Below are 52,487 nucleotides of genomic sequence, written 5' to 3' on the forward strand. Positions count from 1 at the left end.
CGCCGGTGCGGCGGGCGCGGTGCTCGTCGCGTGCGATCTGGATGCGCTCACTGCCACCGTGCGGGTGAGTGTGGGGGCGGGTCCGTTCGCCGCCGAGGCGCGGGCGCGCGCGGGCCCTCCGCCGAGTTCCGCGCCGTGACGAGGGCAGTCGCGGCGCCCGCGTGTCGCTGCGCCGGCGGTGGAACGTCCGGCCGCTCACAGCCACTTCATGTGCGGCACGTGTGTATGGTGTGCATCGAAGAAAGGACGCCACGTGGCTCAGAGCACAAAGGCATCGGCATCGACGGGTAAGACAGGAAAGACCCTCGTCATCGTCGAGTCGCCGACCAAGATGCGGTCGATCCAGGGGTACCTGGGCGACGGCTACGAGGTGCTCAGCTCGGTGGGCCACATCCGCGACCTCGCCGACAAGAAAGACATCCCGGCAGAGCTCAAGAAGACCTCGGTCGGCAAGTACTCGATCGACATCGAGAACGGCTTCACTCCTCTTTACGTCGAGAGCGACCGCGGCAAGAAGACCGTCGCCGAACTCAAGCGCGCCCTGAAAGATGCCGACGAGCTCCTGCTCGCCACCGATGAAGACCGCGAGGGCGAGGCCATCGCGTGGCACCTGCTGCAGGCGCTGAAGCCCAAGGTGCCGGTCAAGCGCATGGTGTTCCACGAGATCACGAAAGACGCGATCCAGGCCGCCGTCGGCAAGACGCGCGAGCTCGACCTGGCCCTCGTCGACGCGCAAGAGACCCGCCGCATCCTCGACCGCCTCTACGGGTGGGACGTCTCCGACGTCACCCGCCGCAAGGTCGGTCAGGGAACCTCCGCCGGCCGTGTGCAGTCCGCCGCGACCCGCCTCGTCGTCGACCGCGAGCGCGAGCGCATTGCGTTCGTGTCGGCCGACTACTGGGATGTCGAGGCTGTCGCCGCACCTGCCGGGCGCGCCGACGACGGCTTCGCCACGCGACTCGCGCGCCTCGACGGTGCTCCGCTCGCCCGCGGCACCGACTTCGACGACGCCGGCCAGCTGAAGAAGGCGGTCGTCGTCCTCACCGAGTCGCAGGCGACGGCGCTCGCCGCTGCGCTCGAGGCATCCGGCGACGCGGTCGTCGTCTCGGTCGAGGCCAAGCCCGGCACGCGCAGCCCCAAGCCGCCCTTCACGACCTCGACGGTGCAGCAGGAGGCGGGGCGCAAGCTCTCGATGAGCGCGAAGCACGCCATGGGCGTCGCGCAGCGGCTCTACGAAAAGGGCTACATCACCTATATGCGCACCGACTCGACCGCGCTGTCGACGCAGGCGATCGCCGCCGCGCGCACGCAGGCGGTCGCGCTCTACGGCGACCGCGCCGTGCCGCCGAACCCGCGCAGCTACGCGAACAAGAGCAAGAACGCGCAGGAGGCGCACGAGGCGATCCGGCCCTCCGGTGAGACCTTTCGCACGCCCGCCGAGGTCGCGTCGGCCCTCGACCGCGACGAACTGCGCCTGTACGACCTCATCTGGAAGCGCACGATCGCGTCGCAGATGTCGGATGCCAAATACGAGACCACGACCGTGACCCTCGAAGCCGACACGTCGGCCGCGACGGGCCTCGCGTGGAAGACGGCGTCGTTCACCGCGTCGGGCACCGTGTACACCTTCAAGGGATTCCTCGAGGCGTACGAAGAGGGGCGCGACGAGAAGCGCGGCGACACCGACAAGGCCGACGAGCAGTCGCTGCCGCAGCTCGCCGTCGGCGACGTGCTGGCCCTGCACGACGTCGAACCCAAGGGCCACGCGACGAGCCCGAAGCCGCGGTACACCGAGGCATCCCTCGTCAAGGCGCTCGAAGAGAAGGGCATCGGCCGCCCGTCGACCTTCGCGAGCATCATCGACGTGATCATCAACCGCGAGTACGTCACCAAGCGGGGGCAGGCGCTCGTGCCCAGCTGGCTCGCGTTCAGCGTCGTGCGCCTGCTCGAGCAGCACTTCACCGAACTCGTCGACTACGACTTCACCGCGGCGCTCGAAGACGACCTCGACGCGATCGCCCGCGGCGAGCAGCAGCGCGTCGAGTGGCTGAAGGAGTTCTACTTCGGCTCCGAGCAGCACGTGGGGCTGCGGAACATCCTTGACAACCTCGGCGAGATCGACGCTCGCGAGATCAACGCGACCCGCATCGGCGATGTCGCGACGCTGCGCTTCGGTCGCTACGGCCCCTACCTCGACGTGCCGAACGACGACGGCACCTCGCGCATCGTCAACATCCCGGGCGACCTCGCCCCCGACGAGCTGACGCCCGCGAAGGCCCGCGAGCTCATCGACGCGCCCGTCGCCGGTGACCGCGTGCTCGGCCAGAACCCCGAGACGGGGCGCGACATCATCGTCAAGGACGGTCGCTTCGGGCCGTACCTCGAAGAGGTGATCCCCGCCGAACCCGAGCCCGAGCCCCAGCCGGCCCCGGAGCCCACGGAGGGCGCGCCGAAGAAGCGCACCGCGAAGAAGAAGGTCGAGGCGCCCAAGCCCCGCCGGGCCTCGATCTTCAAGAGCATGTCGCCCGAGACGATCGACCTCGACACCGCGCTGAAGCTGTTCTCGCTCCCGCGCACCGTGGGGGTCGACCCCGAGACGCTGACGCCGATCACCGCGCAGAACGGCCCGTACGGCCCGTACCTGAAGAAAGGGACCGACTCGCGGTCGCTGCAGAGCGAAGACCAGATCTTCGACATCACGCTCGAGCAGGCGCTGGAGATCTACGCGCAGCCGAAATATGCGAACCGCGCCGCGACCTCGCTGAAGGAGTTCGAGGCCGACCCCGTCAGCGAGAAGCCGATCCGTATCAAGGACGGCCGGTTCGGCGCGTACGTCACCGACGGCGCGACGAACGTGACGATCCCGAAGGGGCAGACCCCCGACGACATCACGTACGAGATCGCGGTGCAGATGCTCGCCGACAAGCGCGCGAAGGGGCCGGCGCCCAAGCGCACGACGCGACGCGCGACGACGACCCGCAAGCCCGCTGCCAAGAAGAAGTGATGACCCCCGAGGCCGCGCCCCGGGGACTCTGGGTCACGTTCGAGGGTGGCGACGGGGCCGGAAAGACGACCCAGGCGGCGCTGCTCGAGGAGTGGGTGAGCGATCAGGGGCGCACCGTCGTGCGCACGCGCGAGCCGGGCGGCACCGAGGTGGGCGTGCTCATCCGAGACATCGTGCTGCACCACCGCGGCGACATCGCCCCGCGCGCCGAGGCGCTGCTCTACGCGGCAGACCGGGCGCACCACGTGGCGACCCTCGTGCGCCCGGCGCTCGAGCGCGGCGACGTGGTCATCCAGGACCGCTACCTCGACTCGTCGGTGGCCTACCAGGGCGCGGGGCGGGTGCTGGATGCCGCGCAGGTGCGCGATCTGTCCCTGTGGGCGACCGAGGGGGCGCTGCCCGATGTCACGGTGCTGCTCGACCTCGACCCCGCATCGGCCCGCGCGAGGCTCGACGCCGACGACAAGCCCTTCGACCGGCTGGAGTCGGAGAAGGCAGAGTTCCACGAGCGGGTGCGGGAGGCGTTCCTCGCCCTCGCACGGGCAGAACCCGACCGTTTCGTCGTGCTCGACGCGAGCCTCCCCGCCGACGAGCTCGCCGCTGCCGTCCGCGAGCGTGTCGCCGCCGTGCTTGCGTGACCGCGCGCGACGGCGTGAGCGTCGGCGGCACGCCGTAGGCTGTTCGGCATGACGTCCGCCGCCGCCGCCCTTCCTTGGGGTGACGTGTGGGGCCAGAGCGACGCGCTCGGGCAACTGCAGGCAGCGGCATCCGATCCCGCCCAGCTGGCGCACGCGTGGCTCATCACGGGGCCGGCCGGCTCGGGGCGGTCGACGCTCGCGGCGGCCTTCGCCGCGGCGCTCATCGCCGAACCCGGCGACGAAGCGGCGATGCGCCAGGTGCTCGCCGGCACGCATCCCGACCTCACGGCGCTTCGCACCGAGGGCGTCATCATCTCGATCAAAGACGCCCGCGCACTCGTCGAGCGCTCGTACTTCTCGCCGTCGCTCGGCCGCTATCGGGTGATCGTCGTCGAAGACGCCGATCGCATGGTCGAGCGCACCTCGAACGTGCTGCTGAAAGCCCTCGAAGAGCCGCCCGAGCGCACGGTCTGGATCCTCTGCGCACCGAGCGAAGCCGACCTGCTGCCGACGATCCGCTCGCGCGTGCGCACGCTGCGCCTGCACGAACCCGACGTCGCCGACGTGGCGCGCCTCATCGTGGCGCGGACGGGCGTCGACGCCGCGCTCGCGGAGCAGTCCGCACGCCTCGCCCAGCGGCACATCGGCATGGCCGTGCGCCTCGCCACCGACGAAGACGCCCGTGCGCGCCGTGACGAGACGCTGCGCGCCGTGCTCGCGGTGCGGGGGGTCGGTACGGCCGTCGAGACCGCCGCGCGCATCGTGCAGCTCGCGACCGACGACGCGAAGGCGCTGACCGCCGAACGCGACGAGGCCGAGCGCGAGTCGCTGCTGCGGACGCTCGGCGTCGCGCCGGGCACGGCGGTGCCCCCGGCCGTGCGCGGGCAGCTGAGCGCGCTCGAAGACGAGCAGAAGCGTCGCGCCACCCGCAGCCTGCGCGACGGCATCGACCGCGTGCTCACCGACCTCGAATCGATGTTCCGTGACGTGCTCATGGTGCAGTTCGGGCGCTCCGACGACCTCATCAACCGTGAGCTGGGCGACGAGATCGGGGCGCTCGCCTCGATCTGGGCGCCGCAGCGCACCCTGACCGTGCTCGATCAGATCTCAGCGACCCGCACGAACCTGCAGGGCAACGCCGCTGCGGCGCTCGCCCTGGAGAGCATGCTCGTGACGGTCGCGAGCGGAAGGACCCCGTGAACACTCTTCGACGCGCCCTCACCGTCGCCGCCGCACTGACCGTCGCCGCGGTGACGCTGTCGGGATGCCTCTACGCGGCGATCCCGCCCGAGACCTCGTCGACGCCGGCGCCGAGTCGCGAGCCCGATCTCGACGGTGCCCCGGCCGGGTTCGAGGACTTCTACGGCCAGACCCTCGACTGGACCTCGTGCAGCGGGAGCGACGCGGGGTCGTACGACTGCACCGACGTGACCGCGCCGCTCGACTGGTCCGACCCCGACGCAGGGACGATCGAGCTCGCCCTGATCCGACGTGCCGCTACCGACGGCGACGCGCTCGGGTCGCTGCTCACCAACCCCGGCGGCCCCGGCGCGAGCGGGTACGACCTCATCGCCGACTCGGCGAGTTTCGCGGTCAGCGGGCCCGTGCTCGACGCCTACGACGTGATCGGGTTCGACCCGCGCGGGGTGGGGCGATCGACCGCGGTGACGTGCCTCGATGCCGCCGACATGGACCGCATGCTCTACGACATCCCCGCCGATCCTCGCGGCAGCCAGGGCTGGACCGACGAGCTGACCCAGCGCAACACCGAGTTCGTCGACGCGTGCGAGGCGAACTCGGATGGCATCCTGCCGTTCATCACGACCGACAACGCCGCCCGCGACATGGACCTTCTGCGCGCGGTGCTCGGCGACAACAAGCTCAACTACCTCGGCTATTCATACGGCACGTTCCTCGGGGCGACGTACGCGAAACTCTTCCCCGAGCGCGTCGGACGGATGGTGCTCGACGGCGCGATCGACCCGTCGGTGTCGGGGCTCGACGTGAGCACGACGCAGGCGATCGGGTTCGAGTCGGCGCTGCGCGCCTACATGGCCGACTGCCTCGACGGGCGCGGATGCCCCTTCAGCGGCACCGTCGATCAGGCGATGGCCGACCTCGGCACGCTGCTCGCGAGCGTCGACGCGAAGCCGTTGCAGGGCGATGACGGGCGCATGCTCGGCGCCGACACGCTCATGACCGGCATCATCGCCGCGCTCTACGCGCAGGACTCGTGGCCGTACCTCACGCAGGCGCTCAGCCAGGCGCTGCAGGGCGACCCCTCGACGGCGCTGCTGCTCGCCGACTTCTACAACGGGCGCAACGACGACGGCACCTATTCCGACAACTCGGCCGAGGCCTTCCGTGCCTACAACTGCATGGACTACCCGCTTGACACGTCGCAGGCCGATCAGGATGCCTCGACGGCACTGATCACGCAGAAGGCACCCACCGTCGCCCCGTACTGGCAGGGCGTCGACGTCTGCGCCGTGTGGCCGTACCCGCCGACGGGCGTGCGCGAGCGCATCACCGCCGACGGCGCCGCGCCGATCGTCGTGGTCGGCACGACGAACGACCCGGCCACCCCGTACGAGTGGTCGGTGTCGCTCGCCGAGCAGCTCTCCTCGGGCGTGCTCATCACCCGAGAGGGCGAGGGTCACACCGGCTACAACAAGGGCAACACGTGCGTCGACAGCGCGGTCGAGGACTACCTCGTCGACGGCACGGTGCCGCAGAACGGTCTCAGCTGCTGACGGCGTGTCCGCGCCTCAGCGGCGCAGCACGCGGCGCGCGAGCGCGTTGCCGATGAACTGCACGGCCTGCACGATGACGACGATGACGAGCACCGCCGTCCAGGTGACCCACGGGTTGAACTGCTTCGAGCCGTAGTTGATCGCGAACTCTCCCAGACCACCGGCGGCGACGGCGCCCGCGATCGCGGTCATGTCGACGAGCGCGACGACGACGAAGGTGTAGCCGAGCACGAGCGGCCCGAGCGATTCGCGGGGAACCAGGCGGAAGAGGATGCGCGACCGGCTCGCGCCCGCGGCGCGGGCCGCCTCGATGACGCCCGGGCGCACGGTGAGGAGGTTCTGCTCCACGATGCGGCTGATCGCGAAGAGCGACGCGATCGTGATCGCGAAGATCGCGAACGGGGCGCCGATGCCCGGCAGGCCCAGCCCGCGGGCGACCGGCTGCAGCGCGAGCAGCAGGATGATGAACGGAATCGGGCGGAACGTGTTCACGATGACGTTGAGCGTGCCGAACACGACCCGGTTCGGGAAGAGGCTTCCCGCCCGCGTGGCGTAGAGCGCGATGCCGAGCACCAGGCCGCCGAGACCGCCCAAGATGAGGGCGCCGCTCGCGACGTACAGGGTCTCGAGGGTGGCATCCCACAGCTCCGGCAGCAGTTCGATGAGCCTATCCACGGGTGTCCTCCTCGGTGAAGGTCGCGAACGCCGACGCGGCGGCGATCGCGCGGTCGACGGATTCGGTCTCGCCGTCGACGGCGAGGGTGAGGTGCCCGAACACGCGGCCGCCGATGTCGTTGATGCCGCCGTGCACGACTTCGAAGCGCACCCCGTGCGCGCCGAGCGCGGCGAACACGTCGGCCTGCGCGGCGGCGCCTTCGCGCACGTCGAGGGTGAGGAGGCGACCGGGGTGGCGGGTGCGGAGCGTGGCGAGGTCGTCGCCCTGCGGCACGTCTTCGATGATGCTCGCCACGAAACGGGCAGTGGCGGGCTGCTGCGGGGCGGAGAGGATGTCGAAGACGGGGCCCTGCTCGATGATGCGGCCGTGCTCCATCACGACGACCCGGTCGGCGAGGGTGCGGATGACATCCATCTCGTGCGTGATCACGAGGATCGTGACGCCGAGCTCGGCGTTGACCCGGCGCAGCAGCGCGAGCACTTCCTGGGTGGTGTCGGGATCGAGGGCGCTCGTCGCCTCATCGGCGAGCAGGATGCGCGGGTTCGTCGCGAGGGCGCGGGCGATTCCGACGCGCTGCTTCTGGCCGCCGGAGAGCTGTTCGGGGTAGTTGCGGGCCTTCGTCGACAGACCGACGAACTCGATCAGCTCGTCGACGCGACGGCGGATCTCGGCGCGCGGGCGCCCGGCGACCTCGAGCGGGTAGGCGATGTTCCCGGCGACCGTGCGCGAGTCGAAGAGGTTGAACTGCTGGAAGATCATCCCGATGTCGCCGCGCAGGCGCCGGAGCTCCCGCTCGCCGAGGCCCGTGATGTCGACGCCGTCGATCTCGACGGTGCCGGCGGTGGGGGTCTCGAGCGCGTTGACGAGGCGCAGCACGGTCGATTTGCCGGCGCCCGAGTAGCCGATGATGCCGCAGATCTCTCCAGCGGCGACGTCGAGACTCACGTCGTCGACGGCCACCAGGGGTGCCTCGCCGCGGGTCTGCGGAAGGAAGGTCTTCGTCACGCCGGAGAGGCGGATGAGGGTCATGAGGTCATTCCCGGGTCGAGGGTCGGGGTCAGCGCGTGTGCGGTGTGCGCACGCACGTGTGCGGCCCGCTCGATGAGAGCCGGCCGCACACGCGACGAGATCACTGGTTGGCGCGGATCTCGTCCTCGGTCTTCTTCAGCGATGCGACGAGGTCCGAGACGGGCGTCTTCACGAGCACGGCGGTGCCGCCGGATGCCTCGAGCACGCCGTCCTGCACGGCCTGGGTCTCCTGGTAGATCTTCACGAGCTTCAGGTACGTCGGGTTCTCGGCGTCGGCGGCCTTCGCCGCGAAGATGTTGATGTACGGGAACGCCGACTCGTTGGACGGGTCGTCCTGTGCGAGCAGCTGGTCCTTGGTCAGCCCCGCCTTCGAGACGAAGTCGTTGTTGACGACGGCCCCGGCGAAGTCGGGCAGCGACGAGGCGGTGAAGTCGGCGGCGACGGCCTCGACCTTGACCTTCGAGCTCGACTCGATGTCGGCGACCGTCGAGAAGATCGACCCGCCGTCCTTCAGCTCGATGAGCCCGGCCGACTGCAGCACGAGCAGCGCGCGCGCCTGGTTCGACTCGTCGTTGGGCACGGCGACGGTCTCGCCGGCGGGGATGTCTGCGACCTTCGAGTACTTCGTCGAGTACAGGCCCAGCGGGTAGATCGCCGTCGCGCCGATCGGCACGAGGTCGTCGGAGGCGGCCACGTTGTAGGTCGCGAGGTAGATGATGTGCTGGAACTGGTTGAGGTCGAGCTCACCCGCCGACAGAGCCGGGTTCGGCTGGTCGTACGAGTCGAAGTTCACGATCTCGACGTTGATGCCCTCGTCGGCGGCGGCCTCTTTGTAGGTCTCCCAGTACGGTTCTCCCGCGCCGACGACGCCGATGCGGACGGTGTCGGACGAGCCCGAGGCGTCGCCCGAGCCGGCGGGCTCCGACGAGCCGCTCGCGCAGGCGCCGAGCAGAAGGGCGAGGGGGAGGGCCAGCGCGATCGCGGCCAGGGACTTCTTGGTGGACATGGTGGTGCTCCTTGTGGGTCGGTGCACCGCGCAGCGCGGATCGGTTGGCCGAGGTCTGCGCTCGCCTCATCGCGGTGCCTCTTCGGCGCTACGGAGCGGTCGCAGCGGCGACCAATCGCGCGTAACACGATGTCACCGACGAGTGGCTCGCCCGGCGGTGCCGTGCGTGGTTCGCGAGTGGTGCGTCGAGCCTGTAAGATCGATCATCGTGCACGGCGCGAGCGCCCTGCACACCATGCTGCTGATGACGCAGTGCCGCCCTAGCTCAGTCGGCAGAGCATTTCACTCGTAATGAAAAGGTCAAGGGTTCGATTCCCTTGGGCGGCTCCCTCACAACGGCCCGGACTCCCAGAGTCCGGGCCGTTGTCGTATCGCGGCGCGGATAGACTGGCGCGGCCATGTCCGCCTCTTCGCCCGCCGTGCTCGATGTGCTGCTCGAAGTGTTCACGTGGGTCGGCTTCGGCGGGGCGGTCGTGCTCGCCGTCGTGGCCGCGATCCTGTGGGCGATGGACGGCACGTGGCTGCCGGCGCAAGCGATCGTCGACACCGAATCCCTCCCGTCCGGTGAGGCGACGGTGGTGCGCTGGTTCGACGCGGACGGCGATGCGAACAGGGCGGTGGCCGGCCCGGCCGATGCCGCAGTCCTTGCTGGCCGCGACAGCGCCGACATCTGGTACCGGCTGGGCTGGAGCGGGCGCATGCGCCTGCAGCGCCGCCCGGCGGGGCTGCGCGCGGTCGCGCTGTCGGCGGCGGGCCTGTTCGCCCTCGGCATCCTCTGCCTCGTCACCGGCTGGGTGCTGTACTTCTTGCGCGGGTGAGCCGAGGCGGGAACCCGAGGGTGACACGGCGCGATTTTGCTAGATAAGCTAGCGATATGACGCTCCGAGCCGACACCCGCCGCACCGACTCGACCCATCCCTCGCCGAAGGACTCGACGACGCGGTGGCTGCGCATCGGCATCCCGGTGCTGCTCGTGCTGATCTGGCTGGTCGGCGGATCGATCGGGGGACCGTACTTCGGCAAGATCGACGAGGTCTCGACGAACGACCAGTCGACCTTTCTGCCGTCGTCGGCCGAGGCGACCCAGGTGCAGCAGCGCCTCGCCGATTTCACCGGCGGCGACACCATTCCCGCGGTCGTCGTCGTCACCGGAGACGGCGCGCTGACGAACGATCAGCTGGCGAGCGTCGCCGACCTCGCGACCACGATCTCGGGTGTCGAGGGCGTCGGCGAGGTGTCACCCGGCATCCCCTCCGACGACGGCGAGGCCGTGCAGCTGTTCGTGCCGATCGAGACCGCGGGAGATGTCGGCGACACGGTCGAGGCGGTGCGCGCGGCCGTCGCCGCCGACCTGCCGAGCGGTATGGATGCCTGGGTCACGGGCCCCGCCGGGTTCACCGCCGACCTCGTGCAGGGATTCCTCGGCATCGACGGGCTGCTCCTGGGCGTCGCGCTCGGCGCCGTCTTCATCATCCTCGTGATCGTCTACCGGTCGCCGCTCTTGCCGATCCTCGTGCTGCTGACCTCGACGTTCGCGCTCTGCGTGGCGCTTCTGACGGTGTGGTGGCTCGCGAAGGCGGGCGTGTTCGTGCTGAACGGGCAAGTGCAGGGCATCCTGTTCATCCTCGTCATCGGCGCGGCCACCGACTATGCACTGCTCTACGTCGCACGCTTCCGCGAGGCGATCGCGCAGGGCAGGCGCCGATGGGATGCCACGACGACGGCCTGGCGCGGTGCGTTCGAGCCGATTCTCGCGTCGGGTGGCACCGTCATCGCGGGCCTGCTGTGCCTGCTGCTGAGCGACCTCGCGACCAACCGCGCGCTCGGGCCGATCGCTTCGATCGGCATCGCGTTCGCCGTGCTTTCGGCGCTGACCTTCCTCCCCGCCCTTCTCGCGCTCGTCGGGCGCGCCGCCTTCTGGCCGTTCGCGCCGAAGCAGGGTGTGACGCGCGACGTGGGCGCCGAGGTCGAGGCGCTCGTGACGAACCCGGATGCCCCCGTGCGCGGCTTCTGGGAGCGGCTGGCACGTCTCATCGCGCGTCACGCCCGCATCGTGTGGATCGCGACGACCGTCGTGCTGCTCGCCGCCTCGGTGGGCGTGCTGCAGTTGAAGGCCGACGGCGTGCCGCAGAGCGACCTCGTGCTCGGCGCGTCGGAGGCGCGTGACGGGCAAGACGTGCTCGCCGCGCACTTCGCGGCCGGATCGGGGAGCCCCGCGTACGTCATCGTGCCGCAGGGCGACGTGGCGGCAGCCGTCGAGGTTCTCGAGGGCGCCGACGGCATCGACTCGGTCGCTGCGGCGTCGAAGGATTCGGCGTCGGGCCAGGTCGCCGTCTCGGTCTCGAACGGCGAGGTCGTCTACACGACGGCCGGGCCGCCGAGCCAGACGGCACCCGAGCCGACCGTCTCGGGCGGAAGCGTGCTGCTCATCGCGACGCTCGGCGACGAGGCCGACTCTCTCGCCGCCGAAGACACGGTGAGCGAGCTGCGCACAGCCTTCGCCGACCGGCTGGGTGAGGGAACGGTGCTCGTAGGCGGACCGACCGCGATCGACCTGGATACGAACGACACGTCGATCCGCGACCGCACGGTGATCATCCCGGTGATCCTGTTCGTCATCCTGGTGATCCTCATGCTGCTGCTCCGCGCGGTCGTGGCGCCGCTTCTGCTGATCCTGAGCGTCATCATCTCGTTCGGCGCCGCGCTCGGCGTGAGCGCGCTCGTGTTCAACCACGTGTTCCACTTTCCGGGGGCCGACCCCGCGGTGCCGCTCTACGGGTTCGTTTTCCTCGTTGCGCTCGGGGTCGACTACAACATCTTCTTGATGTCGAGGGTGCGCGAAGAGTCGCTCCGCCACGGCATGCGCCCCGGCATCCTGCGCGGCCTCGTCGCGACGGGCGGGGTCATCACCTCGGCGGGGCTGGTGCTCGCGGCGACGTTCGCGGCGCTCGGGGTGATCCCGATCCTGTTCCTCGCCCAGCTCGCGTTCATCGTCGCGTTCGGCGTGTTGCTCGACACGTTCATCGTGCGCTCGCTGCTCGTGCCGGCGGCGGCGTACGATCTGGGGCGCGTCATCTGGCGGCCGTCGAAGCTGTGGCGGCGCCCCAGCGACGGCGGCGGTCAGGTGACCGTGGCGGCGACAGCGGCGCCGGCGACGCTGGCCACGGAGGCGCGAGACGGAGGGCGATGACCACACCGGCGGAGCGCGTGGGCGGGTGGGTCTGGCGGCTCGCACGCCGCGTCGCGGCGTGGTTCCGGGGTCGCGAGTACGACAGCGGCCCCTCGGCGGCGCACGCCGCGACCTCGCGGCCCGGGGTCGGGTTCTCTTCGGCCGCGGCGATCCGCTATTCGTTCACTGAGGGCTGGAGCGCGGTGTCGGCACCGGTCGGGACCGCACTCCGTGGCCGCCGGGTCGCGCCCGGTGACGAGCTGCGCTACGCGGTGCTGCCCGAGTGGGCAGACACGGCCGACGTGCGCGACGGGTTCGCGGCCGATGCCGTGGCGCTCGACCTCGTCTTCGACGACGGCTCCCGCCTGAGCGATCTCGGCCCGGTCGACCAGTACGGCGTGGCGCTCGACCCGCTCGCCCAGCACGAGGGCCGGGTGCTGCACCCCGACCAGTGGAACCTCGTGCGGGCTTCGCTCGACGCCGCCGTGGGGCGCGTGATCGAGCGTGTCGAGCTGCACGTCGCCGAAACACGGCAGCCCGGATCTCGCCGCGCGCCGCTCGTCGGCTGGATCGACGCGGTCGAGATCGCCCCGACCGTCGCCGAGCCCGAGCGCCCCGTCGACCGGGCGCGCACGCGGCAGGGCACGATGTCGAGCCCCGCGCTGTCGCGCGGCAACACCGCGCCGACCGTGGCGGCGCCCGGCGGGTTCGTCGGAGGCATCCCCGTCACGAACGCATCGTCGGCGCGCTGGCCCTACACGTGGCACGTCGACAACCGCGACGACAACCGGCCCGCCCTGCAGGCGTTCGCGACATCGCACCTGCCGAGCCCGTGGATGGGTGAGCGCGGCGCGTTCCAGGTCATGCCGGCGCTTGCTCCACCGCCGGGCGGCGCGGTGCCGACGTCTCCGGCCGCGCGGGCGCTCGGGTTCTCGCACGACGACGAGATCGCGCGCCCGCACGACTATCGGGTGGCGCTCGACGGAGGCATCCGGGTCGAGATGACCGCGACCGACCACACGGTGCTCGTGCGGGTGCGCTTTCCGCCCGGCGCGACCGAGGGCGTGCTGGTGTTCGATCAGATCGAAGGGCACGGCGCGCTGCGCCTGCCCTCGCCCGACGGGGCGACAACGGATGCCGTGGATGCCGTCGTTCGCGCGTTCACCGACGACGGCGCCGGCCCTCAGCACGACCGCGCCGCGTCGCCGCGCGCGTATCTGCATGCGCACCTCGACCGGCCCGTCGTCGCGGCGGACTACGTGCGCACGGGTTTGCGCGTCTCGGCGGAGGGGGCGCCGCGCGGGTGGGTGCGGGTGGCACTGGATGCCTCGGCGACGGTGACCGTGCGCCTGGCGACGAGTTACATCGGCACCGACCAGGCGGAACGGAACCTCGTGCTCGACGGCGCCGACGCCCCCTTCGACGAGGTGCGGGAGCGCTCCGCGGAGGTGTGGGATGCCTGGATCGGTCGCGTCGACCTGCCCGCCGTGACCACGAGCGGTGCCCCCGGCGCGTCGGTCGAGCAGCGCGCGATGATGGCTACCGCGTTGTACCGGGTAGGCCTCTTCCCGGCTCGCGCGCACGAGAACCTCGGCACCGCCGAGCGTCCCGACCCGCACTATGCGAGCCCGTTCCACCCGGTCGACGGATCGAGCGCCGATCGCACCGGGGCGCGCGTGCTGCCCGGCGAGCTGAGCGTCAACCACGGGTTCTGGGACACCTACCGCACCGCCTGGCCGCTGCATGTGCTGCTCGATCCTGAGCGCGCCGGGCGTCTCGCCGACGGATTCGTCGAGCACTACCGCGCCGCCGGATGGACGAGCCGCTGGTCGTCGCCCGGCCCGGTCGACTCGATGACCGGCACGTCGCTCGACACGGTGCTCGCCCACGCGGTCGACGCCGGGGTTCCGGTCGACCTCTGGAGCGCGTTCGACTCGGCGCTGCGGAACGCCAGCGTGCCCTCTCCCGACCCTCGGCTCGGGCGCAAAGGTCTCGCAACCTCGGCGTATCGCGGGTGGGTCGACACGAGAGTGCACGAGGGGCTCACCTGGACGCTCGACGGGGCGATCAACGACCTCGCCGTGGCGCGCCTCGCGCGCGCCCTGCTCGAGCAGGTTCCGCCCGCCCACGAGCGCCGCGACGAGCTCGTCGCCGCGGTCGCGTACTTCACCGCCCGCGCGGGGTCGTACGCACACGTCTTCGACATCGACACGGGGTTCTTCATCGGTCGCGACGCGCGCGGGCGCTTTCGCAAGGATGCCCGGGATTACGACCCCACCGTGTGGGGCTTCGACTACACCGAGACGAACGGCTGGGGTACGGCGTTCTCGGTGCCGCACGACGGCGCGGGCCTTGTCGCGCTTTACGGTGGGCGCGAGGCCCTCGCCCGAAAGCTCGACGCGTTCTTCGCCGTGCCCGAACGCGGCGACGAGAGCGTCCGCGGGTCGTACCCGACCGTGATCCACGAGATGGTCGAAGCGCGGAACCTGCGCGCCGGGCAGTGGGCGCCGTCGAACCAGCCGGCGCATCACATCCCGTTCATGGCCCTGTTCGCCGGTCGCCCCGGTCTCGCCTCTGACGCCGCACGCACCGCGGTGGAACGCATGTTCACGGGTGGCGAGATCGGCCAGGGCTGGCCCGGCGACGAAGACAACGGAGAGATGGCGGCCTGGTGGGTCTTCGCCACGCTCGGCCTGTATCCCCTCGTCGCAGGCACGGCGGGCTATGTGATCGTCGCACCCGCGGTGCCCGAGGCGCGGGTGCGGGTGGGCGAGGATGCCTGGCTCGTGATCCGGGCGCCCGGAGCGAGCCGCTCTCGCCGCTTCGTGAGATCGGTGCGCCTCGACGGGCAGGCCTGGACGAGCACCTTCCTGCCGCACGAGCGCATCGCGCGGGGGGCGACGGTCGAGTTCGACCTGTCGGACGAGCCCCAGGAGTGGGGGAGCGCGCCCGCCGACGCCCCACCCTCGCTCACTCCGCCGGGCTACCTGCCCACCGTGCTGCGCGACCTGACGAGGGATGCCGAGGTGCAGGCATCCGGCGGCGCCACGGCTTCGCCCGGCGCTGCCGTCGATGACGACGCCTCGACCCCGGGGATGCCCCTCGCCGCCGGAGAGGGGATCGAGATCGCGGTCGGTGCGGGGGAGCCGGAGATCCTCACCGTGACGGTGGAGAGCCCCGGTCAAGTCCGGTTCCGACTCGAGGTCGACACGCCGGGCGGCTGGGAGATCGTGCTGCGCGTCGACACGGTGTTCGCGTGGGACCTGCAATTGCGACCGTTCCTCGTGCCGCCGCGCGCCCTGAGCGGCTGGGAAGACCCGGGCGGCGGGGATGGCCTGGGCGGGGATGGCCTGGGCGGCGCGGCGGGAACGCGGTGGCGCCTGGTGGCCGAATCGACGATGACCCTGCGTCAGCTCGAGCTGCTGGTGCGCGAGGAGTATCGCCGGGGGAGCGCGCGCCCCGGCGGCGACGCCGATAGCCTCGAGGTATGACCAGAGCGCTGTTCATCGTCGACGTTCAGAACGATTTCACCGAGGGAGGGGCGCTCGCCGTCGCCGGCGGCGATGCCGTGGCGGAGGCCGTCAGCACCTATCTCGCCGGGCACGCGGGCGACTACGCCGTGATCGTAGCCTCGCGCGACTGGCACGACCCTGATTCCGACAACGACGGGCATATCGCGCTGACCGGAGAGCCCGACTACGTCGCCACCTGGCCGGTGCACTGCATCGCCGACACGGCGGGCGCCGAATACGACCCGCTGCTGGTCACCGATGCCGTCACGCACCATGTGCGCAAAGGGCAGGGCGTGTCGGGCTACTCCGTCTTCGATGGGACGACCGGCGACGGCGAAGCGATCGCCGACGTGCTCGCCGCGCGGGGTGTGACCGACATCGATGTCACGGGCATCGCAACCGACTATTGCGTGCGGGTGTCGGCGCTCGACGCGCTCGCGCGCGGATTCCACGTGCGCGTGTTCACCGACCTCATCGCGGGGGTCGCCGAAGCGCCGTCCGAGGCGGCCCTCGCCGAGCTCGCCCAGGCTGGCACAGACCTCGAGGTGTCGGCATGAGCGCCCCCGCCGGGTGGTACCCCGACCCGACCGGCGTCACGGGTGTCAGTGGCGAGCGGTGGTGGGACGGCACGCAATGGACGGCGTATGAGCGCGCCGCACCGTATGCCCCCGCAGGGATGTGGCCGAAGGTGCAGGTCGACACGAACACGGTGTGGGTATGGCTCGTGATCGCTGTCACGGCCCTGCCGTACGCGACCCTGTTCCTGGTCGACGGTGGCGGATATCTGCACGGGGTGCTCCAGTCGGGTTCGTCGGCGGCGGTGTCGGGCATGATCCAGTGGCAGCTGCAGACTTTGGCCGTGTCGATGCTCGGCTGGGTCGCGATGGGCGCCGGGATCGTCTTCAGCTGGCTCGACTGGCGCGAGCTGCGAAGGCGGGGCGTGCCCGCGCCGTTCCACTGGGCATGGTCGTTCTTCGCGTTGCTCGGCGGGGGAGCGGCGGTCTACATGATCGGTCGCGCCGTGGTGCTGCGCCGCCGCACCGTCTCGGGCGGCTGGCCGCCGCTGTGGGTCTGGATCGGCGTCACCGTCATCGGCTACGCGATCACTTTCGCCTGGTTGTTCTGGTTCATCGGCGCGTCATTCGGTGGGCTCACGTCCAGCTACTCCTGACCGGTGGATCTCGAGCGGTGCGCGCCCGCCACTTCTGGCAGAGCCTGGGTCAGCTGGGTCGCGAGGTCGCCTGGTCGCGCCCGATTGTTGCGCTCTGATCGAGCCACGCGATCCCAGTGACTGAATGGTGGGCCCCGTGGGGCTCGAACCCACGCACGGCCCCGTTCTGCGCGAATCGAAATGTCGAGATCCGCGTGTTTACGCTGTTCTCGGGGTTGTTCACCAACACTGGCCGACGTTCACCTACGTTCAGATGTTGTCAAAATGTTGTCACAGAAGCGATGCCCGAGTCTCCCTCGGGTTGCACGTAGATGGGTCAGGCGCTCAGGGGCTGGATTGCGCTGATCGGCGCTTCGGTGCGGGCGAGCGCGAGGTCGTAGCCCTCCTGCAGTCGGAGCCAGAAATGCGGTGTGGTGCTGAAGAATGCGCCTAGGCGCAACGCGGTGTCCGCGGTAATCGCCTGCTTGCCGCGGACGATCCGCGAGATGCGTGCTTGATCGACGCCGATGCGCTTGGCAAGCTCATACTGGCTTAGCCCGAACGGCTCGAGAAACTCCTCGAGCAGGATCTCACCCGGCGTCGAGAGCTCGTCAGTGATAGTCGATGAATGCGACATTGTTCGCTTCCCCTCCGTCCCAGTCGAAGACCAGTCTCCATTGGTCGTTGACCCGGATGCTGTACGTGCCCGCCCGGTCGCCTTGCAGCTTCTCGAGGCGGTTTGAGGGCGGGATCCTCAGATCTTGGAGCTCCGCTGCCGCCTCGAGCATTTGGAGCTTGCGCACCAGACGCCTCCGGACGTCGGGTGGCACGCGTCGCGGTGCTGGACCACCGAGCCAGTACTCCTCGATGTCCCGATCCGCGAACTTCACACCGCCATACTAGCGCAGCGCGCAAGTATGAGGAAGGGTCTGACGGGACGGTCAGCCAGCGCAGGAATGACGATCCCTAATTGGGCATCGTGCGTTCGGGGAGGGTGTCCGGGCGTTTGGCAGTCAGATCGCGGATTCGGAGTTGGACCGGTTGGGTCGCACTTGCGCCGTACGCCGACCGATGAGGAAGGCGACCGTGAGGAGACCGATCGCCAGGATGACCCCTCCGATAATCGTGGTGCGGGAGAGGAACACACCGCTGGCCCCGGGAACGAACGTTGCGTCTGCGAGCGGTTGATACGCGAACCAGCCGAACGTGACCGGGGTCAGCAGCCCGGCGATCAGTGCGACGGCACCCGCTGCGACCACGATGCCGGCGATGGTCCACGCGATGATCGATCTCTTGCGTTCGCTCACGCGTCGACACTATCCGTGAGCCTGGCCGCCGGGACGATCCCTATCCGGGCATCGCTCGCAGCGGTGTGACTCGGCGAAGCGCGAGCGTCCGCTCGGGCCTCGTGGACACCGCTTCCAGCGACCCGACTCGTTTCGCCGGGGCGGCACGACGCCGTTCGCTTAGTGCTCGCGCTGCCATCGCCGCGCGGCCGCGCCGCGCAGACGATGGCGGCGTGCGAGTTCATCCTCGTAGGCGGCCAACCACACGACGGCGCGTTCACGCTTTACATGGCCCCTCGCCGCGTCCCATAACGCCGGCGACAGTGCCAGAAGCAGTATGCCGACGAGCGCAACTATCAGGATTAGCCTGGCCCACCACGACGTGGCGAGCGCTGGATCGGGCTGCACCGTGATGAATGGCGCTGCAATGACGACGAAGATTGCCAGCACCAAGCTCGCGACATTGAACTGCGTCGCGACGCTGTCGTCGGCGCTCTGGGCACGCAGCTTCGCGAGAACGTTGACTTGGGTGGATCGACTTGCGAGCGCAAAGTCGTTCAGTCGATCTGTTGTGACGTCCACGTCGTTATGAATGTGCGGTTCGGCCTTCTTGCGCGCCATAGTTCGTCCTCTGCCGATGGGTCCAGGAGAGAGGACACTATCGCTCGGCGCTGACATCGTTCGCAGCGCTAGCGCGCGTCAAAGGATCGATCGAGACAAACGATCCCTATTCGGGCAGTGCGCGATGAGGGGACCGGCGCGCGCAGTTGTGGCGTGACTGGTCGGCTAGCCAGGCGTGCGACCCGGCTTGGTTAGCGTCGCGCGACGATCGGCGGCACCCAGACTCCTTCGATGATTCCTGGCTGCCCTCCGTAGGCGCGGAGCTACAACGAGAACGTCGCGTGAGGGGCTGGGAGTCAGTTACTCTCCGGGTCCGATCGGAGTGAGGTGTGGCCGGACGTAGAGCTGGAGGAAGCCGTCTAGCCGTAGACGAGCGCATGTTCTTCGTACGAGGTAAGTATCGGCGCAGGTCGTTCGGTAGAAGAAGTGGTCGTCGTGGTACACCGCGTCGGGCGACCTCCCGCCGGTCGGCTAATTACGGTCACTGACGGAGCGTGACCTCGAAGCTCTGGTCACGCAGCTGGGTCCTCGACTATCCGAATGGTGTTCTCTTCAGAAACGCCTACGCGTGTGCCGCCAGTCGGAATTGCTCGCCCGCGAAGAAGTCAAAGTCGGGATCGAGCTGCGCTTCCATCTCCACGAGGATGCGAAGGTGCCATCCCGCGTCTGTTGAGTTCACATGCTCCACGTGCAGCTCTACTGTGCCTGCGGCACGCGCTCGATCGAGTGCGGAAGTTAGCAGATCGGGAACGTAACCGAGGGGATCGTCCGAGCCCGCCAAAACGAGTAGGGCGAGCTGGGAGAACTGGTTAGTTGGCTCGGAGTGGAGAGTGAGTTCGTCGCCCGGCCTGAGGGAGCCAAGCAGCGTCTCGAGTTCGTCGATCGAGTACATTCCGCGATCCACACCATGAACAGGCACCGTCTTTGTCATGAGATGCCGAACGCCGTTGACCAAGAAGAAGCAGTGCCAGGATTCGCTGCGTAGTTGGGGAACGGGGAACAACTGGATCGTGTCGCCCTCCCGGGCGCCGTGGGATCGGGAGAGGAGTTCCCACGGAGTGTCATCATCGTCAAGCGCAAGCTCGTGCAGGTGACGTTTGTAGTCCGGGCGGCGTGGGTCCATGATCCGTTGCGCGAAGAAAGGGAACAGCGTGCGCGATGTGTAGGACGCATCGATGTCGTCGAAACCGAGCAGAGGAACGAAGCCTTCGACGTCGCGTGCCCGCGCGAAGTAGTCGAACTTGTACTCATAGCCGTCGAAGGCGAGTTGGCCAATCGGTTCGATAGCACGTGTGATCGGGTGTTGCCAGCTCACTATGAGTCGGCGACCGCCAACGGGTACAGGTCGGGTTGCGTCTGCGATCTGTGTGTCAACAGATTTCATCGCGCATCCTTCCAAGATTTGTTGTGATCAGGCTACGAGCAAACCTACGCGCAGGTTCCGACATTCCCGGTACTGCGTGGATGATTGCCTCGACATCGGCGAGATCCAGCAGATCTAGGCGAGCACACCAGTGGTCCCTCGCGGCGTTAGCTCCCAGATTCACAGCGCGTCGAGCTGCTTCGACGAGGCTCGGTGTTGGTTCTTCTTCCCAATCGAATCGCCAGGCCGTGCCGCGAGCAACGAATGCATCGAATCGTGGCCGGTCGGCCAAGAGTTCAAGGCGCCGAGCGTCCAGGAGGTTGTATCCAAGACTCCCTTCGTTGTCGTAGGCCGCCGCTAGCCGCGTCCGCTCACGCCCAAGAGCATGTCGGAGCACCGACCAGTTCTGCTCATGTCGGTCGCGATTGGACACCAAAGCGTCGAGCACCAGGAAACCAGTGAAGTAGCCAAACGCGTCAAGCTCTCCAACGCTCGTCCCGTATGGCACGTCGACCCCCTGCAGAGCATCGTGAATCGCCTGCATCGAGTAGCCGGGAGTTGCCCCGTGCACGCGATCAACGGAACTGTTGAGCGAGAATGGAACGTTGGCGCTGGCATCCAGCCAAAGGCCGCCCGTGTATGTCTCCCACTCGACGTCCGGTCGTACGTTTCTCGAGAGTGTTCCGGCGCGACCGCTGCGTACGCCCAGCTCGACCACGGCGCTGGGGACTCCAAGCAAATGCGCGAGCTCGGCGCTGATCTTCTCGGCCCAATCCCCACCCTGCATATGTCCGTTGGAGTGCAGAGTGACGGGCTTGAACAGCCAGCGGTTCTCGGGGGTGTGCGGTACTCCTGGCGCCGCAAGCCACACTTTCTCGCTCGCACCCAGCTGTTCCTCCACTACAACCGTCCACGCGGAGACGTCGACGATCGGGTAGGTCACGCCGCGAGGCTATCAGCGGACCGAGCTAGGACTGCTCGTTCGCGCCGATCCTTTAGTGGGCAGCGCACGCAGAGGGCTCCCTGTCGAGCACCATCGGCACGCGATCTGGGACCGGCAGATCGCCTTCAACCCTTGTGATCGGATCGACTTGCCGAAAACGCACGACGTGAACGAGGGCACCCTCGCAGCACTGACCTACGCGCAGGTGGAGGCTGCCTCGGGCCAGCTCACGCTGTTCAAGCCCTACGACGTACTGGTGCGGTTCATGGCGTACACCGCCCTCCGGGCGGGTGAGGTTGCAGGTCCGCGCGTACGCGATGTAGACCTCGCTGCCGGCCATGTCTCGGTGCGGCAAACCGCGCAACACATCGCAGGGGAGTGGGTGTTCGGAACGCCAAAGTCGCGGCGCTCATCGCGCGACGTGCCCCTGCTCGACCGTCGGCCGATTGCCGACCTGAAGGCACACAAGATGCAGCACCCGCGCTCGGGCGACGACGACGCGCTGTTCTGGCCGGGGCGCACACCGGGATCGCATCGGGTCGACTACGGGCGGGTGTGGGATCTCGCGAGCTTCCGCCGGAACTACTTCAATCCCGCGCTCCGTCGCGCCGAGCTTCCGGCGATCCGCGTGCACGACCTCCGCCATACCGCGGCCAGCTTGAGACTCGCCGCTGGGTTCCCGCCGTACCAGGTCAGCCGCTGGCTCGGCCACGCGAGCGTCGTCACGACGGACACGATCTACTCCCACCTCTACCCGACGGACTACGCGCAGCACATCGCCCGGTTCGAGGCCTACGCCGCCGAACTTCAGAAGGTCGGGAGACTCACCAGGTTGTTCGTCCACTTGCCGTCCGCGTAGGTGCGAAGGTACGGCTTGGTGTTCTCTGGATGGACAGAAGCAACGTTCACGCGATTTGCGCCGCTGCCGACATATGCAGTGTTCGTCTTGTCATCGACCCACGCGACCAGCGAGGGCTTGTCGTTCTCCCCGACTTTTCCGGTGCTGACGTTCTTCCACTTGTACTTGACGATCTCGTCCTCTGTCTTCTTGGTGCTGCCGAACCGGACGTGCGTTATCTCGATGGCCATGATGCTCCCCAATCCCAGACGCACCACCTTGATGCGCTCGCGAGGATCATCGCACTGACCTTCGACATCAGCGTCGGGCACCTCTGCCAGGATGAGCGCATGTTCCTTGCTGTGCCTGCGCCGACAATCGAGCCAACGTTCGTTGAGACCTTGACCGCTTGGAGTACCCTCGCCGCTGCGGTGGCTACGACGGCTTCGGTGGTGTTCATTGCTTGGCAGATCGGCCTAACGCGCAAGAGTGTGCAGGCGACCGAGAAGACGCTTGAGGTCGCCCGGGAAGAGTTCGAGAACGGTCGACTGCTTGAGGTCGAGGCGCAGCGCGCTCGCATCGATGCAGAGATGCCTCGCCTGTTCGTCGGCGTCACATACGAGTCGACACAGGCATGGCTCCCGGACTCGATGATTGACGATGGGCTGTCTCGTGAGCCGCAAGCGGAAGAGATCACTGCGGAGAAGGAGTTTTCTCTGCCCCGCGACGCGGGAGTACGCGTGCAAGTGGGCCTCGGGTTGACGGTCACCAATGATGGGCCAAGGCGCGCAATGGTCTATGTGGATCCGTCGTTTGATCCTGTGGAGAGTCGGCGAACGGTCATTATCGAGGCGGGCAAAGGTACCTTCGAATGGATTCGAAGGACGCATACGGTCGGCGAGTGGGTCAAGTACTACGAAGATCGAGAGCGCGGCGAAACGACCGATGTCGCTGTCTCTTGGGTGAACTACGTCTTCCCAGGGGACGTTGGCGCTATCGAACATCACAAAGTGCTGCAAGGCGGATCCCCGCTTGAACCCGATCCTGAGCGTATGGGCGTGTGGCGCCTCGCGAAGGTCGGACAGCCGTTCGGGCCAGCCAAGATTTTAGGAACCCTGGGCACAGGGGTGATGCCTTTCACCCGCGAGTATTACGCGTCCATGACACACATGCGACCGCTCGGAGGATCTTTGCCAGACCTCAGCGCGGAGCCCAAAACTGAAGGCGGCTGATCGGCTCGGGTGTCCTGCGCCCCGGACGCCGCGGTTTCCAGTCTCCGCGGTCGACGCCTAATTGGCGTTGGGCGCCAGTATGCGGAGGAAGCTCTGGCCAGTGTCCCGGGCCTCCCACGCCCCTTGCAGATGCCGAGTGATGGCGCCGATGTCGCCTGCGAGGGTGCTCTGCCAGAGGTTTGGGCTGTACTCCTCGACTCGGAGCAGGTTGTCCACGTCGAAGATCGGCCCAGTACCTTTGGCCCGAACCAGAGCGACAGGCTTGTCGGCTGCGATCCGCATCCCGAGCTCGAACAGAACGTTCGGATTGTGTTCGGTTAGGTCTGCAAGAACTATGTCCGCCGCTAGCAATTCAGTAACGATGGTCGACTGAATCACGTCTGATCCCTGACGCTTTGCGGTGCGGAGCTCGAAACCTGCCGCCTCGACGGCGGGCTTGAATACGGCAGCCAGAACCTCATCGAAGAAGCCGATTGGATGGTTGTCGCTTCGCTCTACAAAGGGCCGTTCGATCGATTGGCTGGAAGTCTGTCCGAAAGCCGGTCCTGAAGCGAGCGTTTGGACGCAGGCGCGGCGTCGGCGGCTGCGCTCAAGGCATCGAGTGACCGCCCGCCGCCCTTACGACACGCGCAGATGCGCGCCATCTCTTCGCCTCGTCCGTAGTGAAGTCATGGCCGTCCGCAAGTATCTCTAGCAATGACTGGATTTCATCGCGCGCTTCGACAAGATCTGGTGGCGCGAGACGCGCGGATTCGAACCGCTGAAGTGACTCATTCATGAGGGTGTTGGCGCTAGCCTCCCCACTGGCCAGCAACCTGCTGGCCGCAACGACGTCCGAGCACGCTGCACCCTGCAACTCCAGACGGGCGGCGCGGGCGGCGCGATCGGCCTGTCGGAACGCGTCGTCAACTCGAGCTCGAAGTCGGGTTAGCTTCCATCGCGCAATGCCTTGAGGTGAGAACGGTAGATCGTCAATGAGCGCCCAGATTAGGGGAATCGTGGGTGCGGCGACCAGCACGAAGAAGGTGTAGATCAACGCGTAAACGACGAGCGCGGTCTGTTTGTCAGGAATCGCGGCACCGGTCATCCCGCTTAGACCCGCAAGGAACGATGACGTCAGGCCTATGACGGCGACCGCGTACATGACGGCGATCGCCACGCGCGCGCCCTTGGTGCGGGGCTTGTTGATTGCCTGGACCCGCAGGTACATCGCTCTAACCTCGATGACAAGGGCGAGCGCAAGAACAGCAATCAACTGGACGATCTGTGCCCAGAAGTCGGTTGATTCCACGAGATGACCATAGCGACCGGCTCTGACGGGGTCCCTCTACGAACGCCCGCATAGGGGCTCTCCTTTGCGTCGAGGCGCACCGACACCCGGGCATGATCGTCGCCACGCCTGGGCACGTCGTGGCCTCTCGGTAGGCTCCAGGCATGAGGGAGGCCCTTGCGCGACGTGGACCATTTCGAATCCTGGTGTGGGCACAACTGAGGTTGGCGCCAGATCTTCTGTATGCCAACGACGAGATCCGATGGATTATGGCCCTGGAGGCACGCTCACGTTGCGTGGTTGACGTGCAAGTGGACCGATTCTGGACGGATCTTCCAGGTGCGGTCGAGTCCTTCCAGCCGGACATTGTCCACTTCATCGGTCACGGCAAACGTGGCGCCCTGCTCGCAATCGACGTCGATGAGACCGGGATGCCGGCCGAACGCAAGGTCTCGCCGCGCGAGCTTCTCGAAGCGTTCCGCAAACCCCCGATGTGTCTGAGCGGGGTGTTCCTAAATGGATGTGACACCGCGCACTGGGCCCCACACTTCGTTCCTAACGGCGGCTGGCTAATCGGTACAAACAAGAGGTTGTCGGACGACGCAGGGGCGTTCTTCGCACCAAGGTTCTATGAGTACCTCGTCGACGGAATGTCGGACGGCGATGCGTTCGATCGGGCCTACGCCGAAATCGCGGGCATGGTGGATGGCGAGTCCGCGCCGCTCGTTCGCTGGGTTGAGGACCCGGACCCGGAGGACTTCCTGTCTAAGGTGTTCAGCCGCCAAGGCTTCCTCACTCCGGTTTCCTTCGAAGGGTCCCTGCTAGATCTTGGAGAAGCGATTGGCGGAGTTCGCCAGTCATTGAGCAAAGGCGCACTTGCCACGCGCGCCGAGATGCCGGGCTCCAGCACGATCTATTGTCGCGGCCCACTGGATCCGCACGTGGTGGCCAGACTGATGCCGCGACTGACCGCGGTCGATGTCGACTACCGACAGCTTCGGAACGAGTTTCCAGACGTCGTCCGGTATGCGGACGCGTGGATGGAAATCCCGTCCGCAAGCAAATCACGACTCCTAGAGCTCGCCGACCGGTTGGACCGCTCTCGAAACGAACTCCTGCGGACGGCCAATGACCACCTGCCGGATCGAAAGCGGCTTCCCTTGATGGCGGTCAGCTCTTCCGCTGACGTAACAGCGTAGTCAAACCTGATTGAGGGTGACTGCGCGATCAGTCCGTATTCGAGCGTAGGAATGCAGTACCGATCCCGCGTGCCAGGCGAAGAAGCTTCCTTCGCCCAGCTGTGATCAACGCGACAAGGAGTACCGGCCCGAACCACCAGTGAGCGAGGACGCTGGCCCAAATGGCTTGCCAGATCAGCACAAGGCCATCCCATCGCGCCTGCCACATTGTGTCCCGAATTGGATCGAAGTCGATCATGGTCCCTCTCTGGTCGAGAACTCGAGACTCATGGCTATCAGGAACGCCCGACATTCATCGCGACACATGGACGGCCGCTCGATGACCGGTCCCTCTGCGCGCGTGAATGCTTGGCGCGCGGATCCGCGGAGGGTAGCCTCGCGCCATGAGCACACGCAGGCTTCGGTCCGAACTCGTCGCGTGGGCCTCCGGTGTCGCGTTGGGCGCGCTCGTGGGCATCGCGCTCGGAGCGTGGAGCACTCCGCTGGTGGGGATCGTGGTGGGCGCAGTCTTCGGTCTGCTGGTCGCACTGTCGGTCCGTCGGGGTCGTGGTTCGCGGGGATGGTCGGATGTTGACGGTGATTCGGTCGTCGGGGAGGGAAGTTCCTCGGAGGGGATCCCCCGTACGTTCGTCAAGGGTTCGCCGTCACCGGCAGATCTGCCGGTGACGCCCGGCATGGGAGCTATCGGCAGCGGCCCGACCGGGATCGGCTCCTGACCGGGCGTTGATGCGTGGGCTCGGGCCCCGAGACCGCGGACTGACGACGACGGCCGACCGCACGCCGGTCGGTCTCCGGGCGTCGCGCGAAAATCGTACCTGGTGTCCCCATCTGAGCGCGTGCGGAGGAGGTCCGTTGAGTCGTCAGTGGAATGAGTCGAGGGCGCGCTCGTAGCTGTCGCTGTCGTTGCGCGTGGTGTCAGTCATCAGCGACGCGTTGGAGGTGATCTTGTGTGAGTACTCGCCTTCGCAGGGGATAGTCACGATCTTGGTCATCCCGGCACGCCATGCCCGGATGAGCGCATCGAGGTTCCTGTGCTCCGGCGACTGCGTCATGCGCTGTCGCATCGAGGACAGGTGGGCGTCCGTGCCCCTCTGGGACCAGTCCTGGTAGGAGTCGTCGTCGAACACGGCGTCACCGAACTCGTCCCGCCACGAGGGCCCGAACATCTCGCGAAGGACCTTCTCGCGCTCGAGCGAACCGTTCGCGGTCTGCTGGAGGAGCTCGAACTGGCGGGGATCCTCGTCACGGCCAGCATGCTCCGCCACTGCCTGCCACAAACGCGGCCAAGCCTGCTCCCACTGGGCTCGTTCCGTTGCGGAGACATCACGTCCGCTCGCGGCCGCAGGGGTGTCGACGAGCAGCGGTGGAAGATCTGCGCCGTCGAGATGGAGATCGTGAGCCTCGCGGATCCAGAGCATCTCAAGGAGTGCGCTGGGCCTGTCATCCACGGTGATCACCATGTCGTTCGGCCACGGGTTACCGGGGATCGGTCTACTCGATCGCATCAAGGCTCCTCTTCAGCTACCGCCATCATGCCTACACCTTCACATGCCCGCACCCGGTCCTTGAGCGTGCGCCTTGACTGGGAACGTCCTGGTTTCGCAAATCGGGGGTGTCGTCGATTTCGGGGATGCTCGCTCCGACAGGACTGAACATTCGGCGGCGCGATTGTGAACCCGTCGCATAAGACGCGGACGGGAGGATGAACGACCACCGCTCCCTATGCGAGCGCCCCCAAAGGGTGCCAGCGGACACAGTTGGAGGAAGAAGCACGGCCGGCATCACGAAGACGAGCGAGAGCAATGCACGCAGGCACTTTGAGTGGACCATGACCGCCCTTGCGGAATCACGGGGCAATTGTGTAAACCGGGTTACATGGGCAAGAACGCCACAGCTCGTCGAAAGACCCGCCGTCGAGAGGCTGCGGAGCAGGCGGCAGCCGCGGCCCGAGAGCAGGTCCTCACCGATCGATGGGGGAGTCGCACGGATGCCCTCTCGCGGCTGAGCGCCGTCTCGCGACAGCTTGAATTGCTGCGCGCCGAGGAGCTCGCGTTGCTTGACGAGCGTGACGGGCTGATCGTCGCGCTGCGCGGTGTGAACGTCCCGTGGACGAATCTCGCCGGGCGCACGCGACTCAGCCGCCAGGCGCTGACCAAACGGCTCGCGATGACCGAAGGTTCGGACTGACATGGGAAGCATCCACCCTTACGGCACCAACAGCGGCCGCCGATATCGGATCAGCTATCGCAAGCCCGACGGCCGGCAGGCCACGCTCCGCGGGTTCCGTACGAAGCGCGAGGCGGAGCTCAGGCTCGCCGAGGTCGAGATCTCCAAGAACCGGGGCGAGTTCGTCGACCCCGCGGACGCGCGCATTCCGCTCGGCATTGTCGGCGCCGAGTGGATCGTCTCTCGTCACGCCGACCTGAAACCATCAACTTTCCGCAGCATCGATTCCGCGTGGCGGATCCACGTGTTGCCGCGGTGGGAGGATCGCGCGATCGGTTCGATTCGGCACTCCGAAGTGCAGAGCTGGGTGTCAGATTTGTCGCTCACACACAGTGCCACGACGGTACGGAGGGTGCACGAGGTGCTCGCCGGCATCCTCGACGTCGCTCTGCGCGACCGCCGCATCTCGTCCAATCCTGCACGCGGCGTGAAGCTCCCACGCAAGGTCGCCAAGTCACGCGCCTATCTCAGCCACGACCAAGTCGCGGCGCTCGCCCGCGAGGCATCGCATCCTGAGCTGGTGGTCTTTCTCGCCTACACCGGTCTTCGGTGGGGAGAGGCGACGGGGCTCCGCGTCAAACATGTCGACACGCGCCGCCGCCGCGTCAGCGTCGAAGAGAACGCCGTCGAGGTCGGCAGCTACATCGAGGTGGGTACACCGAAGACCCACGAGCGGCGTCAGGTGCCCTACCCACCCTTCTTCGCCCCCACCATGGCTCGCCTCGTCGCGGGCAAGGGTCGCGACCAACTCGTCTTCGGTGACGGCAAGATCCACCTGCGGCGCCCCAAGTCGACGTCGGGTTGGTTTCATGGTGCCGTCGGGCGGGCGCAGGCGATCAGCGCCGACGAGATCGCCGGGGCACTCGCTGCTGGCCGCGAGCCGCCCGAGCCGTTTCCCCGTGTGACTCCGCACGATCTTCGCCACACAGCGGCATCGCTCGCGATCTCGGCCGGAGCCAACGTCAAAGCTGTTCAGCGGATGCTCGGGCATGCGTCGGCCGCGATGACCCTAGATACCTACGCGGACCTCTTCGACGACGACCTCGACAGTGTCTCTGACGCGCTCGATGCGGCGGCAGCGTCCAGCGATGTGGCCAACGTGCTCGATCGCGGACTCGGCAATGACGCGTCGACAGACGATGAAGAGACGACAGCTCAGGCCGGCGTCTCTCCTCACTGACGGTCATTGGCGTGCATTCGAACGCGTTTAGAACCGCTCAGATGTTGTCAAAGTGTTGTCACGGAGAGTTTTTCACGAACACCGAACCGCTGCGATCTCAGTATTTTCAAGGGATCCGAGGCGAAAAACGCGGTGGGCCCCGTGGGGCTCGAACCCACGACCCGCGGATTAAAAGTCCGATGCTCTACCGACTGAGCTAGAGGCCCTGATCGTTCCAGCGTACCGGCAGGTCGAGTGTTCCATGAACGCGAGCGGCCGCCGACGCTATCGCGCCGACGGCCGCTCATTCACCTCAGCGGTGATCAGTTGTTCGGCATCAGCACCGAGTCGATCAGGTAGACGGTCGCGTTCGCCGTCTGCACGCCGCCGCACAGCACGGTGGCGTCGTTGACCTTCCAGTTGTCACCGGAGCCCGTGACGGTGACCTCGCCGCCCTCGACGGTCTTGTGGGTGCCGGCGATCTCTGACGGCTCGATCTGACCGGGCACCACGTGGTAGGTGAGCACCTTGGTCAGCAGCGCGCTGTCGGTCTTCAGGGTGTCGATCGTCGCGGGGTCGACCTTCGCGAAAGCGTCGTCGACCGGGGCGAAGACGGTGAACTCGCCGCCGTTGAGCGTGTCGACGAGGTTGACGTCGGGGTTCAGCTGACCGCTCACGGCCTGCACGAGCGTCGTTAGCATGGGGTTGTTCGACGCGGCGACGGCGACCGGGTCTTGCGACATGCCCTGGATCGATCCGGCACCCGACGGCACGGCCTCGGCGTAGGCGGCGCAGGCCGGGCCGACGAGGTTGGCGGCGGGGTCGTTCGTCATCGCGTCGGGCGTCGCCGACGGGGTCTGCTGCTCCATCGCGGCCGGCGACGTCTCGGCGGGGGTCGACGAGCCCATCGAACAGGCCGACAGGGCGAAGGCTCCGGCGATTGTCAAGGTCAGAGCTGCGGTGATCTTCTTCTTGGTGCTGAGCATGATGCCCTCCGTTGATCGGGAGTGATCGAGCGATCGAGGTCGATCGGAGGCTGCGGGACTGCGGCCTCGAGACTTGTTCGGAGCGCTGCCCGAATCGGATTGCCACGGGTTTCGAGCAATCCGAAACCCGGTCGGCTGCGAACCAATCCCGACAGAGACGGGATGGTCATGGACCTCATCATCATCGGCCTGCTGGGCGGGCTCATCACCGGCATCTCGCCGTGCATCCTGCCGGTACTGCCGGTCATCTTCCTCACCGGGGGCGCGCAGTCGGCGCGGTTCGAACCGCAGAACGCCGACACCGACGGCGCGGGGCGCGCGGCGGCATCCCGCACGCTTCCGGCGCGCCGCAGCCGGCCGTACCTCGTGATCGCGGGGCTCGTCACGAGCTTCACGCTCGTGACGCTCGTCGGCTCGCTGCTGCTCGGGCTGCTGCACCTGCCGCAAGACGTCATCCGCTGGGTCGGCATCGCGGTGCTCGTGCTCATCGGCGTCGGCCTGATGGTGCCGCGGTTCGAGCAGCTGCTCGAGAAGCCGTTCCAGTGGATCCCGCGCAAAGAGGTCGCCAACAGCGGCAGCGGGTTCGGGGTCGGACTCGCCCTCGGCGCCGTGTTCGTGCCATGCGCGGGGCCCGTACTCGCTGCGATCATCGTCGCCGGCGCCACCGGCCGCATCGGCCTCGACACCGTGCTCTTGACCGCTTCATTCGCGATCGGAGTCGCGGTGCCGCTTCTCGTGTTCGCCCTCGCCGGGCGCGGCGTGATCGAGCGCATACGCGCGTTCCGCACCCGCGAGCGGGGCCTGCGGATCGCCGCGGGCGTCGCGATGCTCGCCCTCGCCGTGGGGCTGGTCTTCAACGTGCCTCAGCAGTTGCAGCGGCTGCTGCCCGACTACACCGCGCAACTGCAACGCGACCTGACCGACAACGATCAGGCCGCGCAGGCGCTCGGGCTCGGCGGGCTCGTCACTGACGAGAACCGCGACCTCGACAAGTGCACGAACGGCGCCGACGAACTGCAATCGTGCGGCACGGCGCCCGCGATCCGCGGCATCGACTCGTGGCTGAACACTCCCGGCGGCGAGGCCATCGACCTGGAGAGCCTTCGCGGCAAGGTCGTGCTGATCGACTTCTGGGCGTACTCGTGCATCAACTGCCAGCGCTCGATCCCGCACGTCGTGGCGTGGGACGAGGCCTACCGCGACGCGGGGCTCGAGGTCATCGGCATCCATTCTCCCGAGTACGCGTTCGAGAAGGATGCCTCGAACGTCGCCGCCGGGGCGAAGGACTTCGGCATCGACTACCCGGTGGCCCTCGACAACAACCTGTCGACGTGGACGGCCTACCGGAACCGCTACTGGCCCGCGCACTACCTGATCGATGCAAGCGGAACGGTGCGGCACATCTCGTTCGGCGAAGGCAACTACGCCGCCACCGAGAAGATGATCCGCGAACTGCTCGACGACGCCGACCCCGGCGTCACGCTCCCCGCGGCCACCGACGTCGCCGACGACACTCCCGATGCCGGATCGACGACCCGCGAGACCTTCCTCGGCTCGTCGAAAGACGTGAACTACGCCGGCCCCGAGCCCTACCGCGCCGGTGAGGGCACGTTCGCGTACCCCGCAGATCAGCCGGCCGACACGTTCGCGCTCGAAGGCGCGTGGAACGTGCAGACCCAGTTCGCGACGCCGACGGGCGCGGGTGCTGCAGGCATCCGACTCGACTACCACGCCGCCCAGGTGCGCATGGTGCTCGCCGGCGAGGGGAACGTACGAGTGCGCGCCGCCGACGGCACCGAAACGGCGATCGCCGTGTCGGGGACCCCACGCTCTTACGAGATCGCGCGCAGCGACGCCGTGCAGGCCGGAACCCTGACCGTCGAGGTCGACCCGGGGGTCGAGGTGTACTCGTTCACCTTCGGGTGAGCGCCGGTGCGACAGATCGCGGCGGGATGAGGCATGCTGTGGGAGATGGTGATCGACGGCATGGAGGTGCCCGAGGATGCGCCGGCACGTGATCACGTCGCCGAGCTCCTCGGCCGCATCGCCGCGCGCGACGACCGCGCCTTCGCGCAGCTCTACGACGCGTTGTCGCCCCGCGTGTTCGGTCTCATCCTGCGCGTGCTCGTCAACCGTGCTCAGAGCGAAGAGGTGCTGCAAGAGGTCTTTCTCGAGATCTGGCAATCCGCCGCCTCGTTCGCTCCGAACAAAGGACAGGGGAGGTCGTGGATCATGACGATCGCGCATCGGAGGGCCGTCGACCGGGTGCGGTCGGCGCAGTCCAGTGCCGATCGTGACGAACGGGCCGGGCTCCGCGACCTGCACACGACGCCCGCGGGCGTCGACGAACAGGTCGAACTGCGCCTCGAAAGCACGCGCGTGACGCGGGCCCTCGAGGCACTGCCCGACCCGCAGCGCGAAGCGCTGACCCTGGCTTATTTCGGGGGTTACAGTCAGAGCGAGATCGCGGCACTGACGGGGGCCGCCCTGGGGACGATCAAGACGAGAATGCGCGACGGGCTGTCGCGCCTGCGAAACGAGATGGGGGTGACCAGATGAACGTGCACGAGTTCGCCGAGCTGTCTGCCGGTCACGCCCTCGGCGCGCTCTCGCCGAGCGACGAGCAGGCATATCTCGCCGCGCTCGCCGAGCACCCGGAGTGGGCGGGCATCGCCGACGCCGACACCGAGACCGCCGCCGCGCTCGCCGAGGGCGCCCCGCCCGTCTCGCCGCCGCTCGGCATGCGCGCGGCGCTGCTCCGCGCGATCGCCGCCGACCCCGGCGGTGACGCGGAGGAGTCTCCTGCGCCGGCCGAGGCGTTCGATGATGACGAGGTGGATGCCACGGCCTCGGTAGACGTCGAGACGGATGCCACGGTCGCAGTCGGGATCGCGCCGGAGGCATCCGTGCCTGTCGAGGCGGAGCCCGTCGAGCCCGAGGCCGTCGAGGTTGAGCTCGAGCCCGAGGCATCCGCGCCCGTCGCGCCGGAGCCCCGTGAGCCCGTCTCGCCGCCCACCGAGGTCGTGCAGGCCATCGAACGGCGCAACTGGAGCCGCGGACTCTTCGCGCTCGCCGCGTCGATGGTGTTGCTCGTCGGGATCGGCTGGGGAACCGGGGCGATCGCGAACCTGTGGCGCACGCCCCCCGCGGTGACCGCGCTCGAACAGATCGAGGCGGCGCCCGACGCGCGGGTCGCCCAGACCCGCTTCGAGGGCGGAACCGCCACCGTGCACTGGTCGGAGAGCCTCGGCAAGGTGGTGCTCGTCGCCGACGGGCTGCCGACCCTGCCCGCAGACCGCACGTTCGAGCTCTGGTACGTGCGCGGCGAGTCGCCCATCTCGGCCGGCACGTTCACGGCGGACGGTTCGGCCGCGACCGCACAGCTGACCGGAACGATGCAAGCGGGCGACACGATCGCGGTGACGGTCGAGCCGTCCGGCGGTGCACCCGACGGCAAGCCGTCCACCACGCCGCTGTTCGCCGTCTCGACGGCCTGACCCTTCTGTGCGTCCCGCTGCCCCCGCTGGCCCCACCGCGCGTGGCCGCCGGTAGCCTGGACGGGTGAGTGATGACCGGTCGGGCGTGCCCCGTGAGTACCACCGCCCGGTGCAGCGACCGGCGTCGACCTTCGACCGCCGGTTCGGCTCGACCGATCCGGCCGAGGTGTCGAGGGCGGCGCACGCCACGGCATCCGCTCTGCTCACCCGCGCGCGCGACGAACCCTCCGACGAGGTCGTCGAGCGCCTCGTGACGTTCACCGACGCGCACGGCATCGACACCCTCGCCGAGCTGTGGTCGCACTCGCCGGCGTCGTCGCTGCCCGGCGCGCTGTGGCGCTTGTACCTGCTGCAGCTGATGGTGCGCGACGATGCGCGCACCGCGGCGCTGCTCTACGAGCGCGGCAGCGCCGTGCGGCACGGCATCGACACCGTGATCGCCGGCGCGCCGACACCCGCCGGCCCCGAAGAGCTGATCGCTCTCGTCGACGAGATCCTCCGGGGCGTATTCGTCGGCGACTTCGCGGTCGCCCTCGAGCGCGCCGCGTCGTTCTGCCGCGTCGAAGCCGCAGGCGCAGCCGATCTCGCCGACGACTACGACGCCGCCGAACCCGAGCGCGCGGCCGCGCTCACGACCCGCGCGCTGCGCCTCGACACCTACGCGGGCGAGCTGACGACGTGCGCGGCGCTCTGGCGCCGCGATTCGCTTACCTGACGGCGCGAGGCGCGCGCGGGGGAGCGGGGGCGTGGGCCGGCCGAGCACAGAAGTGCCGGGCCGCAGAACGCCTCTCGGCGCGTGGCCGCTCAAAGCGGCGAAAGATGGAGCCCGGGGTTACTGCGGCCCGGCTGATCCAGTGTAACCGAGCGGCGCGCCCGGGCATTCCCGACCCCGGCGCCCGGCGTAGGCTCGGCGCATGGCTTGGCGCTTCGCTCTCATGATCGACCCCGCAGCGGCCGGCGACGACCGCGCCGACTACGACGACACCTTCACCGAGGTCGACCCGGCGGCGCCCGCGCTCACGGTGGGTGAGCTCAGCACGCAGCGCGGCGACGGCATCTTCGAGTCGATCGGGGTCGTCGACGGGCACCCGCAAGAGGTCACCGCGCACCTCGAGCGCCTCGCCCATTCGGCGCAGCTGTGCGAGCTGCCCCTGCCGAACCTCGCGCAGTGGCGGGCGGCCGTCGACCGGGCCGCCGCGCACTGCGGCGCCCGCGAGTCGGTCGTCAAGCTGATCCTCAGCCGCGGAGTCGAGCACGGACCGGCGCCGACCGCGTGGGTGACGGCCGCCGAGGCATCCGATTTCACGCGGGCGCGCACCGAAGGCATCCGCGTCGTCACGCTCGACCGCGGGTATTCGCTCGCGACGCCCGCGCGCGCTCCCTGGTTGCTGCTGGGCGCGAAGACCCTGTCGTACGCCGTCAACATGGCGGCCCTGCGCGAGGCGAAGCGCCGCGGCGCCGACGACGCGATCTTCACCACGAGCGACGGGTACGTGCTCGAGGCGCCGACCGCGTCGCTCATCGTGCGCCGCGGCGACACGTTCGTCACCCCCGCCCCGAACGCTGGCATCTTGCACGGCACCACGCAGCTGAGCCTGTTCGAGCACCTCGCTCTGCGCGGCTTCGCCGTCGGCTACGAGACGATCCCCGTCGCCACGCTCGCCGAGGCAGACGCCGCGTGGCTCGTCTCGAGCGTGCGCCTGGCCGCGCCGATCACCGCGATCGACGACGCGCCGCTGGCGGTGGATGCCGAGTTCACGGCATCCCTCAACGCCTACCTCCTGAGCCCCCGCGACTGAGTCCCGGCCCGCCCCGAACTGCAAGGGATCACGGCCGACACGCCGCGCGCGGCGCCGTAACCGCGGCGTGTCGCGCATGAAGCCGTGCAGTTCCGGTGCCGGGCGCGGTCAACGCGAGCCGAGGATGCCTAGGGCACCGAGAATGGCGGACTCGACGAGTTCCCAGTCGTGCACGATCATGGCGTAGTCGAACCGCAGCGTGAGGTAGCCCCAGGCTGCCGCGTTCGCATCGCGCACGAGATCTTTGTGTCGCAGCCGGTCGCCCTCGTGATTCTCAACGCCGTCGGCCTCCACGATCAGTCGATCGGCGATCAGGGTATCCACGCGCCCGACCGCTGCGATCTGGCGTTGCGTCTGCACGGTCCACCCGAAGCGTCGCAGGCGCCAGCGCAGCAGCGACTCGAGCCCGCTGTCGGCATCGTGCCGTGCGAGGGCCAGTGCCTCGCGCATCGCGTGGGTGGAGTGCGCGCGCAGCCAGCGCAGACCGTGCGCGTTGATCAGTCCTTGTCGCAGGGCCGATTCGAGAACGACGAAGAACTCCTCGACGCCGCGGCATCGGTAGATCTGCCGCAGAATTCGCGGGAGGGATGGTGCGGTGTCGGGGGCGCCGCGCGCTTCGCCCTCCCAGTGCTCGACGCATCCGCAGGTGTCGGGGTGGTACGACCGCTGGCCGTCGCACATCGACACGTGCGTGCGCTCATCCCTTGTGAGCACCCAGAGCCCCAGGTGTCGCGCAGCCGTGATGCACGCGATGCGCCCGCCGTGAGCGGCGACGTCGCGAACGGAGCTGCAGGCGTCGGGAGCCGTGTAGACCCCGCGCCGCGCACGGACCAGAGCCCCGGCATCCACCCTCCGACGCAGGTCGGCGTCGCCGACACCTGCGCGGCGCAGGGCCGCCGGCGTGAAGATCGCGGGGGAGCGGGTGCACATGCCTCCACCGTGGCGTCCGATCGCGCCCGCAGCGGGGGTCACGACGCGATCTGTGGACCGATCCGAGGATCCTGCACCTGGGGAGGAGGCGCGTGCGGCGCAAGATCAGGTGCGGCGCCGCACGGAACTGCAAGGTCGCACGAGCGACACGCCGCGGCGAGCGCCTGGATCACGGCGTGTCGCCCACAACCTCTTGCAGTTGCGGGGCGGAGGGACGGCAACGGATGCCGAGGGCCCGCAGCGGCGCAAACGGATGCCAGGGCACCCGCCTCAGATCACCCGAAGCGACCCGAGACGTAGTCTTCGGTGGCCTGCACCGAGGGGCTCGTGAAGATCGTGTTGGTGTCGTCGTACTCGATGAGCTTGCCGGGCTTGCCGGTGCCGGCGATGTTGAAGAACGCGGTCTTGTCAGACACGCGCGACGCCTGCTGCATGTTGTGCGTGACGATGACGACGGTGTAGTCGCTCTTGAGCTCTTGGATGAGCTCTTCGATCGCGAACGTCGAGATCGGGTCGAGGGCCGAGCACGGCTCGTCCATCAGCAGCACGTCGGGCGAGACGGCGATCGCGCGCGCGATGCACAGACGCTGCTGCTGGCCGCCCGACAGGCCCGAGCCGGGCTTGTCGAGGCGGTCCTTGACCTCGTTCCAGAGGTTCGCGCCCTTCAGCGACGTCTCGACGAGGGCGTCGGCGTCGCTCTTCGAGATGCGCTTGTTGTTGAGTTTCACGCCCGCGAGCACGTTCTCTTTGATCGACATCGTCGGGAACGGGTTCGGCCGCTGGAAGACCATGCCGACGTGACGGCGCACGAGCACGGGGTCGACGCCGGGGCCGTACAGGTCGTCGCCGTCGAGCAGCACTTCGCCCTCGACGCGCGCGCCGGGGATGACCTCGTGCATGCGGTTGAGCGTGCGGAGGAAGGTCGACTTGCCGCAGCCCGACGGGCCGATGAACGCGGTGACGGCGCGGGGCTCGATGTTCATCGAGACGCCCTCGACGGCGAGGAAGCCGCCGTAGTAGACGTTGAGGTTTTCGACTTCGATGCGCTTGGACACGGTGGTGCCTTTCGTTGCTTAGCGTGCCTTCGGCGCGAAGACCTTCGCGACGATACGGGCGATCAGGTTGAAGATGACGACGAGGATGACGAGCAGCAGAGCCGCGCCCCACGCCTGTGCCTGCGATGCGTCGATGTCTTGCCCGGGGAAGCTGTAGGCGGTGTAGGCCATGACGGGCAGGGTCTGCATCGGCCCGTTGAACGGGTCGGCGTTGAAGTTGTCGGTGAAGCTCGCGGCGATGAAGATCGGCGCGGTTTCGCCGACGACGCGGGCCACGGCCAGCACGACACCGGTGATGATGCCGCTGGCGGCGGTGCGCAAGACGATCTTGATGATCGTGATCGACCGGGGCACGCCGAGCGCGAAGGATGCCTCGCGCAGCTCGTTCGGCACGAGGCGCAGCATCTCTTCGGTCGAGCGGATGACGATGGGGATCATCAGCACGCACAGGGCGATGGAGGCCGAGAAGCCGCTGAAGGCCTTGGGCCCCACGATGAGCGCGAACAGAGAGAAGGCGAAGAGGCCCGCCACGATCGACGGGATGCCGGTCATGACATCGACGAGGAAGGTGATCGCGCGGCGGAGCGGGTTGGTCGGCTGCGCGTACTCGACGAGGTAGACGGCGGCCAGAATGCCGATCGGCACCGAGATCAAGGCCGCAATGCCGGTGGTGATGAGCGTGCCGACGATCGCCTGCAGCGCTCCCGGGGTCGCGACGACCTCGAGCGTGTCGGCGTCGAAGGCGGTGCCTCCGACCTGAGTCACGAAGCTCCACGAGAGCACCCCCATGCCCTTCGAGACGACGGTCCAGAGGGTCGAGATGAGCGGTGCCACGGCGAGCACGAAGGCCGAGGTGACGAGACCGCGAACGACGCGGTCGGTGGCTTTGCGACGGCCCTCGACGATCGACGAGAAGACGCCGATCGCGATGAGGTAGAGGACGGCGCTGAAGACGAGCCAGGTGGCGATCTCGAAGCCCCCGAGCAGCAGCTGCACGACGGCGACGACGACCAGCGATGCCGCGAACGCGGCCGGCTCGATGAACCGCGGCAGCCGGCCGCTGGTGAGCGACAGCGGCGCTGTCGTCGGCGCGGAGACGGTGGCATGGGTCATGAGCGCTTTCCTCTCTTGCGGCCCTTCGCGCCCGGCCCGGTCGCGCCGATGATGTAGCGCGCGAGCATGTTGACGGCGAGCGAGACGACGAAGAGCATCAGGCCCGTGCCGATCAGCGCGGAACGCTGCAGGTCGGTGGCGATGGGGAAGTTCAGGGCGATGTTCGCGGCGATCGTCTGCGAGTTGTAGCCGTCGGTGAGCAGCGCCGTCGAGAAGATCAGGCTGGGCGAGATGATGAGTGCGATAGCCATCGTCTCGCCGAGCGCGCGGCCGAGGCCGAGGAGCGTGGCCGAGACCATACCGCTGCGCGCATACGGGATGACCGCGAGCCGGACCATCTCCCAGCGGGTCGCTCCGAGGGCGAGCGCCGCCTCTTCGTGCAGGCGCGGCGTCTGCAGGAAGATCTCACGGGTGATCGAAGTGACGATCGGAAGGATCATGACCGCGAGCACCACGCCACCGGCGAGCATCGTCGACCCGGTGCTCGAGACCGGCCCGCGGAAGAGCGGAATCCAGCCGAGGTATTCGTTCAGGAACTGGGCGAGCGGCAGCAGCAGCGGGCGCATGACGATGATGCCCCAGAGGCCGAAGACGATCGAGGGCACCGCGGCGAGCAGGTCGATGATGTACCCGAGGAAGCCGGCGATGCGCCGGGGCGCGTAGTGCGAGATGAACATCGCGATGCCGATCGCGACCGGCGTGCCGAGGATCATCGCGATGAACGCGGCCCAGATGCTGCCCCACAGCAGCGGGCCGACGTACTCCCAGAAGCTGCCCCAGTCTTTGTTCTGGTAGCCGGCGAGGTCGCCCTCGGACCAGTTCGCCGTGATCGCGGGAAGGCCCTTGAGGATGAGGAAGATGGCGACGCCCGCGAGGATCAGCATGATCGACACGGCGGCGGTCGTCGACAGCCCCAGGAAGAACGAATCACCGACGCGTCGTCCGCCGACGATCTTCGACTTCGGCGGGGCAGAAGTTGCGGTGGCGGCGTCAGTCACGACGCCCCCTCAGGGCGTGAGGGGCCATGGGTTCTCCTCGGGTCGAAGATCGCAGATGGTGATCGAAGAGTCGGGCGTTGCGGGAGTCCGGCTCAACAGAACCTTCGCGCGGGCACGAAGACTCGGTTCAGCCTTGTCCGGCCTGAGCGCGAGGGCGCAGGCCGGACAAGGACCGAGGGATTACTTGATCGCGCTCAGCGTCTCGGCCGCCTCGGCGAGCACCGAGTCGGGGAGGGGAGCGGAGCCGGCGTTCTTCGCGGCGACCGACTGTCCGAGCGAGCTCGTGACGAAGCCGAGGTACGACTTGACCAGCTCAGCCTGCGCGGCGTCCTTGAACGTGGAGCAGACCACGGCGTAGGAGACGAGCGGGATCGGGTACGACTCGGGGGTCAGCTTGCTGTAGTCGATCTTCTTCGTCAGGTCGCCCGTCACGCCGTTGGGCGCGGCGACGGCCGCGGCCTCGAACGTGGCCGACACGGCCTCGCCGCTGTACGCGACGGCGGTGCCGTCGGTGACGATCGACGCGGCGTTCAGGGTGCCGATGGCCGAGTGGTCGGCGTAGCCGATCGTTCCGGTGCCGGCCTTGACGGCCTCGACGACGCCCGAGCCGCCCTTCTGCTTCGAGACGTTGCCCTCGACCGGCCAGTCCTTGCCCGCGGCGTAGGTCCATACCGACGGCTGCGTGGCCGAGAGGTAGTTGGTGAAGTTCTGGGTCGTGCCCGAACCGTCGGAGCGGGCGACCGTGGTGATCGCACCCGCGGCCAGCGCGGTGCCGTTGTCCTTGGTGATGGCCGGGTCGGACCAGTCGGTGATCTGCAGGGCGAAGATCTTCGCGATCGTCTCGCCGCTGAGCTTCAGCTCGGTGACGCCGGGGATGTTGAAGATGATGGCGACACCGTCGAGGTAGATCGGGATGTTCACGCCACCCTCGGTGCACAGCGCCTTGGACTGGGCGGTCTGGTCGGCGTTGAGGGGCGAGTCGGAGCCGGCGAAGTCGTACGCGCCGCTCAGGAAGTTGGTGACGCCACCGCCCGAGCCCTGCGACTTGTCGTAGTTGATCGTGACGTTCTTCGCGGTCGCGTTGTACGCGGTGGTCCACGCCGTCTGAGCGTTCGACTGCGCGCTCGAGCCGCCGGCGGTGATGGTGCCCGACAGCGAAGGATCGATCGTGAACTCGACGTCGGACGAGGTCGGGGTGGGGGTCGCGGTGGACGCGGTGTCGGCCGCCGACGAACATCCGGCGAGGGTGAGGGCCGCGACGGCGGCGACAGCGCCCAGCTGGGCGATGCGAGTGAGCTTCACTGTGAGTTCCTTCGGGTTATCAGGGGTAGTCGGCCCGGTGCGGGGCACGCCCGTGACGGTAGACACCGACTCTTAAGAGCGTGCGCTGTGCCGGTGAACGGCAGGTGAACGCCTGCGGTGGCACCGCGGCTCGCCGGGCGTCGTCGTTATCCAGCGGTTCACGTGGCGACGTTAAAGTCGGCACCATGGCCAAGACCACGACAGGCAAGGCGCAGCGGCACGCGCGCGAAGCGATCGATGAGGCGAGCACCGCCCTCGCCCGCGCGAAGAAGGCGACCGCGTCGCTGTCGGCGAAGCAGGCGCGCCGCCTGGATGACTACGTCGGTGACGCACGCAGCGCCGTGGATGTCTCGAAGAAGAAGATCGCCCGGAAGCCCCGGAAGGTCGCTCACGACGCCGAGCGGGCGGCGCGGCGTCTGGAACGCGCCGTTGCGAAGGCGGTGACCCGCGCAGAGCGGAAGGCCCGGTTGCGCGAGTCGGCGCGGCGTGCGGCCGCCGATGCCGAGCGTGCCGAGCGCGAGGCGGCGGAGCGCGCCGCCGAGGCAAAGGCGCTGCGAAAGGCGGCGCGTCGGGCGCAGAAGGAGGCCGTGCGGGCCGAGCTGGATTCCCAGGCGGCGGATGAGGCGCTGGTGGCCGAGCTGACCTCGTCCGGGGCGGTCGAGGCCGCGGGCCCGGTCGAGGCCGCGCGCGACGCGCCCGTCGCCGAGGAGCCCGCGGCGGCTTCGGAGCGCACCGACCTCGCTGCCCTGACCGTCGTCGAGCTTCGTGCGCGGGCGCGCGCGGAAGGCCGCACCGGGTACTCGCGACTGACGAAGTCGCAGCTGATCGACCTGCTGTCCTGACGTGTCGGAATCCAGCCCCCGGGGCATCCTCGACCGATCGGCGCACGCGCCCGCCGCCCGCACTCTCCTCGACGTTCTGCGCGAGACCACCGCGCGCCACCCCGAGGCCTCGTCGATCGACGACGGTTCGGGCGCGCTCAGCTATCGCGAGCTGATGGCGCGCGTGCTGCAGACGGCGGCGCGTCTGAACGAGCGAGGCGTCTCGCGCGGCGACCGCGTCGGGGTGCGCATGGCCTCGGGGTCGAAAGAGCTGTACATCGCGATCCTCGGCATCCTCGCCGCCGGTGCCGCCTACGTGCCGGTCGACGCCGATGATCCCGACGACCGCGCGCGGCTCGTGTTCGGCGAGGCGAAGGTGCGCGGCGTGATCGGCGGGAACGGCGAGTACGAGCCGGTCGACTCCGAACCGGGCGCACCGGAATCCGGCGCGGAGGCGGGCGGTCGCCTGTTCGACGGCGACGCGCCGCACCCGTCGACGCACGCGATCATGGCGGTGGCCCCGCCCCGCCCCGAAGACGACGCCTGGATCATCTTCACGTCGGGCTCGACGGGCGTTCCCAAGGGTGTCGCGGTGAGCCACCGCTCGGCTGCGGCCTTCGTCGATGCCGAGGCGCGCCTTTTCCTGCAGGATGCCCCGCTGGGCCCCGATGACCGGGTGCTGGCGGGTCTGTCGGTCGCCTTCGACGCGTCGTGCGAGGAGATGTGGCTCGCGTGGCGGCACGGGGCGTGCCTCGTGCCCGCGCCGCGTGCGCTCGTGCGGTCGGGTGAAGACCTGGCCCCGTGGCTGCTGCGGCAGGGCATCACGGTCGTCTCGACCGTGCCGACGCTCGCCGCGATGTGGCCGGCCGACTCGATCGAGAACGTGCGACTGCTGATCTTCGGCGGCGAGGCGTGCCCGCCCGAGCTCGCGGCGCGCCTGGCGGCCGAGGGTCGCGAAGTGTGGAACACCTACGGGCCGACCGAGGCGACCGTGGTCGCCTGCGCCGCACTGCTCGGCGCCGAGGGGCCCGTGCGGATCGGTCTGCCGCTCGACGGGTGGTCTCTGGCCGTCGTCGGCGCCGACCGGCAGCCGGTCGCCGACGGAGAGGTGGGCGAACTCGTCATCGGCGGCGTCGGGCTCGCGCGCTACCTCGATCCGCAGAAGGATGCCGAGAAATACGCCCCCTCCGATGCGCTCGGCTGGGATCGCGCCTATCGCTCCGGCGACCTCGTGCGTTTCGACACGGAGGGGCTGATCTTCCAGGGCCGCGCCGACGACCAGGTGAAGGTCGGCGGGCGCCGCGTCGAACTCGGCGAGGTCGAAGCGGCGCTTCTCGATCTGCCGGGGGTGACCGGGGCCGCCGCGGCGGTCCGCCGCACCGAAGCCGGCGTGCCGGTGCTCGTGGGCTACCTCGCGGCCGACGAGGGTTTCGACCGGGTCGCCGCACGCGCGGCGCTCGTCGAGCGGCTGCCGTCGCCGATGGTGCCCCTCCTCGCCGTCGTCGACGATCTGCCGGTGCGCACCTCGGGCAAAGTCGATCGCGCCGCGCTGCCCTGGCCCTTGCCGAACGTCGAACCGGTCGCCTCCGACCTCACCGTCGGCGAGCAGTGGCTGGCGCAGCAGTGGCAGGCCGTGCTCGGCATGGTCGTCACCGACCGCAAGGCCGACTTCTTCGACCTCGGCGGTGGCTCGCTGGCCGCCGCCCAGCTGGTCTCGCGCATCCGGGCGCGCGTGCCCGACTTCTCCGTCGCCGACATCTACGACGTGCCGCGCCTGGGTGCCATGGCGAAAGCGCTCGGCTCGGCGCTGCACGAAGAGGCATCCACAGACTTCCACCGCCCGCTGCCGACGCCCCGCGGCGCGCAGTGGCTGCAGTCCGTGCTCGGCGTGCCGCTGTTCGTGCTCACGGGCATCCGCTGGATGCTGTATCTGCTCACCGCGTCGGCGATCTGCCGGCTCGTTCCGGGCTTCGAAATCCTGCCGGCCGCGCCCTGGCCGGTGATCGTGGGTGGTCTGCTGATCTTCGCGACGCCGTTCGGACGGATGGCGATCGCGGCGCTCGCCGCACGGCTGCTGCTGCGAGGCGTGGAGCCCGGGGACTACCCGCGCGGCGGTGCGGTGCACATGCGATTGTGGCTCGCCGAGCAGATCGCCGACCAGGTCGATGCGGTGGGCCTCGCCGGTGCGCCGTGGATCAGCTACTACGCGCGCGCGCTCGGGGCGCGCATCGGCCGCGGTGTCGACCTGCACGCCCTGCCGCCGATCACCGGCATGCTCGACATCGGCAACGGCGCGGCGATCGAACCCGAGGTCGACCTATCGGGCTACTGGATCGACGGCGACGTCGTGCGCATCGGGGGCATCCGGATCGGCGCCGAGGCGACGGTCGGCGCGCGCAGCACGCTCGCGCCCGGCACCCGCATCGGCCGCCGCGCTGAGATCGCGCCCGGGTCGGCCGTGTTCGGCCGCGTGCGCGCCGACCAGACGTGGGCGGGATCGCCCGCCGAGCGTGTCGGCGGAACCTCCACGACGCACTGGCCCGAGGGCCGCGCTCCGGCGCCGCACCGGTGGCTCTGGGCGTATGCGGCCTCGGGGCTCGCGCTCGCCCTGTTGCCGCTCGTCGCCTTCGCCGTCGGGGGCCTCGTCATCGCCCGCGGCATGGTGGGCCGCACGACCCTCGTCGACGCGTTCGCGGGAGCGGCGCTCTGGCTCGTCCCCGCGGTGATCGCGGCGGGCGCGACCTTCGCGATCCTGGTGCTCGTGTCGGTGCGCCTGCTGTCGATCGGACTCACCGAGGGCACCGTTCCCGTGCGAAGCCGCATCGGCTGGCAGGCGTGGACCACGGAGCGCCTGCTCGACTCGTCCCGCACGATCCTCTTCCCGCTCTACTCGAGCCTCTTCACTCCCGTGTGGCTGCGCCTGCTGGGCGCCCGGGTCGGGCGCGACGTCGAGGCATCCACCGTGCTGCTGATCCCGTCGCTGACGCGCATCGAAGACGGGGCGTTCCTCGCCGACGACACGATGGTCGCCTCGTACGAACTGCGCCGGGGCTGGCTGCGGCTCGGTAGCGTGCGGATCGGCAAGCGCGCCTTCCTCGGCAACTCGGGGATGGCGGCGCCCGGGCACCGGGTGCCGCGCGACGGCCTAGTTGCGGTGCTCTCGTCGGCCCCCGCCAAGGCCAAACCGGGATCGTCGTGGCTCGGTTCGCCGGCGGTGCGGCTGCGCCGTCTTTCGGCCGAGGGCGACCAATCGCGCACGTACCAGCCGCCCGCCCGGCTGAAGCTCGCGCGTGCCCTGTGGGAGCTCTGCCGATTCGTGCCGGTCGTCGTCACGTGCGGTATCGGACTCGCCGTGCTGTTCGTGCTCGCGGGCCTCATCGAGGCGATCGGGCTCGGCTGGGCGGTGCTGCTGTCGGGCGTCGTGCTGCTGATCGCCGGTGCCGTGGCGGCCGGCATCTCGACGGCCGCGAAATGGCTGATCGTGGGCCCGATCCGCGCGGGCGAGCACCCGCTGTGGTCGAGCTTCGTGTGGCGCACCGAAGTGTCCGACACCTTCACCGAGATGGTCGCCGCGCCGTGGTTCGCGCGTGCCGCCACCGGCACTCCGGCGCTCGCCGTCTGGCTGCGCTCGCTCGGCGCGCGCATCGGGCGCGGCGTCTGGTGCGACAGCTATTGGCTGCCCGAGCCCGACCTCGTCACGCTCGGCGACGCATCGACGGTCAACCGGGGGTGCGTCGTGCAGACGCACCTGTTCCATGATCGAATCATGAGCATGGATACCGTCGAACTCGGGATCGGGGCGACCCTCGGACCCCACAGCGTGATCCTCCCGGCCGCCACGATCGGGGCGCACGCGACCGTGGGCCCCGCCTCACTCGTCATGCGGGGCGAGACCGTGCCCGTCGGGTCGCGCTGGAGCGGCAACCCCATCGGACCCTGGCGCGCGGTGAAAGCCCGTGCCTACCAGTCGACGACGTGAACGCGCACGAACCCTACGCGCCCGAGAGCGGTGACGACAGCTTCGACGTCGAACTCTACGAGCTGGCGCTCGACTACTGGGTGCGCACCAATCGCCTGGGAGGGCGGGCGACGCTGAACGCCGTCGCGCTGACGACGATCTCGGCGGTGAGCGTCGACCTCATCGGCCTGCGCGCGACCCGCGTGCGCGTCGACGGGGATCGGCGCACCCGCTTCGATCAGGGGCCGCGCAAGCTGCGCGTGAGCCTGCCGCGGCGCCTGCAGCCGGGGGAGCGGTTCTCGATCGAGATCGTCTATGCCGGGGCGCCTGCCCCGCGGCGCTCGCGGTGGGGCGCGATCGGGTGGGAAGAGCTCGAAGACGGGGCGCTCGTCGCCTCGCAGCCCACCGGGGCTCCGACCTGGTTCCCGTGCAACGACCGCCCCGACAACCGCGCGCCGATGCGGCTCTCGGTCACCACCGACGCGGGCTACCTCGCCGTGCCGACGGGGCGTCCCACGGGGCAGACCGCCGCGGGCGGACGCGTGACGGTGACGGCGGAGTCGTCGGTGCCCGTGGCGACCTACCTCGCCGCGCTGCACGTGGGCCGGTACGCGCGGGTCGAGCTTGCGGGCGATGATCGGGTGCGCGTGTTCACCGTGCCCGAGATGCGCGCCGACGCGGCGCGCGCCCTGGCCGACGTGCCCCGCATGCTCGCCGTGTTCGAAGGCGCCTTCGGGGCCTACCCGCAAGAGGACTGCGCCCTCGTGGTCACCCCCGACGTGCTCGAGATCCCGCTGGAGGCGCAGGGCATGGCCGTCTTCGGCGCGAACCATCTCGCCCCGGGGGAGCGGCGCCTGATCGCCCACGAACTGGCTCACCAGTGGTTCGGCAACAGCGTCGGGATCGGCCGCTGGCGCGACATCTGGCTGAACGAGGGCTTCGCCTGCTATGCGGAGTGGCTCTGGTCGGAGGCATCCGGCGCGCTCTCGGTGCCGGCGAAAGCCGCGAAGCACCACGCCCGCCTGCGGGCGCTCCCGCAAGACCTCGTGCTGTCAGACCCCGGTCCCGATCTGATGTTCGACGACCGCGTCTACAAGCGCGGGGCGCTCACTCTCTACGCCCTGCGCTGCGAGATCGGCGACGACGCGTTCGCGCGCGTGCTGCACACCTGGAGCGAGACCTATCGGCACGCGCTCGCGACCGGAGACGACTTCTGCGCGCTGGCGTCGCGCGTCGCGGGGCGCGACCTCGACGAGCTGTTCGGCGCGTGGCTCGACCGCCCTCAGCTGCCGCCGCTTCCCGCTCCGCGCGCCGCGTCAGCCTGACCGCCCGCGCGCACAGCGACCGCGACGAGCACCCCGGGAACCCCTCCGGCTTCCCACCCGCCGATGACGTCGGGCGCGCCCGGGATATGCGCCGTCCATCCGCCCGGGTGCTCGGCGATGTGCACGCCCTCGTGGGCGACGCGCAGACCGCGGCCGTCGGCCTTCAACGCCGCCTCGACCCGCACCCACCGCAGCAGGCCACCCGGCACCCCGCCGGCGGCCGTGCGCACGGGATCGTCGAGAAGCTCGGCGTCGATGGCGAACGAGACCACCGTGTCGGGGTGCACGGCGGCCACCGCGATCGGCCCGGCGTAGCTGACCGATGCCCGCCACGGCGCGCCGTTCACGCGCAGCGGCCCGTGATCGGCGGCGCCGCACCGCGGACACCGCGCGTCGAGGCGCGCGCCCGGCCATCCCTCCCGCGCGAGCAGCTCGCGCACGAGTCGCCGGGCCGTCGCCCGCCGTTCCTCGCCCGGGTCCGGCACCGACGCCCACGCGAGACGCACCGCGGATGCCTCGCCGGGCACCGCGCCTCAGCCCTTGGGTTCGTGCGTCTCGATCGCGACGATGCCCGACCCGGGGTTCGTCGCGGACAGGTGCACGACCGAGAACGCACCCGGCTCGAGCGCCGACGCGCTGCCGAGGTACGAGCCGCGCAACGTTCCGGTCGCAAGCGCGAGTTCGGTGAGGATGCCGGGGAGCACCGGCCCGTGGCTGCAGAGCACGGCCGGCTTGCGCGCGCGCACGCGCCGGCCCACGACCGACCGCAGATCGGAGGTGCCGTCTTCCCAGGCATCCTGCCCGATGAGCGGCGTGCGGTGGATCTTGCGGCCGAGGGCCGCGGCGAGCGGCGTCACGGTCGCCACGCACCGCACGGCGTCGCTCGAGACGATGCGGCGGATGCCGAAGGCGCGCAGCGGCCCGACGGCTGCGGCGGCCTGCTTCGCCCCCCGCGCGGTGAGGGGACGCAGGGCGTCGGCGCCGTCCCACTCTTCGCGGGGGAGCGCCTTCGCGTGGCGCAGCACGACGATCGGGAACGTCTCGAGTACGCCGTCGTCGACGTAGCGCAGGAACTGCTCCACGATCTCGACGTCGACCGGGTACGAGAGGTAGCCGAGCGCCTTGCGGGGCGAAACCCACTCGATCGCCGCGATCTCTTTGTTCGGCACGAACGCCGACGCGCGGATCGCGTCTTCGGTGGCCTCCGCGGACCAATAGTGCACGATCTTCTGCCGCCCGCGCGGCATGCGGTAGCGCGAGACGCCCACCGGAATGCCGAGGGCGACACGGATGCCGGTCTCTTCGAAGATCTCGCGCACGGCGGTCTCGGCGAGCGCTTCGCCGGGATCGACCTTGCCCTTGGGCAGGGTGACATCGGCGTAGGCCGTGCGATGGATGACGAGGATGCGGAGCTTTCCCGCAACCACCCGCCACACCACGCCGCCCGCGGCGTAAACGGCGGTGTCGGTCATCGCACCGCGCGCCCGCGCCGGCGGCGCTGCACGTTCGTCATGGTGCGTTCCTGCAGGTCGACCAGCGGCTTGCCGTCGGCATCGACCGCGTGGCGCACCCAGTCGCCGGATGCGTCGAGCCGCCACGAGCTCGTGCCGTCGCTGAGGGCGAGGTCGAAGAAGTCGACGAGTTCTTTGACCTGTGCCGGGGCGACGACCCGGACGAGCGCCTCGACGCGGCGGTCGAGGTTCCGGTGCATCATGTCGGCGCTGCCCATGTAGACCTGCGGGTCGCCGTCGTTGTGGAAGGCGAAGATGCGCGAGTGCTCGAGGTAGCGGCCGAGGATCGAGCGCACCGTGATGTTCTCGCTGACGCCCTCGAGCCCGAGCTTGAGCGAGCAGATGCCGCGCACCCAGACATCCACGCGCACGCCCGCCTGGCTGGCGCGGTAGAGCGCGTCGATGATCTGCTCGTCGACCATCGAGTTCACCTTGATGCGGATGTGCGCGGGCTTTCCCTCGAGCGCGTTGCGGCGCTCCTTGTCGATGAGGCGCAGCAGCCCCTTGCGCAGGTGCAGCGGCGCGACGAGCAGGCGCTTGAACTTCTTCTCGATCGCGTAGCCGCTCAGCTCGTTGAACAGGCGCGTGAGGTCGCGGCCGACCTGCTCGTCGGCGGTGAAGAGGCCGAAGTCTTCGTAGAGGCGGCTGGTCTTGGGGTTGTAGTTGCCCGTGCCGATGTGGCTGTAGCTGCGCAGCATCCCGTCTTCTTCGCGGATGACGTGCAGCAGCTTGCAGTGCGTCTTCAGGCCCACGAGCCCGTAGACCACGTGCACGCCGGCCTTTTCGAGCTTGCGCGCCCACACGATGTTCGCGGCCTCGTCGAAGCGGGCCTTGACCTCGACGAGCGCGAGCACCTGCTTGCCCCGCTCGGCCGCGTCGATGAGTGCCTGCACGATGGGGCTGTCGCCCGAAGTGCGGTACAGGGTCTGCTTGATGGCGAGCACGTGCGGGTCGCGCGCGGCCTGCTCGAGGAAGGCCACGACGCTCGTCGTGAACGACTCGTAGGGGTGGTGCACGAGCACGTCGCCCTTGCGGATCGCGGCGAACAGGTCGGCGCGGCCGTTCTGCTCGGCGGGCTGGAACGCCGTCGCCGTCACCGGCACGTGGGCCGGGTAGTGCAGCTCGGGGCGGTCGATCTTCGCGAGGTCGAACAGGCCGCGCAGGTCGAGCGGCCCGGGGAGGCGGTAGACCTCCTGGGCGGTGACCTCGAGTTCGTCGATCAGCAGGTCGAGCGTGACGTCGTCCATCTCCTCGGTGACCTCGAGGCGGATCGGCGGGCCGAACCGTCGGCGCAGCAGCTCTGCTTCGAGCGCCTGGATGAGATTCTCGGTCTCGTCTTCTTCGATCACGACGTCTTCGTTGCGCGTGAGGCGGAACGCGTGGTGCTCGAGGATTTCCATGCCCGGGAACAGGTCGCCCAGGTGGTGGGCGATGAGCTGCTCGAGCGGCAGGTAGCGGGCGCGGCTCGCCGCCACCGACCCCGGCAGCTCGACGAAGCGGGGGAGCATCGGCGGCACCTTGAGGCGCGCGAACTCCTGGCGCCCGGTCTTGGCGTTGCGGATGCGGATCGCGAGGTTCAGCGACAGGCCCGAGATGTAGGGGAACGGGTGCGCCGGGTCGACCGCGAGCGGCATGAGCACGGGGAACACCTGCGCCTGGAAGTACTCGTACAGCGACGCGCGCTCGTCGTCGGAGAGCTCGGCCCACGTCACGACCTCGATGCCCGAGCCCGAGAGCGCCGGGTGCACGAGGTCGAGCCACACCCGCGCGTGGCGCAGCTGCAGCGCATGCGCGCTCTCGGAGATGTCGGCCAGCACGTCCTGCGGCGCGCGGCCGACGTTCGTCGGAACGGCGAGCCCGGTCATGATGCGCCGCTTCAGGCCCGCGACGCGCACCATGAAGAACTCGTCGAGGTTCGAGGCGAAGATCGCGAGGAAGTTCGCCCGTTCGAGCACCGGCAGCGCGGGATCTTCGGCGAGCTCGAGCACCCGCTGATTGAACGCGAGCCAGCTCAGCTCGCGGTCCATGTAACGGTGGTCGGGCAGCTGCGAGTCGTCGATCTCGACCGTCTCGTCGAAATCGTCGTCGTCGGCGTCGCCCAGACCGGTGTCCAGCACGTCGGTGTCGATCATGTCTTCATCATTGCAGTCAGAGGTGACCAGTGCGTTAACCGCGCGGATGCCGGGGGCTCCGCCTCACGCGCCGGTGCGCTCCCGCGGCGCGGGCACCTGGTCGTCTTCGTACACGTTGAAGCGGTAGCCGACGTTGCGCACGGTGCCGATGAGCTGCTCGAGGTCGCCGAGTTTGGCGCGCAGACGTCGCACGTGCACGTCGACCGTGCGTGTGCCGCCGAAGTAGTCGTAGCCCCACACTTCGCTCAGCAGTTGCTCGCGCGTGAACACCCGCGAGGGGTGCGTCGCGAAGAAGTGCAGCAGCTGGAACTCTTTGTAGGTCAGGTCGAGCGGCTTGCCGTGCACCTTCGCCGAGTACGACGACTCGTCGATCGAGATGCCCGAGGTCTGAATGCGGCTCGACACCTGGTCGGCGCTCTGCCGACCCATCGCGAGCCGGATGCGCGCGTCGACCTCGGCGGGGCCCGCGCCGAGCAGGATCACGTCGTCGACGCCCCAGTCGGTCGAGACCGCCGTGAGCCCGCCCTCGGTGACCACGAGCACCAGGGGGGCATCGAGACCCGTCGTGTTGAGGATCTTGCACAGCGACTTCGCACCCACGAGGTCGGTGCGCGCGTCGACGAAGATGACGTCGGCGCTCGGGGCGCCCACCAGCTGCGCCGGTTCGGCCGGAATCTGCCGAACCCGGTGGCTGAGGAGTTCGAGCGCGGGCAGGACGGGCCCTCCGCCTGCGGCGGAACTCAAGACGAGAAGCTGAGCCATGCGGTCCCTTCCGGCCGTCGAGCCGACCGTGGCTACATCCTAAGACCTCGCCGCGCCGCCGCTCGACGGCACGGCGCCAGACGTCGCGTCGCAGCCGGATGCCACGCGGCGGCCGGGATCGGCCATGATGGAGGCATGAGCATCCCGGGTCTGGCGCCGCGCGGCGGCTTCGGCGGTATCGTCGCGGTGTGGGTGGCGGCCGCGGTGATCACGATCGTGATCGGTTTCGCCGCGCCGAGCGACTGGCGTGCCGCGTGGATGCCGGTGGGTCTTGCGGGCTGCATCGTGCTGGCGTTCGTCGTGCAGCTCGCCTTCGGGCACGCCGAAGGATTCCTCCGCCGCGTCGCGGCGAGCGCCCTCGGCGCCATGGTCGTGATGGGCCTGATCGGACTGGGACTCGGACTTGCCAGCATGTTCTCGGCCTGACCGGGTGCGGGTAGAGTGAGGTCATGGACCTCGTCGCACTCGAACTCTTCTTCGTGGGCCTTCTCGCGCTCGCGTCGCTCGCGATCGTCTTCGTCTCGGGCGTCGTGATCAAGAACCTCTACCGCGGCCAGCGCTGAGCGCCGTGTTCGATCTTCCGACCGATCTGCCGGCGGACATCGTTCCGCTGTCGTGGCTGCTGGGCGTCTGGGAAGGCACCGGCGTCATCGACTACGAGGCGGACGGCACCCGGTTCGACGGCGAGTTCGCGCACCGCGTGAGCTTCAGCCATGACGGCGGCGACTACGTCAATTATGCCGCGAGCGCGTGGCTGATCGGCGAAGACGACGCGCGCACACCGCTCGTCGCCGAGACCGGCTATTGGCGCCTCGCGCGCCCCGCCGGCGCAGAAGACGCGGGCCCCGCGCTCCTACCCGCCGCGATCGTTCGCGAGAAGCCGCGCACCGCCGACGATGTCGAGGCGCTGCGCACCGACGAGGGCGGGTTCGACCTCGAGGTCGCGATCGTGCACTCCGACGGCATCTGCGAGCTGTACCTCGGCCAGGTGCGCGGCCCGCGCATCGACCTGGCGACCGACGCGATCGTGCGCCCCGCGGGCGCGAAGCCCTATGCCTCCGCGTCGCGCATGTACGGCTACGTCGACGGTCACCTGCTGTGGGCGTGGGACATCGCCGCCCTCGGCAGCCCGCTTGCGGCGCACGCCTCGGCACGCCTCGCTCGGGCCGAGTGAGCGTGACGGAGCCGACCACGCCCGCGGCGCTCGCCGCGGCGCCCTTCGCG

General features: G+C 69.0%; 48 protein-coding genes and 2 tRNA genes. 26 read left to right on the top strand and 24 right to left on the bottom strand.

Going from position 1 to position 52,487, the window contains the following annotated elements:
• The first annotated feature begins 331 nt into the window (after positions 1 to 331).
• Genes topA through G3N18_RS05565 form a run of 4 tightly spaced genes read left to right on the top strand, consistent with a single transcriptional unit; the run spans position 332 to position 6,395 of the window.
• Positions 332 to 3,004, top strand: a complete 2,673-nt coding sequence (topA, locus tag G3N18_RS05550) for a type I DNA topoisomerase (protein ID WP_196383364.1) — start codon at positions 332 to 334, stop codon at positions 3,002 to 3,004.
• Positions 3,004 to 3,642 (top strand): dTMP kinase, encoded by a 639-nt coding sequence (gene tmk, locus G3N18_RS05555; protein WP_196383309.1) that lies wholly within the window; start codon positions 3,004 to 3,006, stop codon positions 3,640 to 3,642. Before topA ends, tmk begins: the two co-directional genes overlap by 1 nt.
• A gap of 48 nt (positions 3,643 to 3,690) precedes the next feature.
• On the top strand, positions 3,691 to 4,842 hold the full coding sequence (locus G3N18_RS05560) for a DNA polymerase III subunit delta' (RefSeq protein ID WP_196383310.1): 1,152 nt from the start codon (positions 3,691 to 3,693) through the stop codon (positions 4,840 to 4,842).
• Positions 4,839 to 6,395 carry an alpha/beta fold hydrolase gene (locus tag G3N18_RS05565; protein ID WP_196383311.1) on the top strand — a complete coding sequence of 519 codons (1,557 nt, stop codon included), beginning with the start codon at positions 4,839 to 4,841 and terminating at the stop codon, positions 6,393 to 6,395. The genes G3N18_RS05560 and G3N18_RS05565 overlap by 4 nt, the downstream gene beginning before the upstream one ends.
• A gap of 15 nt (positions 6,396 to 6,410) precedes the next feature.
• Here G3N18_RS05565 and G3N18_RS05570 read toward each other — a convergent pair whose 3' ends face one another.
• The 3 genes from G3N18_RS05570 to G3N18_RS05580 all read right to left on the bottom strand — a co-directional run bounded on the left by G3N18_RS05570 (position 6,411) and on the right by G3N18_RS05580 (position 9,106).
• Positions 6,411 to 7,070, bottom strand: coding sequence for an ABC transporter permease subunit (locus G3N18_RS05570; protein ID WP_196383312.1), 660 nt, complete (start codon positions 7,068 to 7,070; stop codon positions 6,411 to 6,413).
• Positions 7,063 to 8,100 carry a methionine ABC transporter ATP-binding protein gene (locus G3N18_RS05575; protein ID WP_196383313.1) on the bottom strand — a complete coding sequence of 346 codons (1,038 nt, stop codon included), beginning with the start codon at positions 8,098 to 8,100 and terminating at the stop codon, positions 7,063 to 7,065. The genes G3N18_RS05570 and G3N18_RS05575 overlap by 8 nt, the downstream gene beginning before the upstream one ends.
• Before the next feature lie 100 nt (positions 8,101 to 8,200).
• Positions 8,201 to 9,106: a MetQ/NlpA family ABC transporter substrate-binding protein gene (locus G3N18_RS05580; protein WP_196383314.1), complete on the bottom strand. Its 906-nt coding sequence runs from the start codon at positions 9,104 to 9,106 to the stop codon at positions 8,201 to 8,203.
• Positions 9,107 to 9,360: 254 nt separating this feature from the next.
• Here G3N18_RS05580 and G3N18_RS05585 point away from each other — a divergent pair.
• The 6 genes from G3N18_RS05585 (at position 9,361) to G3N18_RS05610 (ending at position 16,958) form a co-directional block, all read left to right on the top strand.
• Positions 9,361 to 9,433: transfer RNA gene (locus G3N18_RS05585), tRNA-Thr, on the top strand.
• A 71-nt stretch (positions 9,434 to 9,504) separates the two neighbouring features.
• Positions 9,505 to 9,924 carry a hypothetical protein gene (locus tag G3N18_RS05590; protein ID WP_196383315.1) on the top strand — a complete coding sequence of 140 codons (420 nt, stop codon included), beginning with the start codon at positions 9,505 to 9,507 and terminating at the stop codon, positions 9,922 to 9,924.
• A 56-nt stretch (positions 9,925 to 9,980) separates the two neighbouring features.
• Positions 9,981 to 12,296, top strand: coding sequence for an MMPL family transporter (locus tag G3N18_RS05595; RefSeq protein WP_196383316.1), 2,316 nt, complete (start codon positions 9,981 to 9,983; stop codon positions 12,294 to 12,296).
• Positions 12,293 to 15,766, top strand: coding sequence for a GH92 family glycosyl hydrolase (locus tag G3N18_RS05600; protein WP_196383317.1), 3,474 nt, complete (start codon positions 12,293 to 12,295; stop codon positions 15,764 to 15,766). The genes G3N18_RS05595 and G3N18_RS05600 overlap by 4 nt, the downstream gene beginning before the upstream one ends.
• Positions 15,763 to 16,344, top strand: a complete 582-nt coding sequence (locus G3N18_RS05605) for an isochorismatase family protein (protein ID WP_196383318.1) — start codon at positions 15,763 to 15,765, stop codon at positions 16,342 to 16,344. The genes G3N18_RS05600 and G3N18_RS05605 overlap by 4 nt, the downstream gene beginning before the upstream one ends.
• Positions 16,341 to 16,958: a DUF2510 domain-containing protein gene (locus G3N18_RS05610; protein ID WP_196383319.1), complete on the top strand. Its 618-nt coding sequence runs from the start codon at positions 16,341 to 16,343 to the stop codon at positions 16,956 to 16,958. The genes G3N18_RS05605 and G3N18_RS05610 overlap by 4 nt, the downstream gene beginning before the upstream one ends.
• Positions 16,959 to 17,274: 316 nt before the next feature.
• Here G3N18_RS05610 and G3N18_RS05615 read toward each other — a convergent pair whose 3' ends face one another.
• The 6 genes from G3N18_RS05615 to G3N18_RS05640 all read right to left on the bottom strand — a co-directional run bounded on the left by G3N18_RS05615 (position 17,275) and on the right by G3N18_RS05640 (position 21,150).
• Positions 17,275 to 17,574 carry a HigA family addiction module antitoxin gene (locus tag G3N18_RS05615; protein ID WP_196383320.1) on the bottom strand — a complete coding sequence of 100 codons (300 nt, stop codon included), beginning with the start codon at positions 17,572 to 17,574 and terminating at the stop codon, positions 17,275 to 17,277.
• Positions 17,549 to 17,827 (bottom strand): type II toxin-antitoxin system RelE/ParE family toxin, encoded by a 279-nt coding sequence (locus tag G3N18_RS05620; RefSeq protein ID WP_196383324.1) that lies wholly within the window; start codon positions 17,825 to 17,827, stop codon positions 17,549 to 17,551. The genes G3N18_RS05615 and G3N18_RS05620 overlap by 26 nt, the downstream gene beginning before the upstream one ends.
• Positions 17,828 to 17,950: 123 nt before the next feature.
• Positions 17,951 to 18,244: a hypothetical protein gene (locus G3N18_RS05625; protein ID WP_196383325.1), complete on the bottom strand. Its 294-nt coding sequence runs from the start codon at positions 18,242 to 18,244 to the stop codon at positions 17,951 to 17,953.
• 159 nt (positions 18,245 to 18,403) lie between these two features.
• A complete protein-coding gene (locus G3N18_RS05630) occupies positions 18,404 to 18,844 on the bottom strand; it encodes a hypothetical protein (protein ID WP_196383326.1) in 441 nt (146 codons plus the stop codon).
• Between the two features lie 562 nt (positions 18,845 to 19,406).
• On the bottom strand, positions 19,407 to 20,228 hold the full coding sequence (locus tag G3N18_RS05635) for a hypothetical protein (RefSeq protein ID WP_196383327.1): 822 nt from the start codon (positions 20,226 to 20,228) through the stop codon (positions 19,407 to 19,409).
• The gene (locus G3N18_RS05640; protein WP_196383328.1) at positions 20,215 to 21,150 is read right to left on the bottom strand and encodes a HipA domain-containing protein; all 936 of its coding nucleotides are present in this window, start codon (positions 21,148 to 21,150) and stop codon (positions 20,215 to 20,217) included. Before G3N18_RS05640 ends, G3N18_RS05635 begins: the two co-directional genes overlap by 14 nt.
• 166 nt (positions 21,151 to 21,316) lie before the next feature.
• Here G3N18_RS05640 and G3N18_RS05645 point away from each other — a divergent pair, with 166 nt between their 5' ends.
• Positions 21,317 to 22,009, top strand: a complete 693-nt coding sequence (locus G3N18_RS05645) for a tyrosine-type recombinase/integrase (RefSeq protein WP_196383330.1) — start codon at positions 21,317 to 21,319, stop codon at positions 22,007 to 22,009.
• On the opposite strand, the gene G3N18_RS05650 is transcribed toward G3N18_RS05645, so the two are convergent.
• Complete coding sequence (locus G3N18_RS05650; protein ID WP_196383331.1) at positions 21,958 to 22,320, bottom strand: DUF3892 domain-containing protein; 363 nt, start codon at positions 22,318 to 22,320, stop codon at positions 21,958 to 21,960. The two genes, G3N18_RS05645 and G3N18_RS05650, sit on opposite strands and share 52 nt — an antisense overlap.
• A gap of 18 nt (positions 22,321 to 22,338) precedes the next feature.
• Here G3N18_RS05650 and G3N18_RS05655 point away from each other — a divergent pair, with 18 nt between their 5' ends.
• On the top strand, positions 22,339 to 23,220 hold the full coding sequence (locus G3N18_RS05655; RefSeq protein WP_196383332.1) for a hypothetical protein: 882 nt from the start codon (positions 22,339 to 22,341) through the stop codon (positions 23,218 to 23,220).
• 57 nt (positions 23,221 to 23,277) lie between these two features.
• On the opposite strand, the gene G3N18_RS05660 is transcribed toward G3N18_RS05655, so the two are convergent.
• Together G3N18_RS05660 and G3N18_RS05665 are read right to left on the bottom strand one after the other, a co-directional pair.
• Entirely contained in the window at positions 23,278 to 23,598 is a 321-nt protein-coding gene (locus G3N18_RS05660; RefSeq protein ID WP_206693001.1) for a hypothetical protein, read from the bottom strand.
• A 211-nt stretch (positions 23,599 to 23,809) separates the two neighbouring features.
• Positions 23,810 to 24,511, bottom strand: coding sequence for a hypothetical protein (locus G3N18_RS05665; RefSeq protein WP_196383334.1), 702 nt, complete (start codon positions 24,509 to 24,511; stop codon positions 23,810 to 23,812).
• A 143-nt stretch (positions 24,512 to 24,654) separates the two neighbouring features.
• Between G3N18_RS05665 and G3N18_RS05670 the strand changes: the two genes are divergently transcribed.
• Together G3N18_RS05670 and G3N18_RS05675 are read left to right on the top strand one after the other, a co-directional pair.
• A complete protein-coding gene (locus G3N18_RS05670; protein ID WP_196383335.1) occupies positions 24,655 to 25,689 on the top strand; it encodes a CHAT domain-containing protein in 1,035 nt (344 codons plus the stop codon).
• Positions 25,690 to 26,072: 383 nt separating this feature from the next.
• On the top strand, positions 26,073 to 26,405 hold the full coding sequence (locus G3N18_RS05675; protein ID WP_196383337.1) for a hypothetical protein: 333 nt from the start codon (positions 26,073 to 26,075) through the stop codon (positions 26,403 to 26,405).
• A gap of 144 nt (positions 26,406 to 26,549) precedes the next feature.
• Here the strand turns inward: G3N18_RS05675 and G3N18_RS05680 are convergent, their stop codons facing one another.
• Positions 26,550 to 27,149 carry a hypothetical protein gene (locus tag G3N18_RS05680; RefSeq protein ID WP_196383338.1) on the bottom strand — a complete coding sequence of 200 codons (600 nt, stop codon included), beginning with the start codon at positions 27,147 to 27,149 and terminating at the stop codon, positions 26,550 to 26,552.
• Positions 27,150 to 27,510: 361 nt separating this feature from the next.
• Between G3N18_RS05680 and G3N18_RS05685 the strand changes: the two genes are divergently transcribed.
• Together G3N18_RS05685 and G3N18_RS05690 are read left to right on the top strand one after the other, a co-directional pair.
• Positions 27,511 to 27,876: a hypothetical protein gene (locus G3N18_RS05685; protein WP_196383339.1), complete on the top strand. Its 366-nt coding sequence runs from the start codon at positions 27,511 to 27,513 to the stop codon at positions 27,874 to 27,876.
• A 1-nt stretch (position 27,877) separates the two neighbouring features.
• Positions 27,878 to 29,095 (top strand): site-specific integrase, encoded by a 1,218-nt coding sequence (locus G3N18_RS05690; protein WP_196383340.1) that lies wholly within the window; start codon positions 27,878 to 27,880, stop codon positions 29,093 to 29,095.
• A 133-nt stretch (positions 29,096 to 29,228) separates the two neighbouring features.
• Here G3N18_RS05690 and G3N18_RS05695 read toward each other — a convergent pair.
• Together G3N18_RS05695 and G3N18_RS05700 are read right to left on the bottom strand one after the other, a co-directional pair.
• A tRNA-Lys gene (locus G3N18_RS05695) sits at positions 29,229 to 29,301 on the bottom strand.
• A 96-nt stretch (positions 29,302 to 29,397) separates the two neighbouring features.
• Positions 29,398 to 30,060 carry a fasciclin domain-containing protein gene (locus G3N18_RS05700; protein WP_196383342.1) on the bottom strand — a complete coding sequence of 221 codons (663 nt, stop codon included), beginning with the start codon at positions 30,058 to 30,060 and terminating at the stop codon, positions 29,398 to 29,400.
• A 168-nt stretch (positions 30,061 to 30,228) separates the two neighbouring features.
• Here G3N18_RS05700 and G3N18_RS05705 point away from each other — a divergent pair, with 168 nt between their 5' ends.
• The 5 genes from G3N18_RS05705 (at position 30,229) to G3N18_RS05725 (ending at position 35,356) form a co-directional block, all read left to right on the top strand.
• Entirely contained in the window at positions 30,229 to 31,986 is a 1,758-nt protein-coding gene (locus tag G3N18_RS05705; protein ID WP_196383343.1) for a cytochrome c biogenesis protein DipZ, read from the top strand.
• 33 nt (positions 31,987 to 32,019) lie between these two features.
• On the top strand, positions 32,020 to 32,619 hold the full coding sequence (sigK, locus tag G3N18_RS05710; protein WP_196383345.1) for an ECF RNA polymerase sigma factor SigK: 600 nt from the start codon (positions 32,020 to 32,022) through the stop codon (positions 32,617 to 32,619).
• Positions 32,616 to 33,557, top strand: a complete 942-nt coding sequence (locus G3N18_RS05715; RefSeq protein WP_196383346.1) for an anti-sigma factor — start codon at positions 32,616 to 32,618, stop codon at positions 33,555 to 33,557. Before sigK ends, G3N18_RS05715 begins: the two co-directional genes overlap by 4 nt.
• A gap of 64 nt (positions 33,558 to 33,621) precedes the next feature.
• A complete protein-coding gene (locus tag G3N18_RS05720; RefSeq protein ID WP_338038305.1) occupies positions 33,622 to 34,272 on the top strand; it encodes a DNA-directed RNA polymerase subunit beta in 651 nt (216 codons plus the stop codon).
• Between the two features lie 199 nt (positions 34,273 to 34,471).
• A complete protein-coding gene (locus G3N18_RS05725) occupies positions 34,472 to 35,356 on the top strand; it encodes an aminodeoxychorismate lyase (RefSeq protein WP_196383348.1) in 885 nt (294 codons plus the stop codon).
• Between the two features lie 108 nt (positions 35,357 to 35,464).
• Here the strand turns inward: G3N18_RS05725 and G3N18_RS05730 are convergent, their stop codons facing one another.
• The 5 genes from G3N18_RS05730 to G3N18_RS05750 all read right to left on the bottom strand — a co-directional run bounded on the left by G3N18_RS05730 (position 35,465) and on the right by G3N18_RS05750 (position 40,754).
• Positions 35,465 to 36,328 carry a type IV toxin-antitoxin system AbiEi family antitoxin domain-containing protein gene (locus G3N18_RS05730; RefSeq protein ID WP_338038306.1) on the bottom strand — a complete coding sequence of 288 codons (864 nt, stop codon included), beginning with the start codon at positions 36,326 to 36,328 and terminating at the stop codon, positions 35,465 to 35,467.
• Between the two features lie 233 nt (positions 36,329 to 36,561).
• Complete coding sequence (pstB, locus tag G3N18_RS05735) at positions 36,562 to 37,341, bottom strand: phosphate ABC transporter ATP-binding protein PstB (protein ID WP_196383349.1); 780 nt, start codon at positions 37,339 to 37,341, stop codon at positions 36,562 to 36,564.
• An 18-nt stretch (positions 37,342 to 37,359) separates the two neighbouring features.
• The gene (gene pstA, locus G3N18_RS05740) at positions 37,360 to 38,454 is read right to left on the bottom strand and encodes a phosphate ABC transporter permease PstA (RefSeq protein ID WP_196383350.1); all 1,095 of its coding nucleotides are present in this window, start codon (positions 38,452 to 38,454) and stop codon (positions 37,360 to 37,362) included.
• Positions 38,451 to 39,452, bottom strand: a complete 1,002-nt coding sequence (gene pstC / locus G3N18_RS05745) for a phosphate ABC transporter permease subunit PstC (protein ID WP_196383351.1) — start codon at positions 39,450 to 39,452, stop codon at positions 38,451 to 38,453. The genes pstA and pstC overlap by 4 nt, the downstream gene beginning before the upstream one ends.
• 180 nt (positions 39,453 to 39,632) lie before the next feature.
• Complete coding sequence (locus G3N18_RS05750; protein ID WP_196383352.1) at positions 39,633 to 40,754, bottom strand: substrate-binding domain-containing protein; 1,122 nt, start codon at positions 40,752 to 40,754, stop codon at positions 39,633 to 39,635.
• Between the two features lie 185 nt (positions 40,755 to 40,939).
• On the opposite strand from G3N18_RS05750, the gene G3N18_RS05755 reads away from it, so the two are divergent.
• The 3 genes from G3N18_RS05755 to G3N18_RS05765 are packed head-to-tail and all read left to right on the top strand — an operon-like array spanning position 40,940 to position 46,858.
• On the top strand, positions 40,940 to 41,596 hold the full coding sequence (locus tag G3N18_RS05755; protein ID WP_196383353.1) for a hypothetical protein: 657 nt from the start codon (positions 40,940 to 40,942) through the stop codon (positions 41,594 to 41,596).
• A 1-nt stretch (position 41,597) separates the two neighbouring features.
• The gene (locus G3N18_RS05760; RefSeq protein ID WP_196383354.1) at positions 41,598 to 45,554 is read left to right on the top strand and encodes a Pls/PosA family non-ribosomal peptide synthetase; all 3,957 of its coding nucleotides are present in this window, start codon (positions 41,598 to 41,600) and stop codon (positions 45,552 to 45,554) included.
• Positions 45,551 to 46,858, top strand: coding sequence for a M1 family aminopeptidase (locus G3N18_RS05765; RefSeq protein WP_196383355.1), 1,308 nt, complete (start codon positions 45,551 to 45,553; stop codon positions 46,856 to 46,858). Before G3N18_RS05760 ends, G3N18_RS05765 begins: the two co-directional genes overlap by 4 nt.
• On the opposite strand, the gene G3N18_RS05770 is transcribed toward G3N18_RS05765, so the two are convergent.
• The 4 genes from G3N18_RS05770 to G3N18_RS05785 form a co-directional block, all read right to left on the bottom strand.
• On the bottom strand, positions 46,816 to 47,385 hold the full coding sequence (locus G3N18_RS05770) for a 4'-phosphopantetheinyl transferase family protein (RefSeq protein WP_196383356.1): 570 nt from the start codon (positions 47,383 to 47,385) through the stop codon (positions 46,816 to 46,818). The two genes, G3N18_RS05765 and G3N18_RS05770, sit on opposite strands and share 43 nt — an antisense overlap.
• Before the next feature lie 6 nt (positions 47,386 to 47,391).
• A complete protein-coding gene (locus tag G3N18_RS05775) occupies positions 47,392 to 48,330 on the bottom strand; it encodes an NUDIX hydrolase (RefSeq protein WP_196383358.1) in 939 nt (312 codons plus the stop codon).
• Complete coding sequence (locus G3N18_RS05780) at positions 48,327 to 50,501, bottom strand: RNA degradosome polyphosphate kinase (protein ID WP_196383359.1); 2,175 nt, start codon at positions 50,499 to 50,501, stop codon at positions 48,327 to 48,329. Before G3N18_RS05780 ends, G3N18_RS05775 begins: the two co-directional genes overlap by 4 nt.
• 63 nt (positions 50,502 to 50,564) lie before the next feature.
• Positions 50,565 to 51,263: a winged helix-turn-helix transcriptional regulator gene (locus tag G3N18_RS05785; RefSeq protein ID WP_196383360.1), complete on the bottom strand. Its 699-nt coding sequence runs from the start codon at positions 51,261 to 51,263 to the stop codon at positions 50,565 to 50,567.
• Between the two features lie 135 nt (positions 51,264 to 51,398).
• Between G3N18_RS05785 and G3N18_RS05790 the strand changes: the two genes are divergently transcribed.
• Together G3N18_RS05790 and G3N18_RS05795 are read left to right on the top strand one after the other, a co-directional pair.
• Positions 51,399 to 51,689, top strand: a complete 291-nt coding sequence (locus G3N18_RS05790) for a hypothetical protein (RefSeq protein WP_196383361.1) — start codon at positions 51,399 to 51,401, stop codon at positions 51,687 to 51,689.
• Positions 51,690 to 51,831: 142 nt separating this feature from the next.
• Entirely contained in the window at positions 51,832 to 52,437 is a 606-nt protein-coding gene (locus G3N18_RS05795; RefSeq protein WP_196383362.1) for a heme-binding beta-barrel domain-containing protein, read from the top strand.
• The last annotated feature ends 50 nt before the right edge of the window (positions 52,438 to 52,487 follow it).

Origin of the sequence: Microbacterium paulum (assembly GCF_015707995.1) — a bacterium.
GTDB classification, from domain to species: Bacteria; Actinomycetota; Actinomycetes; order Actinomycetales; family Microbacteriaceae; genus Microbacterium; species Microbacterium paulum.

Coding starts and splice junctions, on each gene's coding strand:
- G3N18_RS05605 (WP_196383318.1), top strand. CDS start 15,763: ATGACCAGAGCGCTGTTCATCGTCGACGTTCAGAACGATTTCACCGAG.
- G3N18_RS05790 (WP_196383361.1), top strand. CDS start 51,399: ATGAGCATCCCGGGTCTGGCGCCGCGCGGCGGCTTCGGCGGTATCGTC.
- G3N18_RS05560 (WP_196383310.1), top strand. CDS start 3,691: ATGACGTCCGCCGCCGCCGCCCTTCCTTGGGGTGACGTGTGGGGCCAG.
- G3N18_RS05630 (WP_196383326.1), bottom strand. CDS start 18,844: ATGGCGCGCAAGAAGGCCGAACCGCACATTCATAACGACGTGGACGTC.
- G3N18_RS05725 (WP_196383348.1), top strand. CDS start 34,472: ATGGCTTGGCGCTTCGCTCTCATGATCGACCCCGCAGCGGCCGGCGAC.
- G3N18_RS05775 (WP_196383358.1), bottom strand. CDS start 48,330: ATGACCGACACCGCCGTTTACGCCGCGGGCGGCGTGGTGTGGCGGGTG.
- G3N18_RS05780 (WP_196383359.1), bottom strand. CDS start 50,501: ATGATCGACACCGACGTGCTGGACACCGGTCTGGGCGACGCCGACGAC.
- G3N18_RS05580 (WP_196383314.1), bottom strand. CDS start 9,106: ATGTCCACCAAGAAGTCCCTGGCCGCGATCGCGCTGGCCCTCCCCCTC.
- G3N18_RS05670 (WP_196383335.1), top strand. CDS start 24,655: ATGAGGGAGGCCCTTGCGCGACGTGGACCATTTCGAATCCTGGTGTGG.
- G3N18_RS05600 (WP_196383317.1), top strand. CDS start 12,293: ATGACCACACCGGCGGAGCGCGTGGGCGGGTGGGTCTGGCGGCTCGCA.
- G3N18_RS05705 (WP_196383343.1), top strand. CDS start 30,229: ATGGACCTCATCATCATCGGCCTGCTGGGCGGGCTCATCACCGGCATC.
- G3N18_RS05635 (WP_196383327.1), bottom strand. CDS start 20,228: ATGAAATCTGTTGACACACAGATCGCAGACGCAACCCGACCTGTACCC.
- G3N18_RS05680 (WP_196383338.1), bottom strand. CDS start 27,149: ATGGTGATCACCGTGGATGACAGGCCCAGCGCACTCCTTGAGATGCTC.
- tmk (WP_196383309.1), top strand. CDS start 3,004: ATGACCCCCGAGGCCGCGCCCCGGGGACTCTGGGTCACGTTCGAGGGT.
- G3N18_RS05590 (WP_196383315.1), top strand. CDS start 9,505: ATGTCCGCCTCTTCGCCCGCCGTGCTCGATGTGCTGCTCGAAGTGTTC.
- G3N18_RS05615 (WP_196383320.1), bottom strand. CDS start 17,574: ATGTCGCATTCATCGACTATCACTGACGAGCTCTCGACGCCGGGTGAG.
- G3N18_RS05655 (WP_196383332.1), top strand. CDS start 22,339: ATGTTCCTTGCTGTGCCTGCGCCGACAATCGAGCCAACGTTCGTTGAG.
- G3N18_RS05755 (WP_196383353.1), top strand. CDS start 40,940: ATGGCCAAGACCACGACAGGCAAGGCGCAGCGGCACGCGCGCGAAGCG.
- G3N18_RS05690 (WP_196383340.1), top strand. CDS start 27,878: ATGGGAAGCATCCACCCTTACGGCACCAACAGCGGCCGCCGATATCGG.
- topA (WP_196383364.1), top strand. CDS start 332: ATGCGGTCGATCCAGGGGTACCTGGGCGACGGCTACGAGGTGCTCAGC.
- G3N18_RS05610 (WP_196383319.1), top strand. CDS start 16,341: ATGAGCGCCCCCGCCGGGTGGTACCCCGACCCGACCGGCGTCACGGGT.
- G3N18_RS05595 (WP_196383316.1), top strand. CDS start 9,981: ATGACGCTCCGAGCCGACACCCGCCGCACCGACTCGACCCATCCCTCG.
- G3N18_RS05700 (WP_196383342.1), bottom strand. CDS start 30,060: ATGCTCAGCACCAAGAAGAAGATCACCGCAGCTCTGACCTTGACAATC.
- G3N18_RS05785 (WP_196383360.1), bottom strand. CDS start 51,263: ATGGCTCAGCTTCTCGTCTTGAGTTCCGCCGCAGGCGGAGGGCCCGTC.
- G3N18_RS05575 (WP_196383313.1), bottom strand. CDS start 8,100: ATGACCCTCATCCGCCTCTCCGGCGTGACGAAGACCTTCCTTCCGCAG.
- pstA (WP_196383350.1), bottom strand. CDS start 38,454: ATGACCCATGCCACCGTCTCCGCGCCGACGACAGCGCCGCTGTCGCTC.
- G3N18_RS05675 (WP_196383337.1), top strand. CDS start 26,073: ATGAGCACACGCAGGCTTCGGTCCGAACTCGTCGCGTGGGCCTCCGGT.
- sigK (WP_196383345.1), top strand. CDS start 32,020: ATGCTGTGGGAGATGGTGATCGACGGCATGGAGGTGCCCGAGGATGCG.
- G3N18_RS05715 (WP_196383346.1), top strand. CDS start 32,616: ATGAACGTGCACGAGTTCGCCGAGCTGTCTGCCGGTCACGCCCTCGGC.